The 49,000-nt window shown below is 60.5% G+C and carries 51 protein-coding genes and 2 pseudogenes; 7 read left to right on the plus strand and 46 right to left on the minus strand.

Going from position 1 to position 49,000, the window contains the following annotated elements:
• The 5 genes from H522_RS19540 to H522_RS0113965 form a co-directional block, all read right to left on the minus strand.
• Nucleotides 1–268: helix-turn-helix domain-containing protein (locus tag H522_RS19540; protein WP_211230691.1), on the minus strand; the 268-nt coding region annotated here is incomplete at its 3' end.
• A gap of 180 nt (nt 269–448) precedes the next feature.
• On the minus strand, nt 449–718 hold the full coding sequence (locus tag H522_RS0113950; RefSeq protein WP_245578125.1) for a DUF1146 family protein: 270 nt from the start codon (nt 716–718) through the stop codon (nt 449–451).
• 320 nt (nt 719–1,038) lie between these two features.
• On the minus strand, nt 1,039–2,322 hold the full coding sequence (locus H522_RS0113955; protein WP_035454093.1) for an MFS transporter: 1,284 nt from the start codon (nt 2,320–2,322) through the stop codon (nt 1,039–1,041).
• A gap of 105 nt (nt 2,323–2,427) precedes the next feature.
• Nucleotides 2,428–3,435: a 4-hydroxythreonine-4-phosphate dehydrogenase PdxA gene (gene pdxA / locus H522_RS0113960; RefSeq protein ID WP_026962807.1), complete on the minus strand. Its 1,008-nt coding sequence runs from the start codon at nt 3,433–3,435 to the stop codon at nt 2,428–2,430.
• 96 nt (nt 3,436–3,531) lie between these two features.
• Nucleotides 3,532–4,755 carry a four-carbon acid sugar kinase family protein gene (locus H522_RS0113965; protein WP_026962808.1) on the minus strand — a complete coding sequence of 408 codons (1,224 nt, stop codon included), beginning with the start codon at nt 4,753–4,755 and terminating at the stop codon, nt 3,532–3,534.
• Nucleotides 4,756–4,998: 243 nt separating this feature from the next.
• On the opposite strand from H522_RS0113965, the gene H522_RS0113970 reads away from it, so the two are divergent.
• Entirely contained in the window at nt 4,999–5,760 is a 762-nt protein-coding gene (locus tag H522_RS0113970) for a DeoR/GlpR family DNA-binding transcription regulator (RefSeq protein WP_026962809.1), read from the plus strand.
• A 17-nt stretch (nt 5,761–5,777) separates the two neighbouring features.
• Here the strand turns inward: H522_RS0113970 and H522_RS0113975 are convergent, their stop codons facing one another.
• The 12 genes from H522_RS0113975 to H522_RS0114030 form a co-directional block, all read right to left on the minus strand.
• Nucleotides 5,778–7,244 (minus strand): NADH-quinone oxidoreductase subunit N, encoded by a 1,467-nt coding sequence (locus H522_RS0113975; protein ID WP_051344291.1) that lies wholly within the window; start codon nt 7,242–7,244, stop codon nt 5,778–5,780.
• A gap of 3 nt (nt 7,245–7,247) precedes the next feature.
• Entirely contained in the window at nt 7,248–8,798 is a 1,551-nt protein-coding gene (locus tag H522_RS0113980) for a complex I subunit 4 family protein (protein WP_026962811.1), read from the minus strand.
• A 3-nt stretch (nt 8,799–8,801) separates the two neighbouring features.
• Entirely contained in the window at nt 8,802–10,721 is a 1,920-nt protein-coding gene (gene nuoL / locus H522_RS0113985; protein WP_026962812.1) for an NADH-quinone oxidoreductase subunit L, read from the minus strand.
• Nucleotides 10,722–10,955: 234 nt separating this feature from the next.
• Entirely contained in the window at nt 10,956–11,270 is a 315-nt protein-coding gene (gene nuoK, locus H522_RS0113990) for an NADH-quinone oxidoreductase subunit NuoK (RefSeq protein ID WP_026962813.1), read from the minus strand.
• Nucleotides 11,271–11,282: 12 nt separating this feature from the next.
• The gene (locus H522_RS20685) at nt 11,283–11,801 is read right to left on the minus strand and encodes an NADH-quinone oxidoreductase subunit J (RefSeq protein WP_026962814.1); all 519 of its coding nucleotides are present in this window, start codon (nt 11,799–11,801) and stop codon (nt 11,283–11,285) included.
• Nucleotides 11,798–12,238, minus strand: a complete 441-nt coding sequence (locus H522_RS19550; protein ID WP_051344292.1) for a NuoI/complex I 23 kDa subunit family protein — start codon at nt 12,236–12,238, stop codon at nt 11,798–11,800. Before H522_RS19550 ends, H522_RS20685 begins: the two co-directional genes overlap by 4 nt.
• 80 nt (nt 12,239–12,318) lie before the next feature.
• Nucleotides 12,319–13,251, minus strand: a complete 933-nt coding sequence (nuoH, locus tag H522_RS0114005; RefSeq protein WP_155836460.1) for an NADH-quinone oxidoreductase subunit NuoH — start codon at nt 13,249–13,251, stop codon at nt 12,319–12,321.
• A gap of 57 nt (nt 13,252–13,308) precedes the next feature.
• Entirely contained in the window at nt 13,309–14,433 is a 1,125-nt protein-coding gene (locus H522_RS0114010) for an NADH-quinone oxidoreductase subunit D (RefSeq protein WP_026962816.1), read from the minus strand.
• Between the two features lie 22 nt (nt 14,434–14,455).
• The gene (locus H522_RS19555; protein WP_051344293.1) at nt 14,456–15,205 is read right to left on the minus strand and encodes an NADH-quinone oxidoreductase subunit C; all 750 of its coding nucleotides are present in this window, start codon (nt 15,203–15,205) and stop codon (nt 14,456–14,458) included.
• The gene (locus tag H522_RS0114020) at nt 15,202–15,747 is read right to left on the minus strand and encodes a NuoB/complex I 20 kDa subunit family protein (RefSeq protein WP_035454099.1); all 546 of its coding nucleotides are present in this window, start codon (nt 15,745–15,747) and stop codon (nt 15,202–15,204) included. Before H522_RS0114020 ends, H522_RS19555 begins: the two co-directional genes overlap by 4 nt.
• Nucleotides 15,738–16,106: an NADH-quinone oxidoreductase subunit A gene (locus H522_RS0114025; RefSeq protein WP_026962818.1), complete on the minus strand. Its 369-nt coding sequence runs from the start codon at nt 16,104–16,106 to the stop codon at nt 15,738–15,740. Before H522_RS0114025 ends, H522_RS0114020 begins: the two co-directional genes overlap by 10 nt.
• 243 nt (nt 16,107–16,349) lie before the next feature.
• Nucleotides 16,350–17,966, minus strand: a complete 1,617-nt coding sequence (locus H522_RS0114030; RefSeq protein ID WP_026962819.1) for an MFS transporter — start codon at nt 17,964–17,966, stop codon at nt 16,350–16,352.
• A gap of 199 nt (nt 17,967–18,165) precedes the next feature.
• On the opposite strand from H522_RS0114030, the gene H522_RS0114035 reads away from it, so the two are divergent.
• Entirely contained in the window at nt 18,166–19,056 is an 891-nt protein-coding gene (locus H522_RS0114035) for a LysR family transcriptional regulator (protein ID WP_026962820.1), read from the plus strand.
• Nucleotides 19,057–19,188: 132 nt separating this feature from the next.
• Here the strand turns inward: H522_RS0114035 and H522_RS0114040 are convergent, their stop codons facing one another.
• The 12 genes from H522_RS0114040 to upp form a co-directional block, all read right to left on the minus strand.
• A complete protein-coding gene (locus tag H522_RS0114040; protein ID WP_026962821.1) occupies nt 19,189–19,626 on the minus strand; it encodes a F0F1 ATP synthase subunit epsilon in 438 nt (145 codons plus the stop codon).
• Nucleotides 19,627–19,731: 105 nt separating this feature from the next.
• The gene (gene atpD / locus H522_RS0114045; RefSeq protein ID WP_026962822.1) at nt 19,732–21,141 is read right to left on the minus strand and encodes a F0F1 ATP synthase subunit beta; all 1,410 of its coding nucleotides are present in this window, start codon (nt 21,139–21,141) and stop codon (nt 19,732–19,734) included.
• Nucleotides 21,142–21,155: 14 nt separating this feature from the next.
• Entirely contained in the window at nt 21,156–22,016 is an 861-nt protein-coding gene (atpG, locus tag H522_RS0114050) for an ATP synthase F1 subunit gamma (RefSeq protein ID WP_026962823.1), read from the minus strand.
• A gap of 87 nt (nt 22,017–22,103) precedes the next feature.
• Nucleotides 22,104–23,612 (minus strand): F0F1 ATP synthase subunit alpha, encoded by a 1,509-nt coding sequence (gene atpA, locus H522_RS0114055; protein WP_026962824.1) that lies wholly within the window; start codon nt 23,610–23,612, stop codon nt 22,104–22,106.
• A complete protein-coding gene (gene atpH, locus H522_RS20690; protein ID WP_026962825.1) occupies nt 23,609–24,220 on the minus strand; it encodes an ATP synthase F1 subunit delta in 612 nt (203 codons plus the stop codon). Before atpH ends, atpA begins: the two co-directional genes overlap by 4 nt.
• Complete coding sequence (gene atpF, locus H522_RS0114065; protein ID WP_245578126.1) at nt 24,214–24,708, minus strand: F0F1 ATP synthase subunit B; 495 nt, start codon at nt 24,706–24,708, stop codon at nt 24,214–24,216. Before atpF ends, atpH begins: the two co-directional genes overlap by 7 nt.
• A gap of 49 nt (nt 24,709–24,757) precedes the next feature.
• Nucleotides 24,758–25,006 carry an ATP synthase F0 subunit C gene (gene atpE, locus H522_RS0114070; RefSeq protein WP_026962827.1) on the minus strand — a complete coding sequence of 83 codons (249 nt, stop codon included), beginning with the start codon at nt 25,004–25,006 and terminating at the stop codon, nt 24,758–24,760.
• A gap of 144 nt (nt 25,007–25,150) precedes the next feature.
• On the minus strand, nt 25,151–25,933 hold the full coding sequence (atpB, locus tag H522_RS0114075; protein ID WP_026962828.1) for a F0F1 ATP synthase subunit A: 783 nt from the start codon (nt 25,931–25,933) through the stop codon (nt 25,151–25,153).
• A gap of 11 nt (nt 25,934–25,944) precedes the next feature.
• Nucleotides 25,945–26,346: an ATP synthase subunit I gene (locus H522_RS0114080; protein WP_026962829.1), complete on the minus strand. Its 402-nt coding sequence runs from the start codon at nt 26,344–26,346 to the stop codon at nt 25,945–25,947.
• On the minus strand, nt 26,343–26,591 hold the full coding sequence (locus tag H522_RS0114085; RefSeq protein WP_051344294.1) for an AtpZ/AtpI family protein: 249 nt from the start codon (nt 26,589–26,591) through the stop codon (nt 26,343–26,345). The genes H522_RS0114080 and H522_RS0114085 overlap by 4 nt, the downstream gene beginning before the upstream one ends.
• A gap of 316 nt (nt 26,592–26,907) precedes the next feature.
• Nucleotides 26,908–28,086: a non-hydrolyzing UDP-N-acetylglucosamine 2-epimerase gene (gene wecB / locus H522_RS0114090; RefSeq protein ID WP_035454102.1), complete on the minus strand. Its 1,179-nt coding sequence runs from the start codon at nt 28,084–28,086 to the stop codon at nt 26,908–26,910.
• Entirely contained in the window at nt 28,086–28,715 is a 630-nt protein-coding gene (upp, locus tag H522_RS0114095) for a uracil phosphoribosyltransferase (RefSeq protein ID WP_026962832.1), read from the minus strand. The genes wecB and upp overlap by 1 nt, the downstream gene beginning before the upstream one ends.
• A 170-nt stretch (nt 28,716–28,885) precedes the next feature.
• Here upp and H522_RS0114100 point away from each other — a divergent pair, with 170 nt between their 5' ends.
• Complete coding sequence (locus H522_RS0114100) at nt 28,886–30,403, plus strand: MFS transporter (RefSeq protein WP_026962833.1); 1,518 nt, start codon at nt 28,886–28,888, stop codon at nt 30,401–30,403.
• A gap of 305 nt (nt 30,404–30,708) precedes the next feature.
• On the opposite strand, the gene H522_RS0114105 is transcribed toward H522_RS0114100, so the two are convergent.
• The 4 genes from H522_RS0114105 to H522_RS0114120 all read right to left on the minus strand — a co-directional run bounded on the left by H522_RS0114105 (nt 30,709) and on the right by H522_RS0114120 (nt 32,980).
• Nucleotides 30,709–31,326, minus strand: coding sequence for a TIGR01440 family protein (locus H522_RS0114105; RefSeq protein WP_425387026.1), 618 nt, complete (start codon nt 31,324–31,326; stop codon nt 30,709–30,711).
• 25 nt (nt 31,327–31,351) lie between these two features.
• A complete protein-coding gene (gene rpiB, locus H522_RS0114110) occupies nt 31,352–31,804 on the minus strand; it encodes a ribose 5-phosphate isomerase B (RefSeq protein ID WP_026962835.1) in 453 nt (150 codons plus the stop codon).
• Nucleotides 31,782–32,288 (minus strand): low molecular weight protein arginine phosphatase, encoded by a 507-nt coding sequence (locus H522_RS0114115; RefSeq protein ID WP_026962836.1) that lies wholly within the window; start codon nt 32,286–32,288, stop codon nt 31,782–31,784. The genes rpiB and H522_RS0114115 overlap by 23 nt, the downstream gene beginning before the upstream one ends.
• A gap of 134 nt (nt 32,289–32,422) precedes the next feature.
• The gene (locus H522_RS0114120; RefSeq protein WP_245578127.1) at nt 32,423–32,980 is read right to left on the minus strand and encodes a manganese efflux pump MntP; all 558 of its coding nucleotides are present in this window, start codon (nt 32,978–32,980) and stop codon (nt 32,423–32,425) included.
• 176 nt (nt 32,981–33,156) lie between these two features.
• On the opposite strand from H522_RS0114120, the gene H522_RS0114125 reads away from it, so the two are divergent.
• Nucleotides 33,157–34,776 carry a GDSL-type esterase/lipase family protein gene (locus H522_RS0114125; RefSeq protein WP_026962838.1) on the plus strand — a complete coding sequence of 540 codons (1,620 nt, stop codon included), beginning with the start codon at nt 33,157–33,159 and terminating at the stop codon, nt 34,774–34,776.
• A gap of 143 nt (nt 34,777–34,919) precedes the next feature.
• Here H522_RS0114125 and H522_RS0114130 read toward each other — a convergent pair whose 3' ends face one another.
• The 7 genes and pseudogenes from H522_RS0114130 to H522_RS0114155 all read right to left on the minus strand — a co-directional run bounded on the left by H522_RS0114130 (nt 34,920) and on the right by H522_RS0114155 (nt 40,408).
• Nucleotides 34,920–35,975 (minus strand): L-threonylcarbamoyladenylate synthase, encoded by a 1,056-nt coding sequence (locus H522_RS0114130; RefSeq protein WP_026962839.1) that lies wholly within the window; start codon nt 35,973–35,975, stop codon nt 34,920–34,922.
• A gap of 12 nt (nt 35,976–35,987) precedes the next feature.
• Nucleotides 35,988–36,686: a stage II sporulation protein R gene (spoIIR, locus tag H522_RS0114135; RefSeq protein ID WP_026962840.1), complete on the minus strand. Its 699-nt coding sequence runs from the start codon at nt 36,684–36,686 to the stop codon at nt 35,988–35,990.
• 186 nt (nt 36,687–36,872) lie between these two features.
• Nucleotides 36,873–37,763, minus strand: coding sequence for a peptide chain release factor N(5)-glutamine methyltransferase (gene prmC / locus H522_RS0114140; RefSeq protein ID WP_026962841.1), 891 nt, complete (start codon nt 37,761–37,763; stop codon nt 36,873–36,875).
• Entirely contained in the window at nt 37,760–38,830 is a 1,071-nt protein-coding gene (gene prfA, locus H522_RS0114145) for a peptide chain release factor 1 (protein WP_026962842.1), read from the minus strand. The genes prmC and prfA overlap by 4 nt, the downstream gene beginning before the upstream one ends.
• Nucleotides 38,831–38,966: 136 nt before the next feature.
• Nucleotides 38,967–39,182, minus strand: a complete 216-nt coding sequence (rpmE, locus tag H522_RS0114150) for a 50S ribosomal protein L31 (protein ID WP_026962843.1) — start codon at nt 39,180–39,182, stop codon at nt 38,967–38,969.
• A gap of 249 nt (nt 39,183–39,431) precedes the next feature.
• Nucleotides 39,432–39,647, minus strand: a pseudogene (locus H522_RS21195) (zinc ribbon domain-containing protein); the annotation flags it as partial.
• A gap of 191 nt (nt 39,648–39,838) precedes the next feature.
• Nucleotides 39,839–40,408: an FAD-dependent oxidoreductase gene (locus H522_RS0114155; RefSeq protein ID WP_026962844.1), complete on the minus strand. Its 570-nt coding sequence runs from the start codon at nt 40,406–40,408 to the stop codon at nt 39,839–39,841.
• Nucleotides 40,409–40,626: 218 nt separating this feature from the next.
• Here H522_RS0114155 and H522_RS0114160 point away from each other — a divergent pair, with 218 nt between their 5' ends.
• Nucleotides 40,627–40,815, plus strand: a complete 189-nt coding sequence (locus tag H522_RS0114160) for a hypothetical protein (RefSeq protein ID WP_026962845.1) — start codon at nt 40,627–40,629, stop codon at nt 40,813–40,815.
• A 262-nt stretch (nt 40,816–41,077) separates the two neighbouring features.
• On the opposite strand, the gene rho is transcribed toward H522_RS0114160, so the two are convergent.
• Both rho and glpX read right to left on the minus strand, forming a co-directional pair.
• A complete protein-coding gene (gene rho, locus H522_RS0114165; protein ID WP_026962846.1) occupies nt 41,078–42,331 on the minus strand; it encodes a transcription termination factor Rho in 1,254 nt (417 codons plus the stop codon).
• Nucleotides 42,332–42,563: 232 nt separating this feature from the next.
• Nucleotides 42,564–43,544: a class II fructose-bisphosphatase gene (glpX, locus tag H522_RS0114170; protein ID WP_026962847.1), complete on the minus strand. Its 981-nt coding sequence runs from the start codon at nt 43,542–43,544 to the stop codon at nt 42,564–42,566.
• Between the two features lie 187 nt (nt 43,545–43,731).
• Between glpX and H522_RS0114175 the strand changes: the two genes are divergently transcribed.
• Entirely contained in the window at nt 43,732–44,898 is a 1,167-nt protein-coding gene (locus H522_RS0114175; RefSeq protein ID WP_026962848.1) for an aminotransferase A, read from the plus strand.
• Between the two features lie 143 nt (nt 44,899–45,041).
• Here the strand turns inward: H522_RS0114175 and H522_RS0114180 are convergent, their stop codons facing one another.
• The 4 genes from H522_RS0114180 to kce all read right to left on the minus strand — a co-directional run bounded on the left by H522_RS0114180 (nt 45,042) and on the right by kce (nt 48,727).
• Nucleotides 45,042–46,169 carry an N-acetyldiaminopimelate deacetylase gene (locus H522_RS0114180; protein ID WP_245578128.1) on the minus strand — a complete coding sequence of 376 codons (1,128 nt, stop codon included), beginning with the start codon at nt 46,167–46,169 and terminating at the stop codon, nt 45,042–45,044.
• Between the two features lie 100 nt (nt 46,170–46,269).
• Entirely contained in the window at nt 46,270–46,971 is a 702-nt protein-coding gene (gene dapD / locus H522_RS0114185; RefSeq protein ID WP_026962850.1) for a 2,3,4,5-tetrahydropyridine-2,6-dicarboxylate N-acetyltransferase, read from the minus strand.
• 181 nt (nt 46,972–47,152) lie between these two features.
• On the minus strand, nt 47,153–47,800 hold the full coding sequence (gene fsa, locus H522_RS0114190; RefSeq protein ID WP_026962851.1) for a fructose-6-phosphate aldolase: 648 nt from the start codon (nt 47,798–47,800) through the stop codon (nt 47,153–47,155).
• Nucleotides 47,801–47,839: 39 nt separating this feature from the next.
• Complete coding sequence (kce, locus tag H522_RS0114195) at nt 47,840–48,727, minus strand: 3-keto-5-aminohexanoate cleavage enzyme (protein WP_245578129.1); 888 nt, start codon at nt 48,725–48,727, stop codon at nt 47,840–47,842.
• Nucleotides 48,728–48,792: 65 nt separating this feature from the next.
• Between kce and H522_RS21875 the strand changes: the two are divergent.
• Nucleotides 48,793–49,000, plus strand: a pseudogene (locus H522_RS21875) (IS110 family transposase); the annotation flags it as partial.

Consider the following 49,000-nt stretch of genomic DNA (forward strand, 5'->3'; position numbering starts at 1 on the left):
TGAAGGCGCGATCCAGGTGCCGTAATTCCTGTTGAAGCGCAACACTGGAAACTTCATTGAGCCATACCATGTCAGGTTGCCGTTTCAAGACTGTCAATTGAGCCGACAGATCCTTGTAGTACAGACGTTTGCCTTCGTTGTAGTACGCATCTGTCTTGAGGCGTAAGCCCCAATTGTAGACAAAGCGAACACAACCAAACGTCTTGGCGAGGATTTCTTTCTGCTCTTCGGTCGGATAGAAACGGTATCGGTAGGCTCTCTTTTTCAACATACTTACATTGTAGTACCATATACAGTGTAAAAAACGAAACAACTTTCGCCTAACGGCGAGCGCCTTATATTCCCAGAGCTAGCTCGGGGTCTTACGGCGCATATTGATAAATTCGTGAAGTGCGGACGGGGACGGCGCGGCGATCGCCACGCCTTTTCGTGAGGGTCATCACCTAGGCTATAAGAGGACGCGCAGCAACTGGAACGCCACGATATAGGCGACCGCGGCCAAGGCGAGCAGAAAGCCGCCCAGGAGAGCGAGCAGAAAGCGCAGCACCCGAGTTTGGGTGCCGAGCGGATCGAACAAAAACTTGTCCCACTTCAGGGCACCCAACGCCCACCAGGTGGCCCAAGTGCCAAACAGGAAGGCAAGCACGAATAACAGTCCGTCCGCCGCCAACACGGCGCTATTCGACAGGGTTCCCGTACCGGTCATTGTGGTCGGCATATTGGGCCCTCCTTCACGAGATGTAGGGGTATTGTACCATGCCGACAGGGAAGCGAGGGACGGGACAAACCTGCCCAAAACGCCTGTGCCCGCCCCGGCGGCTTTTGCGCATAGGCTGGGCATCATGATTTTGAACGCCGGTTCATAAAGGTAGAAGCCTTAGTGGCCGGTGACCCATCTACAAGGGTGAACGATTATCAATAGCGAAAAATCATCAAGCTGGATACAAATAACCAGCACCCAGCAATTTCGATATGAACGAGATTCTCCCTTCCCGTTCTCTATCATCGTTTCCTCCAGCAGAACGGGAAGGGAAAAGTTCAGAACTGGGTCGGCTGTCCGCTGGCTGGTATAAAGCCCCTATTCGTCTCGGTTTCCGATTTCAAAAGCGAAGATATTAGAATGGCGATGACCAGAAAGGCCGCCAGCACATAGAAACCGACAAAACTGCTGTGCGTGACCTGCTTTAAGTAGCCAACTAGGTACGGACCAAGGAACCCACCTAGGTTCCCGATAGCGTTGATGATGCCCATGGCTGCCCCGACGACTTCGATGCGCAAGATGCGACTGGGGATGGCCCAGAACGGTCCGTAGGGGCCATAGACGCCGATGGCCGCAATGACGAGAAACACCATGCTGATCATGGGACCGTGCCCAAGCAACTGCCCGGCGACGAGCCCAATCGTTCCGACGACCAGAGGCAAGGCGACGAACAACCGGCGTTTGCCCGTCTTGTCCGAGAGATATGAGGTCACAATCATCGACAGAAAAGCGAAGAAGAAGGGAACCGCAGAGAGCAGGCCGACCGTGCCAGATGAAGCAATGCCTTGAAAGGACTTAACGACGGACGGTTCCCAAAGCGAGAAGCCATAAAATCCGCTCATCCAGAAGAAATACCCGGCTATCAACCACCAGACCGTCTTGTTCGTCAATGCGGCACGAAGCCCGGCGTCGTTTGGTTTAGTCTCGTTCTCCGCAGCCAAGACGCGAGTCGTCGCCGCTTTTTCCGATTCCGTCAGCCACCGGGCCGATTGCGGTTTGTCTGTGACCGTAAACCACCACACGAACGCCCAAATGATAGGCGGCGCCCCTTCAATGATAAAGATGTCCCGCCAATTGAGGAAAGTTAACAGCCACCCCGTCAATGGCGCCATGATTACGGCTGAAATGGGCAGACAGGTCATCCAAAGCGCGTTCGCCCGCGCCCGCTCATCATTCGCAAACCACGAGGCGAGCAGGACCAACACCGCGGGCCAGACTCCACCCTCAAACACTCCCAGGACAAACCGAGCTAGATACAATTGTGTGGGCGTTTTCACGAGACCCGTAGCCATGGCGGACAAACCCCAGAGAATCATCAGGATGAATACAACCTTTCGGGCACTCCATCTGCTCGCTAGGTAGCCACCAGGGATTTGCAAGATCATATAGCCAACGAAGAAGATGCCGGAGGCAAAACCGGCGGCCGAACTGGTTATATGGAAAGAATCATCGATGTACGGCAGGATCATGGACACGTTGATCCGGTCCATGTACGCCATCATGTACATGACCACGGCAACCGGAATGATGTACCACCATCTCCGAACAGGCAGCGAATTCATGACAATCCTCCTCCGTTCCGCTCTCATGTTTCCGGTTTCATACGTGGTGTATAAAGACCGCCGCCCGAGGAAGGGCGGCGCATTGAAGTTACGCCCATGGGGACCCTACACCGGCTGATACTTCGGCGCGTAGCGAATGGCGGCGCGGATGGCTTCCACCATCGAGACGGCGGAGGCGACGCCTTTACCAGCGATGTCGAAGGCCGTGCCGTGATCGACGCTGGTGCGAAGCGTCGGGAGCCCGAGCGTAATGGACACCGTCTTCTCAAAGTCCATCACCTTGGCGGCGATATGCCCCTGGTCATGGTAGAGGGAGAGCACGGCGTCGTACTGACCCTGGCGCGCGAAGTGAAACACCGAATCGGCCGGCACGGGACCAACAACGTTCATCCCCTGGGCCAAAGCCCTTTCGATGGCCGGGCGGATGGACTCCACTTCCTCGCGGCCCAGGAGCCCGCCTTCGCCCGAGTGCGGGTTGAGCCCGGCCACGGCCAGCCGCGGCTTCTCCCCCGCGAGGGTCGTGAGCGCACGGTAGGCGCGGACAATTCCGGCGTGGACGAAGTCTGGATTGGCAATCTGGCGGCAGGCCTCAATCAACGGCACATGCCGCGTCAAGAAAAAGATGCGCACGTTCTCGATGAGGAACATGGTCATCTCGTTCTCTACGTGCTGCAAATCGGCGAACATTTCCGTGTGCCCGATGTAGGGCACCCCGGCGGCACGCAGCGCTTCCTTGTTGATGGGTGCCGTGACAATGGCGTCCACCTGACCGGCCTGCGCCAACTCGACGCTCCGCTTGACGTAGTCAAACGCGGCCTGGCCGCACTGCGCCTGAACCTGGCCGAGAGCGAGGCTGGCGACGTCAATGTTGTCCAAATCCACAACATCGACCGTGCCCGCCGTATACAGCGCTTCGTTAGGCTGGGTCACCGCGTGAATGGAGACCGGGATCGACAGCCGCTGGCGGATGTCCTCCAACACCGCGCGAGAGCCAATGACCAGCGGCCGGGCGCTCGCGTATAGCGCGGCGTCGGTCAAGGCCTTCAGCGTAATCTCTGGCCCAATGCCGGCGGCGTCTCCCATGGTGATGGCAATTACCGGACGTTCTAACATGCGTTCTCCTCCTCGTGATGGCAATCGAATGGATGTGGCGCCCGCTTATACGTGACACCCGCTGTATGTGGCGCCTGCACGCCAACCCCAAGTTGGTCAGGCGCCAGACAGGAGCACCTGAACGCTGTCGTAGACGGCGCTTTCGGGCCCGACCGATCCGCCCTTGGTCACGACGCGCAGGTTGGCATAGGGGCCGGAGACGACGCGGCTGAGGATGCATAGCGGCCACACCTCGTGGATGGGTTCCAGCGCTTCCGCCCGCAGGCGGTGCAGCACCTCGTACGCGACCTCGCCGCCCGTCACGTAGAGTCCGTTCAGCGGCACGGTCTTCAGAACCGCTTCTGTGAGTTCCGCCAAGGCCTCTGAGACATCCACCGCCCGGCCGCCACTGCAGGCGACTCCGTCGGTGCGCACGCCGACAACCTGCTGCCTGGAGAACGCGTCGGCCACCTGGGCGGTGTAGGCCTGCAGGCTCTCCGCGCGCGTGTCCGCCTTGACGAGAGACATCGGATGAATGCGGATGAGTTCCCTCCCCAACCGAGTCTCCAGGTAATCGAGTTGGCGGCAAGTGGTGGGCATCGGACTCCCACAGACGAGAAAGACGCGGTTTTGCCCGGCCGCCAGGGCAGAGAAGTATTGGGCCGTGAACGGACCGGGATCGATGGGCAGAACGGGAACCGGCCAGGTAGCAAATGACCGGGCCAAGGTGGCGATGTCGTCATCCGTCTCCGCGTCGCAGATGACGAGCAGGCGTTCGCGCCCGAGGCTGCTATAGCGCCCTGCGACCGCGGAAAAGCCCTGCTCCACCTCGGCCGAGGTCAGAGACAGAACCGGCAAGCTGGTCTGCTGCCGCAGCAGCTCGACGAGGTTCGCTGATGTCACCGGGGTATGGATGTCGCGCGCGATTTCCGTCTCATCGACCGGAACCCCGTGCACGTATAAACGACCCCCGCGGACCGTCCGTCCCGATGCCGGGAAGGCGCACACCACCACTCCGACCGCCCGCTCGGGCAGGAGTTTCAGCATAGCCTCCGCCTCCGCCCCAATCGGGCCGCGAAACGTGCTGTCGATCCGCTTGGCAAACCGAGTATCGGTCCCCCATTCGGCAAGTACCCGCCGCATCAGGGCTTGCACGCGCTGGGCCGCTTCGGCAGGTGGCAGAAGCCGCGTGCCAGTGTTCCAGATGGTGGCGACGCCACGCCGTGGCGGGAGCACCTGGTCATGCCGCAGCAAGGTTTGGGCCTGCCAGCCGAGCTGTCGAAACAGCACCGCTTCCGCGTTGCAGCCGGTCAGGTCATCGCCGAATACGAGGATATTCATGCCCATCTCCTCCTACGGGTGCTGTCAGTTTACGTGTTCTGGAACGAGCCTTGACCCCCGCCTTACGTAACGTATGATAACAATATATAACACAATCGAACACAACATCAACATATTTTCGCGAGAAGTTAGTAGTCCAGTTCCTTTAGTGCCATCTCCTGATAGATTCCGTTGCTTTTTTAGGGAAGATGCGTTCGCTCCAGGCTATAATGGACAGAGACACGAAACACGGGAGGAATCCGGATGCTGGCTGCGCAGAGGCGCAAGGAGATCTATCACCTGTTGGCCAAGCACGGACAGGTGGAGTTGCAGCAGCTGGCGGCCCACTTTCAGGTCTCCATGATGACCGTCCGGCGCGATTTGGAGCAGCTCGAGCAGGAAGGGAAGGCGCGCCGGGTCCACGGCGGGGCTATCCTCGCTGAACAGAAGTGGATGCCCGACAGCCTGGAGGTCAAGTCCACCGCCAACACGGAACAAAAACAGGCCATCGCCCGCAAGGTGATGAGCCTGCTCAAGCCCAACCGATCGATTTTCTTGGATGCGGGCAGTACGGCGTACGAAGTGGCGAAGGAACTAACGGCCTCCTTCGAGGAACCGCTGACCGTTTGCACCCCGGACTTGCAGATTGCGCAGCATCTTGCCCAGACCCGCCGCTTCCAGGTTTACACCTGCGGCGGCCTCGTCGACCCCGCTACCGGGAGTTCGGGCGGATCGTTCGCGATTCAGATGATCCAGGCCCTGCACGCGGATGTGGCACTCATCGGCTGCGATGGACTGACCGTCAAAGACGGCGCCATGAGCGCGCGTACCGAGCAGGTTGCGGTCAAACAGGCAATGATGGCGCGCAGCCTGCAGGTGGCCTTACTGGCTGACAGTAGCAAGTTCGGCCGCGTCTCATTCGCCACCATCGCGCCGCTGCACGCCTTCGATTACGCGGTCGTGGATGAGATCTTCGATGAGACCCTCGCCGAAGGCCTACGGAAGGCCGGCGTCGAACTGATCTGAGGAGCCGTCCTGCCTCGTCAAAACCACTGCACCCACTGCAGCGGGTGGAGCAAGGTGGCCGGAACGATGCCGAGTGCAAGCGTTCCGGCAATGCACAGCCCGAGCAGCAGGTTCATCACAGGGTGCGTCTGGATGACGGCCGCTTCGCCGCGGGTATCCAAGTCTTTACGGAACATCTGGCGCACCCACCCCAGGTAGTAGTAGAACGAAATGATGCTGGTCACAAACAGCAGGATGCCCAGCCAGACCGCCTGAAAGTGAATGGTCTCGACAAATATGTAGAACTTGCCCAAAAAGCCACCGGTCAGGGGCATGCCGGCGAGCGACAGCAGGAATACGGTCAGAGCCCCGGCCAGCCAGGGCGATTGCTGAAAGAGGCCCTGCAGCGCGTCGTCGGTGTGCGTTTTTCTCGCCCGGGCCACCACCGAGACTACGGCAAAGGCGCCAATGGTCATGAACGTATAAGCAAACAGGTAGAACACCAGGCTGTCGAAAAGCCCCGTCCAGTCGGTGTAGTTGGGACCGATGAGAGCCAAGGGAATCAACGCGTAGCCGGCCTGCGCGATGCTGGAGAAAGCCAGCAGACGCTTCATGTTGCGCTGCGGCAAGGCGATGAGGTTGCCGACCAGCATCGTCACCGCCGCCAGGATGCCCGCCCAGTAAAAGACGTCGCTCGTGACCCCGTTGAAGATAAACAACAGCATGCGCAACAGCATCGCGAACGCGGCCGTTTTCGACAGAGTCGCCAAAAACGAACTGATGGGTGACGGCGCGCCGTCATACGCGTCCGGTGTCCACATGTGAAACGGAACCAGCGACAGCTTGAAGCCCATGCCACAGAGCATGAGGATGAAGCCCAAGAGGACGATGGCCGGGTATTGCTGGTACAGTTCGCTGCCGTGCTGGCCGAGCTCTACCAGGTTGGTGGTACCGGAAATTCCATAGATGAACGACATCCCGTACAGCAGCGCCGCGGACCCGACGGATCCCATAATGAGGTACTTGACGCCCCCCTCGACCGAGCGTACAGATTTCTTGCGCACGGCAATCAGGACGTAGCTGGCCACCGAGAGCAGCTCCAACCCCACGTAGAGGGTGATAAGGTCGAAGGCGGAGGCCATTGCCAAGGCGCCCGCGACGCCAAACAGAATCAGGTAAGTGTGCTCGGCGGCCAGCGGTTGCCGGGCGCTGTACGCATACGAGAAGAGCAGAATCAACGCGGCCGAGATCAGGATGAGCAGACTGAACACGCTGGCAAACCCGTCGACGAGCATGGTGTTTAGCGCTGCGGTCGGCTTCGCAGCGAAATGCTGTACAGCCGGCACCATCGCCACCAAAGTGCCGAGGAGGGATGGCCATACCAGCCACCGCCGATTGCCGTGCAGGAATATAAATTCGAGAATCATCACGACAAACGCGGTCACGGAGACGACCAAAAGCGGGCCCATCGTCAGCCAATAGGGTTGATGGAGTATGTCTGGCATGAGTTAACCCCCTATCCCAAGCAGCGTGCCAGCCGACAGGCCGAACAGGTTGCCGATGATTTCTGGGTACACCCCGACGACGAGCACGAGCGCGGTCAGGACAATCAGCGGTAGGTATTCCACCGCCCGCGCGTCGACGGCCGCCGCCACAGGCACCCGAGGGCCAAAGGTGGTTTTCTGAATCGCGTATAACAAGTAGGTCGCCGACAGAATGAGCCCCAAGAGCCCGACAAACGACAGGTACGGGTGGCCGCCGAAGGCGCCGATAAACGCCTGAATCTCGCTGATGAACCCGCTCGTCAGGGGCAGGCCGAGCGACCCCAGCGCAGCAAACAGGAGAAACCCCGACAAGGTGGGCATCGACTTGGACAGGCCGCCCAAGCGGTCCATTTGGGACGATCCGGTCCGCTCCTCGATAGCCCCGGCGAGATAAAACAGAAACGCGGTCAGGAGTCCCGAGGAGACCATCATGAACATCGCGCCCTGAAGCCCCGCCGAGTTCATGGCCGAAATCCCGAGCAGGACCAGCCCCATGTGGCTGATGCTGGAGAAGGCGGTGAGCCGCCGCCAGCCCCTCGCCGCCCAGGCGGCAAACGCCCCGTACAGGATGTTGATGACGCCAAACACGGCCAGGAGAAGGCTAAACCGGTGCACTTCATCGGGGAGCATGCCGACGCCAAAACGGAGCAGCACATAGGCGCCGGTCTTGGTCAGCATGCCGCCGATGAGCATGTTGGTGGCCGTGTCCGCCTGTTCGTGGGCCTTAGGCAGCCACGTGTGGAAGGGGACAAACGCCTCCTCAATGAACACCGCCAGCAACAGCACGAGGAACAACGCCGGCCGGATACCACCGTACACGGACGCGGCGTGGGCGACGTCGTGCTGCAGAGTGGCGATGGAAAACGTCAGCGTCCCCACCGAGCCTGGCAGCTTGGGGGTCGATCCGGCCGTCCCCCCGCTGTAGTACAACCCGGCCAGTCCGTATGCCAGCCCGATAAACACGACCAGGAGACCGACCGAGGCGAAGCCGCGGTAAATCAAGAACTTGTACGCCGCGTGCCGCCGGTCCGGGCCGCCAAACTGCAGAATGAGGAAAAACCCGGAAAACAAGGCGAGTTCCACGGCCACCAGGAAGGTGAATAAGTCCAGCGCCGTCAGCACGCCGAGAATGGCGGCGACCAGAAGGCCCTGCCAAAAGCGGTAGGCTTTCTCCTGTTCCGCTGGCCGCGGCACGCCGATAACCGCAAGCAGTGCGATGACGGCTGTCAGGGTGAGCAAAGGCAGCGACAGACCATCCACGCCGAACGACAGCCCAATCGTCAGGTTGTGCCCCAGCCAGACATTCGGCAGGGTAAACCAAGCCAGGGAGGCGACGTGTTGGAAGCCGTCCTGGCTAGATCCGTAACTGAGCCAGGCCACAATCGCCAAGACTAAGGAGACCAAGCACCCAAGGCCGGTGACCAGGCGGATTTCGGTGGGCCGGCGCGACGGCAGAACCAACGTCAAGAGCGCAGCCAGAAACGGCGCGCCTGGTAGCCACACAGAGAGCCCCATCTCTTACAGCACCCCCCCGACACCGAGCACGGCCACAACAACCATGACCACCAGACCAAACACGGCAATCATGCCGTACGCCTGCACCTGGCCGGTTTGCGTGTACTTGAAGGCCAGGCCGAGGATAGAAACCAGCCGCGCCCCCACTTCAATCAGGCCGTCGATGAGATAGCGATCGACCGCGTTCACCATCCGGGCGACCACCTTCCCGCCTGCGACCACGCTGTAGAAGTACACCTCGTCGAGATAGAACTTACGCAGGGAAACGCGGTACGGAATGGACAGCGACTCCGCGAGCCGATTCGGCGCCTCCGTGGGCCGCCCATAGAGCAGGAACGCCAAGCCAATCCCGAGCAGCCCCACCACCACACTGAAGGCCATGAGGGGCAAGCTCTCGTGCGCGACGAGTTGCGGGGCGGCAGTGCCCGCGCCGGGCGAAAAGTCGTTACTGAGGTACCGCTCCAGGCCATGCCCGTTCCAGGGCGTGTTGACAAACCCGGCCAGGGTCGCGAGGACCGCCAGCACCACCAGCGGAATTGTCATCACCCAAGAACCTTCATGCGCCGCCTCCACCCTAGCCTCGTCCCGGGGCTGACCGGAGAAAGTCAGAAAGTAGACTCGAAAGATGTAAAACGCCGTGCAGAACGCGGCGACCAGCCCCATCCAGTACAGCGCGCTGTGTCCGCTCTGCCAGGCCGCGGTCAGAATGTCGTCTTTGGACCAAAAGCCGGAGAACGGAACGATGCCCGCTAAGGCCAGCGCACCCGCCAGGAAAGTCCAGCGGGTAATCGGCATCTTTTTGCCGAGCCCCCCCATTTGAAACAGGTCCTGCGTGTTGACGGCGTGGATGACCGAACCGGCCGCTAAGAACAACAAGGCTTTGAAAAACGCATGTGTAAACAGGTGACAAACGCCCAAGGCATAGGCGCCGACACCGAGCCCCATCATCATGTAACCGAGCTGCGAGACTGTGGAGTAGGCAATCACCCGCTTGATATCCCGCTGTGTCAGCGCGATAAGGGCCGCCAAGAGCGCGGTGATGCCGCCTATCCAGGCCACCACGGTCATGGCCACGGGGCTTTCCAAAAACAGCGGATATATCCGCGCCACCAGGTACACACCGGCGGCCACCATTGTCGCGGCGTGAATCAGTGCAGACACCGGGGTCGGGCCCTCCATCGCGTCCGGCAGCCACACGTGCAAAGGAAACTGAGCCGATTTGCCGACCGCGCCGAAGAAGATGAGCAGCGCCGCCACAGTGATAAGCCCGTGACTCCCCAGCCAGGGCAGGCGCATCGTGTGCGCGGCCGCCGCCTGGAATACCGTCGTAAAATCGAACGATCCGCCCGTCCCCAAGAACAACAGGATGATTCCCGCGAACAAGCCGGTATCGCCAATGCGGGTGACGATGAACGACTTTTTCGCAGCCAAGGCCGCTTCCGGCTTAAAGAACCAGAACCCGACCAACAGGTACGAACAGAGCCCCACCATTTCCCAGAATATGTACAATTGCAAGAGATTCGGCGAGACGACGAGCGCCAGCATCGAGAAGATAAAGAGGTTGAGGTATTGATAGAACACCGCAAACCGCTCGTCTCCGTGCATATAGCCCTTGGAGAACAACAACACCAGCAGGCTGACCACGCTGACCACCACCAGCATCAGGGCATTGAGGTGGGTCAAGGACACCCCCACATCAATCGTGACAGAGCCGACCCGGAGCCAATGGAACAGCCACGTCTGGTTGCCCATCGTCCCGACTGGCATTTGGAAGAACACGAGCAGACTCAGGAGGCACGAGACCCCGGTCAGCGCCACCGACACCGCGCACGCCACCGCTTCCGGCACGCGCCGGCCCGACAAGAGAAGAAACACGTACCCTGCCAAGGGCAGGATGGGAATCAGCCATACGAATTCTGTCATACGTTCACCTTCCTCCCGGCCCGGCCTTCAAATTGCGCGTCCGAAAAGGGGTCAGGTAAGACCCAAGCAGTGCGAGGAAGCTAGCCCAAATGCGAGTCGAGCGTACGTCTTTCGGTACGTGAGGGGGCCTGGTCCCCAGTGGGGACCGTTTAGGCCGGGCGATAGCCCCGGAGCATTTTGGGCGCTGACGAAGCAATGCGATGGGGAGTTCTGGCCCCATTTCGGACAACCGCTCTAGTACTTTTCCGTGTTCAGGTCTTTGACCTCCGTACTCCTCCGCGTGCGGAAGGCCGCCACAACCAGCGCCAGCCCAACCGCGATTTCCGCCGCCGCGACGGTGATGGTAAACAGGGCAAACACCTGCCCGTCCAGGTTCGGCGCGGCGCCCAGGCGGGAGAACGTGACCAGGTTGATGTTGACCGCGTTGAGCATCAACTCCAGCGAGATGAGCACCATAATCAGGTTCCGCTTGGTCAACGCCCCGTACAGACCGATGCAGAAGAGGATGGCGGCCAAACCGAGCAATGATCCAGTCGGGACCGAAACCACCGGTGTATCCACTCACTCGTCCTCCTTTCGCGCCTGCGCCAGCACGACCGCCCCAACCAGCGCCACCACCAACAGCAGAGACACCAGTTCAAACGCAATGGTGTAATGAGCAAACAGCTCCTGACCGAGCGCGGCCGGATTCGAATGCCCGTGGTTGACATCGGTCGAGGAGGGCTGCGGCCACACCTGACTGCGGATAATCCACAATAAGGACGCGGCGAGCAGCACGCAAAAAACCGCGCTCGCCCCGTGGCGGAGCGTCCAGCAAAATGGCGGTTCCATCTCCTCGTGGTTCGTCAGCATAATGGCAAACATCATCAGGATGGTGATGGCGCCAGCGTAAATAAGCACCTGGGCAATCCCGACAAACGGAGCCCCGAGCAAGATGTAGACCGCGGCACAGCCGATGAACACCGCCCCAACGGCCAGGGCCATGTAGATGACTTTTCGCATCGTCAGGAAGGAGATGGCAGCGCTGAGAATCGCCAAGGCGATGAGAAAAAACGCAATCAGTGATGGGTGAATCGTCATTCGCCTTCACCCACCTGTGCCTCCACCCGCTCTGGATGGTTTTGCTCGTAGCGCTGTTGGTTGGCGTAGAGCCAGTTCATATCCAGGTAGAAGTCGTCCCGGGTCTCCGACGCCAACTCAAAGGTATCCGACATCAGAATCGCCTCGGTAGGGCAGACCTCTGTACACAAGTCGCACAGGATGCAGGTGTCAAAGTTAATATCGAACGTATCAATCCGCATTTTTTTGTTGTGGTCTCGGTCGCCCCCAAGGGAAATGCAATCGGTCGGACAGATGCGGGCGCACTGGTTGCAGTTGATGCACAGTTCCGGGATGAACCGGTGCACGCCGCGGAACCGCTCCGGCCACTCGGGGCGAACATCCGGATACTGCACGGTGACCTTTTTCTTCGGCAGTTGACGCAGGGTGACGCTCATTCCTTTGAGAAATCCCAACATGTTCTTTCACCCCGTTTTGATCCATCAGCCAGGACCGGGTTATGGTCAAAGCCCCAGCGTTAAAATCGGTCGAGCACTTCTTACAGCGCCTTCACAACGGCCGTCAAGACCAGGTTCAACAACGCAACCGGAAGGAGAATCTTCCAACTGAACGACATGAGTTGGTCGACGCGCAGGCGCGGCAAGGTGGCGCGCAGCCAAAACTGAAAGAAAATGAAGGCCGCGACCTTAATCGCAAACCACAACCACCCCGGCAACCACGGACCCAACCAGCCGCCAAGGAACAAGGTCGCCGCCAGCCCAGCCATGGCGAACATGTACAGGTATTCGGTCAGCATGAAAAACGCAAAGCGGAAGCCCGTGTACTCGACATGGTAGCCGGCGATAAGCTCCGATTCCGCCTCCGGCAGGTCGAACGGGGTACGGTTCAGTTCGGCCGTGGCCGCCACCAGGAAAACTAAAAAGCCCAAAATCTGCGGAATCACAAACCACCACCGCTCCTGCGCGGCGACAATGTCGTTCAAATTGAGCGATCCGGCCATCAATACGACGCCGACCAGCGACAATCCGAGCGGGATCTCGTAACTGAGCATCTGCGCCGCGCTGCGCATCCCGCCAATCAAGGCATACTTGTTGTTGGACGCCCATCCGCCGAGCATCACGCCGTGAATCGTGATCGCCGACAGGGCCAGGTAGTACAGGGCCCCGATGCTTAAATTGGCGGTGAAGACGTGCGTGCGCGAGAATGGTATTACCGCCAGAACCATGAACGAGGGGATGAACGCGATGACCGGCGCCAACAGGAACAATGGCCTATCGGCCTTTTCCGGCACCACGTCCTCTTTAATCAGCAGCTTGAGGATATCGGCAAACGACTGGAACAGGCCGAACGGCCCAACCCGGTTGGGGCCAATACGAAGCTGCATCCAACCGAGGACCTTGCGTTCAAAGTAGATTTCGTACGTGACGACGCCGAGTCCAATGAGGAGGACGACCACCGTCCCGATGACCATTCCGACAAAGGACAGGCCAGTGAGACCTGCGTTATGCCACGCCCACAGCCAGGACATTCAGGCATCCACCTCCCCTAGGACGATGTCCACGGCACCGAGAATGGCAATCAGGTTGGCCAGGTTTTGGCCCTTGAGCAGCTTTGGCAGCAACTGCAGATTGACGAACGAGGGTTTGCGGATCTTCAACCGGTACGGCTTGTCTTTGCCGTCGCTGACGATGTAAAACCCGAGTTCGCCGCGCGCCCCCTCAATGCCGGAATAATACTCCCCTGCCGGCAGGCGGACGAGGCGAGGCACCTTGCCCAAGACCGGCCCAGAGTCCGGGATTTGCTCCAGAGCCTGCTCCACGATTTTCAGTGACTCTCGCATCTCCAACAGGTGCAAGTAATAGCGGTCAAAGCAGTCTCCCTGCCTGCCGAGGGGCACCTCAAAGTCGAATCGGTCATAGATGCTGTACGGTTTCTTCCGCCGCAGATCCCAATCAAATCCGGTGCTGCGCAGGTTGATGCCGCTCATCCCGTAGGCCAGGGCCGTCTCTGCGTCGAAAACCCCGACGCCGCGCGTGCGGTTGAGGAAGATTTCATTGCCGGTAATCAGGTCATCGTACATTTGAATCTTTTCACGCATGAACGGCACGAACGCCCGTACCTTGTCCAGCCAGCCCGGCGGGGCGTCGTATTTAACGCCGCCGATGCGCATGAAGTTGTACGTCAGACGCGCCCCGCTGATCTCGTTGAACAGCTGGACAATCCGCTCGCGCTCCTGGAACACGTACAAAAACGGGCTCATAGCACCCAAGTCGAGCAGGTACGTGCCGATGAACAACAGGTGGGACGCGATGCGCTGCATCTCCATCAGGATGACGCGCAAGTACTCGGCCCGTTCCGGGATCTCGAGGCCGAGCGCCTCCTCGACCGTGTGGCAGAATGCGTAGTTGTTCAGCATCGCTGCCAGGTAGTCCAGCCTGTCGGTATACGGAATGATTTGCATGTACTGCAGGTCTTCGGCCAACTTCTCCGTGCCCCGGTGCAGATAGCCGATGACCGGATCAGCGTCGAGAATGGTCTCGCCGCTGATTTTCACGACCAGCCGGAACACGCCGTGTGTGCTGGGGTGCTGCGGCCCAACGTTGAGGAGCATCTCTTCCGTACGCACTTGGTTGGCTTCGTCCAGCAGCGCCATCGTCCCGCCTCCCACCTCATGTTCACGGCCGCTGTCCATCGACCAGCGGCCGCTCGCTATTTACCCAGACATCGAAATCCTTGCGCAGCGGATGGCCGACAAAGTCGTCGTCCAGCATAATCCGGCGCAAATCGGGGTGCCCGCGAAACTCCACCCCGAGCAGGTCGTAAATCTCTCGCTCCTCCCAGTTCACGCCCGGATGCGCCGAGACCAAAGAGGGTACCCAAGCCTCTTCGCGCGGAGTCTGCGTCTTGAGGCAGACGAAGTGCCCCCGTTCGGTGGACTGTACAAACAGCACCACCTCAATTCGGTCCGCATAGTCGGTTCCAGCCATGCACTCCACATAGTTCAGACGCCAGTCCGGGTGTGTGCGCAGGTAGTCGACCACCTGCAGCCACTGCTCGCGGGCAATCTTAAGCATCGGCTTGTGGTGCGCGGCACCACTGTCCAGGACGGCCTCGGGACCAAACTGCTCGACGACCGCCTGGCGCAGGCTGTCCGCCGTCGCCTTGGCTTGCTCCACACGCGGGTCCGGCGGCGCTTCTTTCTTCGCGGCAGCCGCCTTTGCCGCCGGCTTGGCCGCAGCCGCCTTCGCGACCGGTTTTCCGGCAGGCGGCTGGGCAGCAGCGGCTGGTTTTCCGGCGGACGGCTGCGCCGAAGTACTCGGCTTCGGCTTGGGCCCATCCGCCCCCTCGGCCTTCAGGTCCGCGCTCTCGGCGGTGCGCTCTTTGTCGGCGGCTGGGGAGTCTGGTGTCCGCGATTCGTCGCTCACGCCTGTTCCACCCTCCTCGTCCGTGCCTCGCGGCGGATCTTGTGCTGCAGCAGGTTCAACCCGTAGATGAGAGCAGGCGGCGAAGGCGGGCACCCGGGGATGTAGATGTCTACGGGGACCACCTGGTCAACCCCTTTCACGACCGAGTAGCTGCGTACGTACGGGCCGCCCGCGGTGGCGCAAACCCCCATGGCCACAACCCACTTCGGCTCCGCCATCTGTTCATACAGGCGGCGCAGTAGAGGCGCCATCTTTTTCGTCACCGTACCGGCCACAATCATCACATCCGACTGACGCGGCGAGGCACGAAAGAAGATACCAAACCGATCCATGTCATAGTGAGAGGCGCTGGCGCCCATCATCTCAATCGCACAACAGGCCAAGCCGAAGGTCAGCGGCCATAGGCTGTTGCTGCGGGCCCAGGCCTTGAGCTGCTCCAGCGGCTGCAGGAGTACACCAGCCCGCCGCAGCTCCTGATTTTCCTCCGGGGTCAGTCCTTCGTACTCGAGGACCGGCAGGCGGTTGGCTGGGTTCAGTTCCATTCAAGCACCTTCTTCCTCCACGCGTACGCCAGGCCCAGGATGAGAATGACGATGAACAACAGCATCTCAATCAGCCCAAACACACCCAACTGGTGGTAACTGATCGCCCATGGATACAGAAACAAAGTTTCCACGTCAAACACGACAAACAGGAGAGCGAATAGGTAATAGCGAGCGTTGTAGCGGACGTGGGAGTCACCAAACGGTTTGACACCGCTTTCATACGTCTCCAATTTCCCGCGCGAAGGGCGGTTGGGCCGCAGCAAGGGACCGATGACCCAGATGGTCGCAATCGGTAACAGCACGGCAAAGACGATGAACAGGACGACGAACAAATACTCACTGAAGTACTGTGGCATCCACCATCTTCCCTTCTCCGCCGAGGGTCTAACCCGGAGGGCCGTCTCCGGCGTGAGCCAACGCATGGAAAACGTGTGACTCGGTGGGATAATTCCGACTCCATCAAATACCGATATAGACGTAAATATTATAACAGACGTGGTTGAGGGTGTAAAACGCCCGCACTGGCGGGCGTGTTTCCATCCTCGTGAAGTGTTCTCGCTTGGCGATCTCGGTTGACTCGTGAGGAGATGTGAGGAACGTTACGAGACGCGCGCAGGTAGGTCGCGTATCTGATGGCTCTGGGCCGGCATTCCTTTTTGTACGAGACGCCGCCCGCGGCCGCTCATCGCCAGAGCCAACGAACCCGCCAAGAGGATGAAGCCGAGCACACATAGGAGCAGAAACAGGTCCCGGTCCGCGTTGGCCAGCGAAGTCGCCTTCGCGCTGCTGGCCAGCATTTGCGTGACGACGTTCTGTGCGTCGGTGCTGGACATCCCTTGCCCCATCAGCCTCTGTACCTGACCCGTCAACCCGGCCGTCTCCATCGGATTCGCCAGACTGAATTGGGCGCGCAACTGTTCGTAATGAACGGCCGACTGACGCGTCAGGAACCAGGCAAACACCGGCGCCGCTGCCGCCCCCAGTACGTTGCGCATGAAGTGCAGAGAAACGGATCGCCAGCGTGCCTGATGAATATCCCCGGACAGTGCGGTCGACAGGGCGCCGGACACAAGGACCACGCCGATGCACGATCCCGCCAGTCCCATCTGCAGATACAGGCTGGGCCAGTCGGCGTCGACGGACATCTGCCGCCACAACGCGGCCACGCCGAGTACCGTTAGGGATGCCAGCACCCCCAGCCAGCCTGGGCCGATGAGGTCATGCAGCCAGACACAAAGAAGCGCCGCAATCACGCAACCGATAAAGAAGCTCAAGTAGAACACGGTCATCTGGTGCGGTACAGCCCCACGAACACTGCGCAGGAAGCTGGTACTGCCAATCAGGATTGCGACCAGGGCGACATGGCTCGCCGCCGCCATCAACACCCCAAGCCACTGGCGCGGCGTGGCCAACGCGCGAAAGTGAACCAGTGGCCCCTCCACGCGCAGTTCATTCCAGACAAACAGAGCCAGAAAGACGGCAGCCAACACAAGCCATGGCCAGACGTTCCAGTCACCGATGCCGAGCTTCTGCAGGTGCGCCAGCGGCCAGATGAGGCTTGCAATGGCCAGAACCAGGCAGACCAAGCCCCGAATGTCGAACGGATGATGCCCGTGGTGCGCCTCGGAATGAGGCAACACACGACTGCCCACCAGAAGGGCAAGCAACCCCGGCACCCCGCAGATCAGGTAAAACAAGCGCCACGCGTCCGCCCCAAGCGACATCGCGCCAAACACGGCCCCGAGCGACGTGGAGCCAAACAACCCGCCGATGGCCAAAAGCAAGAACCAGTTGCGGACGTGGTTGGGGAAGGAGACAAGGCTCACCGGCAGGATGGTCAGAAACAAAGCCCCGGCGGTCAGGCCCTGCAGTCCTCGTCCGAGCACCAGCACCCAAAGCTCGCTCGAACAGCCGCTGATGAGGGCGCCAAGGACAAACACTGCGACCAGCGCAAGATAGCTCCGCCGCAGTCCCAGATAGCGAGACAACACCGGCCCCATCGGAACACACAAGGCAAACAGCATATTTGAGACCAAGGACGGAACCGTCATCGCGTACGTTCCCGCCGTCACCGTGTTTTCAAGCAGGCCTTGGTTGAGAATATACGACACGTTGAGCACGTACTGCGGACAGATGGTCAGCAACGTTAAGAAAGAAATCACTACGTAATGCGGTAAGAGCGGTTTGGCCGAACCCGCGTGCGCAGTCTGACTCACAAATCCTTCCCTCCATAAGACAGTGTGCAATCTCCCGTGACAGAAAAGCGTGCCTGGCTGGCGAGTACGCCAACGAGGCACGAACAAAACTATTTTAGACAAACGAAACAATGCTGTATAATACCTGTTTTGAAATCAATCCATAACGCAGATGTTATAACTATGCGTGTCGGAACAGCTCTATAAGAAGGTGATGGAGTTGGATTTGTTGCAGTTGCGTTACTTTCGGACCGCGGCCAAGCGCCAACACCTGACCCAGGCTGCGCGCGAACTGCGAGTCGCACAGCCCTCCTTGAGCCGGTCCATTGCTCGACTGGAGCAGGAACTCGGGGTGAGCCTGTTCGACCGTGAAGGGAGAGGCCTGCGATTGAACGAGTCTGGACGGGCGTTTTTGCGCCGGGTGGAGAAGTTGTTTGCTGAATTGGAGGATGGGATACGTGAGGCGCAGGATCTCGCACGGGCCGGTCAGGCGGTTATTCGGCTGGCCGTCTCGGTACCGCGGATCTTACCCGACTTACTGGCCCCGTTTCGCGCCCTCCACCCTGACGTGCGATTTCGCCAGTCAATGCTGCCGACCTCTCGGTTGGAGCAGGCGCTTACGCTGGGTGAGGTCGACCTCGTGTTTTCCACCGTTCCGCCGAAGGCGCCCGACATCGTCTGGACCCCGTTGTTGGAGGAACCGATTTACCTCGTCGTCCCGGCCTCCCATAGGCTGGCGGATCGGCAAGCGGTGCGCTTGGTGGAAGCGGCCGACGAAGGGTTCGTCAGCCTGCACGAGGGCTACGGTTTTCGCCAACTGACCGACGACTTTTGCCGGCAGGCGGGCTTTGAGCCCAACATCGCGTTTGAGGGAGACCAGCTGGACGTGATGGCGGCGCTCGTGACGCAAGGCTTGGGTGTGGCGTTCGTCCCAGCCCTTACGTGGCGGCAAACCCGGCAATCCGGCGTACGCCGGTTGCGCATTGTCGATCCCGACTGTAAGCGGACGATTGGCTTGGCATGGTCAAAAACGCGTTATAGGAGCCGGGCTGCCGAGCGCTTCGGGCAGTTTGTCATCGATTACTTTGCGCAAATGCAAACGGACCTCTGAAGGGGTCTCAAAAGAAAAGAGACACCACCCGGAAAAGGGTGGTGCCATGGAACATACGACTCGCGTATCGGGCTTTTTTGCCCCGTGGCTGACCGTGAACGCGTCAAACCGGGCCGACAGCCTGGCGCGCTGTCAGGCCTCGCTGCGGCCCAACAGGTGGCCGGCCTGGGCAGATTTCTCCGCCGTCTCCAGCCGCAGCGAAGCCCGCCGCAAAGCGGCCTCAGCATCTGCCCGTTCCTCTGCGGTCGCGGCTCTGGCCAGACGCTCTTCGGCCTCTTCCTTCGCCCGCTGTGCCCGGTCCACGTCGATGTATCCGCCCACCTCCGCCGCATCCGCCAAAAGCGTGATGCGATTCGGCAGGACCTCGAGAAAGCCGCCCGTGACGTGGATGAAATCCTCGCCAGTCGGGAGCTTCACCTTGACAATCCCAGGCTTCACGGTGGTCGCCAACGGTGCGTGACGCGGCAGGATACCCAATTCCCCGTCGCCGCCTCGCAGCGAGACCATGCTGACCTCCTGCGACAGAAGCTGCCGCTCTGGCGTGACCAGCTCAAACAAGACCGTACTCACAGCGCCACCTCCTTGACGATGGAGTCTACTCCTACACGGTTCCTGCCTCGCATGCACAAGCAGCTATGTTCGGTTTGCTCAAGCAACCGGGTTCCGCTTGACTGCTTACGAGACCTTGATGCCGTCCTTTTCGGCCGCCTCGTAGACTTCGTCGATGGCACCGCGGTAACGGAAGTACGTCTCCGGAATCTCGTCGAGTTTGCCTTCCAAAATCTCCTTAAAGCTGCGGACCGTGTCCTTGATGGTCACGTATTTGCCCGGCAGACCCGTGAACTGTTCGGCCACGAAGTTCGGCTGGGACAAGAAGTTCTGGATTTTACGCGCCCGCTGCACGGTCAGCTTATCTTCATCACTCAGCTCATCCATGCCCAGGATGGCGATGATGTCCTGCAACTCGCGGTAGCGCTGCAGCACCTGCTGCACGCCGCGCGCCACTTGGTAGTGCTCCTCGCCGACGATATCGGGCGACAGCGCACGGGACGTGGACGCGAGCGGATCGACCGCAGGATAGAGACCCATGTCGGCAATCCGACGCTCCAGGTTGGTGGTGGCGTCCAGGTGTGCGAACGTGTTGGCCGGCGCCGGGTCCGTATAGTCGTCGGCCGGCACGTAGATGGCCTGAATGGACGTGATAGAGCCGCGGACGGTGGAGGTGATGCGCTCCTGCAGCTGACCCATCTCCGTTGCCAGGGTCGGCTGGTAACCGACGGCCGACGGCATGCGCCCGAGCAACGCCGACACCTCGGAACCGGCCTGCGTGAAGCGGAAGATGTTGTCGATGAACAGTAGCACGTCGCGCTGTTCCACGTCGCGGAAGTACTCGGCAATCGTCAGACCGGCCAGAGCCACACGCAAACGCGCGCCGGGGGGTTCGTTCATCTGGCCGAAGACCATGCTGGTCTTGTCGATGACGCCCGAGTCTTTCATTTCGTGGTACAAGTCATTTCCTTCGCGCGTACGCTCGCCGACGCCGGCGAAGACGGAATAGCCGCCGTGCTCTTTGGCGACGTTGTGAATCAGCTCTTGAATCAAAACGGTCTTACCGACACCGGCGCCTCCGAACAGGCCAATCTTGCCGCCCTTGATGTACGGGGCGAGCAGGTCGATGACCTTAATACCGGTCTCGAAAATCTCGACTTTCGTGCTCAAATCCGTGAAGGCTGGCGCCTTGCGGTGAATCGGCCACGTTTCGTCCGCCTGCACCGGGCCCGCTTCGTCAATCGTCTCGCCAAGCACGTTGAAGATACGCCCGAGCGTGCCCTGTCCGACCGGAACACTGATGGGGCGGCCCGTGTCGGTGACTTCCGCACCGCGGACCAGTCCGTCGGTGGACGACATCGCAACTGAGCGCACCACATTATCACCCAGGTGCAGGGCGACCTCCAGTGTCAGGTGAACGGGGACATCGCCTTCGTAATCGATGCGCAAGGCGTTGTTGATGGCCGGCAGCTGCCCTTCGGGGAAGCGGACGTCCACAACCGGCCCCATCACGTTCACGACCTTACCCTTGTTCACGAATTCCCCTCCTCTTACTTCAACGCCTCGGCACCGCCGACAACTTCGGCAATCTGCGTTGTAATCGCCGCCTGGCGCGCACGGTTGAGCGCCAGGGTCAGGTGCTTAATCATGTCTTCCGCCGCGTCGGTTGCGTTGCCCATCGCCGTCATCCGGGCGCCAAACTCGCTCGCCTTGGCGTCCAAGATGGCCTGGTACACAAGGGTCTCTGCGTAGCGCGGCAATAGCGCCCGCAGGAGTGATTCCGCATCCGGCTCGTACAGGTAATGGACGACCTTCGCGTCCTCCTCACCCTCGACGCTTGACAGCGGCAGCACCTTTTCCACTTTGGGCCGTTGTGTAATGGCGTTGATAAACTCGTTGTAGACGAGGTACAGCTCGTCAAATTCCGCGTCTTGGTATGCCTTGACAACCTGCTCGACGATGCCGCGCACACTCGCGTAGGACGGGGTGTCCGGCACGCCGATAATCTCGCCGCCGAGGGGATAACCGTGACGGCGGAAGAAATCCCGCCCGCGGCGGCCCACGGCGTAGATGGTATACGTGGACTTGTCCTTATGGCGAAACTCTTGCAGCGCGGTGCGAATCACCTGCGAGTTGTACGGCCCAGCCAGTCCCCGGTCGGCCGTAATGACGAGATAGCCAGTGCGTTTCACCGGCCGTTCAGCCAACAGCGGGTGCTTCACGTGGCGCGCATCCCGAGACACCCCAGCCAACATCTGGCGCATCTTCGCCAGATAGGGCTTGGACTGCTGCACCGCTTCCTGCACCCTGCGCAGGTTCGCGGCAGCGACCATCTCCATCGCGTTGGTGATTTGCGCCAGGTTGCGCGAGCTTTTGATCCGACGTTTAATGTCTCTGGCACTCTGCGGCACCGGTTATCACCACCTTGCCTGCCGACCGCCTTGCGGCGGTCCTGCATTCCCGGAGCGCGACGGGCCTTCACCCGCCGCACCGCCGGATTAGGCGACAAACGTCGCCTTGAACTTCTGCACCGCTTCCTTCAACAGGTTGACCGTCTCGTCCGAGAGGTCCTTCGTCTCCACGATGTTTTGGAAGATCTGCGGATAGTCGGTCTTGATAAACGTCAGCCAGTCCTTCTCGAACTTGCGAACGGCACTGGTCGGAATATCATCCAGATGGCCGTTGACTGCCACCCAGATGGCAACCACCTGCTCCTCGGCCGTCATCGGTTCGTACTGGTTTTGCTTCAGAATTTCCATGGTCCGCTCACCACGGGCCAGGCGCGCCTGCGTCGCCTTGTCCAGGTCGGAGCCGAATTGGGCGAACGCCTGCAGCTCGCGGTACTGGGCCAAGTCGAGCTTGAGCGTACCGGCGACCTTCTTCATCGCCTTAATCTGCGCTGCAGAGCCGACACGAGACACCGACGTACCAACGTTAACCGCGGGCCGCACGCCGGAGTAGAAGAGATCCGACTCCAGGAAGATCTGACCGTCCGTGATAGAGATCACGTTGGTCGGGATGTAAGCCGAGATGTCACCAGCCTGCGTCTCGATGAACGGCAGCGCCGTCAGGCTACCGCCGCCGCGCTCGTCGCTCAGCTTCGCCGCCCGTTCTAGAAGTCGCGAGTGCAGGTAGAAGACGTCGCCCGGGAACGCCTCGCGGCCAGGTGGACGCCGCAGCAACAGCGACATCTCGCGATACGCGGCTGCCTGTTTCGACAGGTCATCGTAGACGACCAACGCGTGTTCGCCGTTGTACATGAAGTACTCGCCCATCGCGCAGCCCGCGTACGGCGCCATGAAGAGCAACGGAGCGGGATCGGACGCGCTGGCGGTGACGACGATGGTATAGTCCATGGCGCCATGCTTACGGAGCGTCTCCACCACCTGTGCCACCGTCGACGCCTTCTGCCCGATGGCGACGTAGATGCACTTCACGCCGTTGCCTTTTTGGTTGATAATGGTATCGACCGCAATCGCCGTCTTCCCGGTCTGCCGGTCGCCGATGATGAGCTCGCGCTGACCGCGGCCAATCGGAATCATGGCGTCAATCGCCTTGATGCCCGTCTGCAGCGGCTCGTGCACCGATTTGCGGTCGATGACGCCTGGCGCCGGCGACTCAATCGGGCGATAGGCAGCCGCTTCAATCGGTCCGCGGCCGTCAATCGGCTGTCCGAGCGGATTGACGACACGGCCGAGCAGGGCCGGACCCACCGGCACCTGGGCGATGCGTCCGGTACGCTTCACCTGGTCGCCTTCCTGGATACCCTCGACGGAACCCAGGACGACCACGCCCACGTTATCCTCTTCCAGGTTGAGCGCCATCCCGTATACGCCGTTCGGGAACTCGACCAACTCGCCGGCCATGACGTTGTCCAGACCGTACAGACGGGCAATCCCGTCACCGACCGAAAGGACGATGCCCGTGTCATACACCTGTACCTGCGACTCAAATTGCTCTATCTGCTTCTGTATCAGCGCACTGATTTCATCCGGTCGAATACTCAAAGGGTTCCCTCCTTGCCAGCTGCGCCAGCCAGCAGTCTCTCATCGAACTGCGCGAGCGCCCCTTTGACGGTCGCGTCGATGACGCGATTGCCCAGCCGAAACCGATAACCGGCGATGAGGTCCGGATTGACCTCCATATGGGCATTCACCTCGCGCCCCAGCGCCGCTCCAAGCTTTTGGGAAAGCTCTTTCTGCTCTTGTTCTGACAACGGCAACGCGGTTTCCACATCGACGCGGACACGGCCTTTCTCCGCCTCGACCAACTCGTGGAACTCCTCCGCCACCGCGGTGATGTATTCGCTGCGATTGCGGCTGAACAGCACGCCCAAGAACTGCAGGACCAGGGGATGAACCGGGTCTTTGAACAGGTTCTTGAGGCGGCCAAGCAGGCTGCTGTTTGCCATGTCGTTCAAGATGTTCGAGATGACCTTGAGCTTGTCCTCAGCGCTGATGAGTGGGTGTTCCACCATCGTCTTCAGACCGTCGTTGGCTTTGAGCAAGGCCGAGACCAGGGTCAGCCCCTGGTCCACACGCTCCAAAGCGTTGTTTCGTTTGGCCACCTCAAACAGACCTCGCGTGTACCGGTTTGTGACGACGCCGCTCAGCATACCAGCTCACCCAGGCGCTTTTCGGCCTCTTTGAGCATCTTCTGGTGTACCTCAGGCGTCACCCGTTCACGCAACAACCGGGCGGTCAGCTCGACCGTCAGGCCGGCCACCTGATTCAGTACGCTATCCAACGCCTCCTGGCGTTCCCTGTCAATCAGCTTGCGGTTCTCCTCCAAGAGGCGCGCCGCCTCTGCTTCGGCGGCGGCGACAATCTGCCGCGCCTGCTCCTCTGCCCGAGCCCGCGCCGCGTCCACCATCTGCTTCGACTCTTGCCGAGCCCGCTCGACAAGTTCACGGTGTTCCGCCAGCAGCCGCTCGGCCTGCGCCCGGCCCTCTTCCGCTTCGCGAATCTGTCGCTCAATGTACTGACGGCGCTGTTCCATCATATTGCTGAGCGGCTTGAAGCCAAAGCGGATGACGATGGCGAGCATGATGAGAAACGCCAGCAGCGTGACTATCATCGTGCCGAGTTCAAACACCTGCGTCACCCCTTCCCGAATTCTCCCATCGACACCCTCAAACCGTCACACAACAGGCTTACAGCACGCCCTGCGTAAACAGAATGATGATGCCGAATGCGAGCGCGATGACCGGGAACGCTTCGACCAGCGCGACACCCAGCAGGGCGCTTGCAAAGATGGAACCGCGCGCCTCCGGCTGACGGGCCACACCTTCGACGTATTTGCTCATGACCAAACCGTCACCCACACCAGAACCGACAGCAGCCAATCCCAACAGGAGCGCCACCGCAATATCAAACAGGGCTTGGACCATAACTTGGCTCATGAAACTTTGTCCTCCTTACACATGTGCATTTGCTGATAATGTGGATTTCGTATATGCCACTTCTCAGGCAGCTCGTTCAACGATCCGCCAGCTCGTTCAACGATCCGCCCGCGGACACCGAATTTATCCGCGCCCGTGACCGGGTCAGGCTGTCGCCTCATGGTCGCCATCACCGTGCGCCTTGTTCCCGATGTACAACGTCATCAGGATGGTAAACACATAGGCCTGGATGGTGCTGACAAACGCACTGTAGAATACCCAAACCACCAACAGCGGCAAACTCCATGGAATGAACCCGAAAATCATTGGCGCCCCCGCCAACACGCCAATCAACGCTTCGCCAGCGAAAATGTTACCGTACAGACGCATGCCGTGCGTCAGAGGATTCGTGATCTCCTCCAGGATGGCCATCGGATTCTTATAGTGTTTGAGCCACTGCAAGGGATGGCGCAGACCAATGGCGTGGCTGATGACCCAGACCATGATGGCCAGCCCCAACGCCATGCTCATGTTCGCCGTCGGCGAGTTGAACAGCTCAATGGCAAACTCCTTGCCGCTCTGGTGAGCCTTGGCGATGTCCTCCGCAGTGATGCCCAGCCACGGAATCGGGTGGCCAATTTTCAAGTCGAGGACGAAGATCAACCCAAGCCAGTTGGCGATGAACAAAAACACGAGCATCATAAAGGCGAGCGGCAGAACCCACTGCACGATCCGCTCGTTCGGCATCGTCTCTCGCGCCATATTGGTTACGAATTCGGCCGTCCACTCCACGACGTTCTGCATCCCTCGCGGGCTGCGCATGTCCATTCTGCGCACGCCGAGGCGGACAAACACCAACACCAACAGGCCCGCGAGGATGGTCATCGCGACGGTAGTCAGGTTGGTCGCCCAGATGGTCCCCTTAAACAGGGTAGGGAACGGCGTCACTCTGCTTTCACCTACTTTTCCCTTGGAGATTTGCCACGGTTCCTGGCGTATCCATAAAGTCCCACAAAAATAAGGACGAAACCGAGTAAATAGCCAATCAGCGCGGTATACGGATTGACGTTCGGCAGTTTGACGGCCGCGACGATGACCGCCGCCAACACCGCCAGGCGCGTAAACATGCCCAGCATCCCCGAGGCAAACAATGCCTTGCCCTCAATTCCGCCGTGCCTGTGGCCATAGCGGATCATGCTGTAGACTGCGTATGCACCACCCGCCTCACCGAGCAGGAGACCGTTCATGATGGGACGCCACGGAACGGCAACCGCCCAAACCACCGCGGTCAACAGGAAGCCTGCGGTACCCGTCAAGGCTATAAGGCGTATCCGTGCATCCAGTTGCTGCATGTCGTTCATAACTTATCTCCCAGGACTTGTTTGGCGAGGAACGCGAGCCCGGACGCGCCGACGAACACTCCAAAAAGCACACCGACGGCTGTCACCCATGCGTGGTGCCAATGGACAGCGAGACGCTGACCTAAGTAGCCAAAGACAACGATACAGACCGCCAACTGCAAGGTTGCCCCCGAAAAGAATGCAAACGTTTTCCAGGGACTAGCCTGCTTATGCTTTCCGTCATTGTCCGCTACGGCCGTCACCACCCATCGACTCTGGTGGGGTCATATAAATTGGACTGCGGCGTGCTGTTCTCTGTGCATTGGCCTCGCCGCGATTAGCCGGAACCCTCGCTAATACTATCGAACAATGCTCAGTTGTGTCAACGCAGAAACCCCGATATAGCGGCGAAAACGGGGAATACCAGCGGTTTGTTCATAATTCTGCCGTTTTCCTTGGGTTTCGGCTCACCCAGTTCATTTTCCGCCCTAATATTTTAGTTTAGGAAATTTGTTGCAAACGCTCTCTTTTGATCGTTGCCCAAGGTCAGGCGGCAGTTGCCAGCCACTGCCGCGCCCAAGCTCATCCGGCGCCTCCGTAGACAAACGGCTGCGGCCGCGGCGCCCCGGTGAACCAGTGGAGAATCGCCGCCACAATCCGCCGCGAGGCCTCCCCATCACCGTACGGGTTTTTCCGTCCAGCCATGTCCGCATAGGCAGCCGCGTCGCTAAGCAACTGCGCCGCCTCCCGGACAATCTGCGCTCGTTCGGTACCGACCAGACGCAACGTCCCGGCGGCAATCCCTTCGGGCCGCTCTGTGGTGTCACGCATGACCAACACCGGCACGCCGAGACTCGGCGCCTCTTCCTGAATGCCGCCGGAGTCGGTGAGAATGAGTGTCGCACGGGCCATGAAGTTGTGGTTATCGATGACCCCGAGCGGATCGAGCAGGTGAATGCGCGGGTGAGAACCGAGAATGGAAAACACAGTCTCGCGCACGCGCGGATTCAAGTGCACCGGGTAAATCAGGTGGACATCCGCAAACCGCTCGACAATCTCAAGAGCAGCGGCGCAAATCTGCTCCAGCGGCGCCCCCAAGTTCTCCCGCCGGTGCGACGTCATGTAGACAATACGGGCATCCGACGGCAGAGCATCCAGCACCGGGTGGCGATACGTTTTGCGGACGGTGGTCCGCATGGCGTCCACAGCCGTGTTCCCGGTGACGAAGACCGACTCCATCGGTTTTCCCTCCCGCCACAGGTTCTCGGCTGACCACTGAGTAGGAGCAAAGTAGAGGTCAGCCAAGACGTCCGCCAGCTGCCGGTTCATCTCCTCAGGGTAAGGGCTGTATTTGTCGTACGTACGCAGTCCTGCCTCCACGTGCCCGACCGCCGCACGCTGGTAGAACGCGGCCAAAGCCGCGGCAAAGGTGGTGGTGGTATCCCCGTGCACCAGGACAATGTCCGGCCGCCGCTTGGCTATCACCTCCTCTAGGCCAGCCAAAGCCTTGCGGGTAATCGTGCCCAAGGTCTGATTCGGTTCCATGATGTCCAGGTCATCATCGGGGGTGACCTGAAAAACTTCGAGCACCTGATCGAGCATCTCCCGGTGCTGAGCGGTCACACACACGTACGACTGCACCCCTGGGTGCTGCCTCAACTCTGTCACCAAGGGCGCCATCTTAACGGCTTCAGGCCGCGTACCGAAGACCGTCAGGACGCGTACCGGGCGGCCGCTGATCAGAGGCCTTCGCGTATCCATCAGCGCGTCCCGAACAACCGGTCGCCGGCGTCGCCGAGCCCAGGCACAATGTATCCATGGTCGTTCAAGCCTTCGTCGACCGCGGCTACATAGATGTCGACGTCGGCATGCGCCTCCTGCACCCGGGCGATACCCTCAGGTGCGGCGACCAGGCACATCAGTTTGACAGAGGTCGCCCCGCGCGCCTTGACCGCTGTAATCGCCGCCACAGCCGATCCGCCCGTGGCCAGCATCGGATCGACCACAATCACGTCGCGCTCCTCCAAGTGCGCCGGCAGCTTGCAGTAGTACTCCACCGGCTTTAGCGACTCAGGGTCGCGATACAACCCGACGTGGCCGACCTTGGCGTTGGGAATCATGTTCAGGATGCCGTCCACCATCCCCAGCCCCGCTCGCAGAACGGGCACCAGCGCCAACGTCTTGCCGGCGATGACGCGGCTCTTTGCCGTCGCCACCGGCGTTTCTACCGTCGTTTCGGCCAGCGGCAGGTCGCGCGTAATCTCGTACGCCATGAACATGGCCACTTCCTGGACTAAAGCCCGAAACTCTTTCGTGCCGGTTTCACGGCTGCGAATGTACGTTAATTTGTGCTGGATCAACGGGTGATCCAGTACGTGAACCTGTCCCAAGAACACACGCTCCTCTTTTTTCAACACACCCGGCAGGAACCGGCGGCCGCCATAGCGAAGATGGCAGCTTGATGAGCACATTATAACAAACCAGACCTCACAGTATGGTAATTCTAGCCCCCATTGCGGGCAGACTGTAGGCAACGAGTGGTCCAGCAGGAGGGATGTGTGTGCGAGGGAAAGTGCGTGCATGGCTTTCGCGGTGGCTGGAACCTGAACTGTTTCAGCCGTTTTTATTGGGTGTCTTTCTGTCCCTCACCTTATCCGAGTTCGTCCGCGGGGCACTCGTCTACTCGGTCCTGCCCACCTATGGCAGCACGGTGCTTGGCTTTGCGGTAGAATGGGTGACCTTGGCGCTGTCTGTCCACTACTTCGTCGACAACATCCTGCGCTCTCCGGTCGGCTGGCTGATTGACCGACTGGGGCCACGGCCGGTCCTGTTGGCCGGATTTGCCCTGGCCGCCTGCGCCATGTACGGCATGATGCAAGCCCGCAGCATCCAAATGCTGCTCCTGTCGGCCGCCGTGTTTGGTATCGGCGTGACCCCGGTGTGGCCGTCTGCGGTGGCGGCCATCGGCCTGGCCAGCCCGGAGCAAAAGCGCGGTACGTTCATGAGTTACATGTATATGTTCTGGTTGGCCGGAGCGGGGTTGGGGCCGGTGCTTATCAACTTCGTTGTGGCGCGCAGCTACCGCCCGGCCTTTTGGGTGATGGTCTTGGCCGAATGCGCCGCCCTGGCGCTGATCTGGGCGATGGTACGCCGGCGCCCGCAAGCCTTCAGCAGGTATGACCCGGCGCTATACGGGAAGTCCCACGCAGATGAGGGGCATCATACCCCGACCCCGTCGCTGTCTGTGGCCTATCTGCGCGACCTGTGGCGCAACGTTCGCGACGTCGCCTTTTTGTTTCCCGGCATGTTTGCGCAGATGTTTGCCGTCTCGACGCTGGTGCCCATTCTCTCGCTGTACGCCCGCGTCGTGCTTCACCTGAGCGCTGGCATGTACAGCGGCCTGCTTGTCTTCGGGGGCGCCTTCGCCGTCCTGCTCATGGTCCCCGGCGGGCGCATGGTGGATAGGCTGGGCTCGCGCTGGTTTTTGGTCGGCGCGTTTGCCATCTGCGCCGCGTGTTTGTTGATTTATCCGACGTACCATCGCATCGGATCGACCTTTGTCATGGTCGCTGTGGTGGGCATCTGCTACGCCTTCATCCTGCCGGCGTGGAATTCGGTGCTCGACCATTCCATCGATCCGGACAAGAAAGCGACGGTTTGGGGCGTGTTCATGACGATTGAGGGCATGGGATCCGCCTTGGGGCCGTATGTTGGCGGACTGTTGTGGGATGGTTTCGGGCCGAGCGCCCCGTTTTGGTTCTGCGGCGCCGTTATCGCCCTGATGGCCGGGTTGTACGCCATCCTGCCGATTGAGAAGGCCGCGCACAACCGCCGCATGCGCCAGGCACGGCGTGCCGACTTCGCAGCCAATCCAGCCAGCTCGTCCCTTGGCGCCGCCTGTTCTGTCCCCGGCACGGCGAGGACTTCCACGAGCACGGCCTGTTCCGTCTCCACCCTGGCAAGCCACGACTCCGGCGTGGCCCGTTCGGGCGCCAGCAGGAAGCGGACAGTGGAAGCGAAGGCGCGGGCGGGCGAGTCGCGCTCCCTGTCCGCGCGTCGGGACGGGCACGTCCGATAGTCCTCGGCTTGCCGGCCGCGTTTTCCTACGGCACCGGCCCCACGTTTTCAAGGAAATTTTGAGGTTCTGGCAGTATTGTAATCCACGAGGGATGCATTTCCCGGTGTGCTGCCGGAACCCAACCCCACGGAGCACACCCGCTTCAACCCCCATATCCCCTGCCGCCGGCAGGGATTTTTTTTGCTGTGCGACGGGCCCCAGTGCTGCGGGACCTGCCTCCCCGCCAGCGCTTGGCCAACGCTTCTCGCTCGAGACGATGGCCGGATTGGCCCATCCAGGCACATGCAGCAGTCGCCTAGGCGAATCTAGCCGCCCAGTCGCCGTCGCGCTTCCGTCGGGTCATAGACAGCCCGGGCGCCGCCAATTAAGGGTGGACGGGTGCGGGCCATTGTCACGTGCGCACGACCGACCAGAGGCCGACGCGGCCGCACGGGCACCACCACCGGCTTTAAGTGCATGCCGATGAACGTGTCGCCAATGTCGATGCCGGCGTCCGCCGCCACCGCCTCGACGAGACAGGCATCCGCCATCTCAGCGAATGCCACAGCGGCCGCAGCGCCGCCAGCCCCCGGCACCGGAATCGCCATCACTTCGCGATATCCCCGCTGTATGGCCGTCTCCCGTGTCACCACGAGCGCCCGGTTGAGGTGTTCACAGCACTGAAAGGCGACCGCGCAACCAACGGCGGCGGTCTTGGCCAGCACGGTCTCCACCAATACCCGACCCACATCCAACGACGTGGCCGTACCGATGCGCTGACCGGCCACCTCGCTCGTGGAGGCGCCGACCACCAAGAGCTTTCCCGGCCCCAGGTCGGCGGCCGCAAACAAATCCTCCAGACACGCCGCCAACTCCGCGCCTATGGTTTCAGGGTCCAGCGGCGGGAGCCCGGAGTCTGTGTATCCTATCCGATTCTCCGTCACCGCCATCACCTCATCCAAATTTGCTTCAGCACATTCCGTGCGTGCGTTCAATTTCGTTCATCTTGTCCACACGCCGCGCATGCCGTCCGCCTTCAAACTCGGTCGTCAAGAAGATGCGCAGAATCTCTGCCGCCAAGCCCGGCCCGACAACCCGCTCGCCCATTGTCAGCACGTTGGCGTTATTGTGTCGGCGCGCCATCTCTGCGGAGAACGTGTCGTGTGCCGTGACGGCGCGAATCCCATCCACCTTGTTGGCGCTGATGCACATGCCAAGGCCTGTCCCGCAGACCAAGACTCCACGCTCATATTCTCCTCGTGCCACGCCGGTAGCCACTTTCAACGCGTAATCCGGGTAGTCCACCGACTGCTCGTCCACCGTGCCGAGGTCGTCGTAAGCAATCCCCATCTCGTCCAACACCGGCAGCAGCTCTTTCTTCAACCGAAACCCGGCATGGTCACTCGCAATCGCAATTTTCATCGAACTTCTCCTCGCTGTCAGCGCCCGTGGTCTTTTCACCCGGCGCCAATTTTTCCACCAACACCTGCAAATAGCGTTCAATCTCATCCGCGCAGCGGTCGTAGACCGTTTCATCGCCGCCGAACGGATCGGCAATCTCAAGCTCAGGCCAGCCGGCAAACTGGGGCAGTGCGTGAACTTTGCCACAGGCATGCGGATGGCGCCGACATAGCTCCTCGGCGTGCTGACGGGTCATGGTCAAGATTAGGTCAGCCTCTTTGACCAGCCGCTCGTCGACCGGCTGCGCTTGGTGCGTCGTATCCGTGATGCCGCGGCGGCGGAGAACACGGGCCGCTTGTTCATTCATGGGCGATCCGGCCAGCGCATACAACCCGGCCGACTCCACGACCCAATCCAGTCCTCTCTGCTCCACCACCTGCCGCAATAGGTGCGCGGCCATGGGGCTGCGACACGTATTGCCCGTGCAGACAAAAACGATGTGCACGGCCGTCTCCCCCTTCCTGGCAAGCGAGAAACCACCTGTCTTCAGTATACTGTCTGCATTTTCCCGCAGGCAATCCGCGCCGATGCCAGGTTTATTCCCAACGGCAAGCTCAACTCGACAAACCCACCGAAAGGTCAATCGACGAAAAAGTGCAGGCCAAACCCGATGAGAATCGCCGCTCCGAGCAGCTGTCCATAGACACCCACCCAACGGCTGGCGCGTTTGCCAATCAAAAGCCCCAAACCGCACATCAAAGCCCCAAACACCCCGAAACTAAGCGCCGCCGTGACGCCAAAGGCCGTGGTGCGGAGGCCGAGACTGAAGCCGACCGATAGCGCATCCAAGGACACCGTAGCGGCGAACACGGTGATGGCGGTCAGGGAAGTCCCGAGCAAGGGTGCCGCATGCGGTTTGAACAGAGTCGTGTAGACCATGTGCAGCCCCAGGCCAATCAAGACGAGCGCGGCAAACCACTGGGCCACTTCCCCCATCAGGCCCTGCAGGACCATCCCGGCCAAGAGTCCAAAGACCGTAAACATGACATGATAAATGCCGATGGAGAGCATCAGTTGGATAGCCGTATCGCGCTTTAAGCCTTGCAGCCCGAGCCCTATTGCGAGCGAAAACGCGTCCATCCCAAGCGCCAGCGACATGACGAGGATTTCCAACAGGTCATGGAAGTGATCTGCCAACGCCATCCCCCTCTTCAACGCCCTAAAAATGTATGCGCCTGTCCAGCCGGACATGATAAGGGCGAATCTGAAAAATGGCGTTTTGACGCAGCTTTGCCCCACCCGTAGAATGAAGTGATGATATCTTGAAACGGTTGTCCAGCGCGGGCTGGGCCCAGGCCAGAGGGGGATTCTGCATGCGGCTTTGGCCTCAGAAACATCAGAAACAACTCTATAGAACGGATGGGGATAAACACCACCCCCGCCGCAGACGGGTGGCTGCGGCTTGTCGCGCAGTTTTGGCTGTTGCGGCCGGAGTGGGCGTGTGGACTTCCCTGGCCGCGGACACGGTGCCCGTCCCGCAAACGGCAGCCGCCAAGGCGAAAACCCTGGTTGCCCTGGGAGACTCCATCACGTACGGCTGGCAACTCCCCGGCAGTGCGAACGGACACCCGTCGCCGTATGCGTACCCTTACCTTGTTGCCCGACAACTCGACTATCAAGTGAAGGACTTCGCGGTACCCGGCGCAACCTCCGGTGACCTGCTGCGGCAGCTGCAGCAGCCAAAAGTCAAGGCGGCATTACGGCAGGCGAATACGGTCGTCATCGACATCGGGAGCAACGACCTCTTGCAGAGCGCAACCGCCCTGTTGAACCGAACCCTGGCGGGAAAGGCCAACGTGGGTCAAAGCGATGTGGCCCAGTTCCAGCAGGCCTTGACCACGTACGCGAACAACCTGCCGCAGATTGTGGCCCGAATCCAGGCACAAACCGACGCGCCGATTGTGCTTTTCGATCTGTACAATCCGTTCCCGGACAACACCATCCTGCATAACATCGCGGAGCCGCTGCTCGCCGCCGCCAATCAGACCGTCCTGAACACGGCGGCAGAGGCGCACACCCTGGTCGCCAGTGCCTATCAGCCGTTCAATCACCACCAAGATAAGTACGTGCGGCTAAAGCAAGATGATGTACATCCGACTGTGGCCGGGCAGCGTGTACTGGCACAATCCGTCCTGGAGTCGTTGGACAATCCACTCTGGCATGAACCGATGTACTACGCTCTCGCTCCTCACGGGGCCGTGGTGCGGGCGCAGGCGATGGATACCGCCAACGGCATCTCTTGGCTACACGGAGACCAAGCGGATTTGGTGATAGGTCGTGTCGGGGAATGGTTGGAAGTGGTGACTCCGGAGGGTCAGTCCGGTTACGTCGAAGGAAAATCGGTGCGGCTGCTGCTTCGGCCATGGAACAACGATTCGTTTGCCTCGTTTCGAGCTTCAGTGACGCCGATCAAGCTGAGGGTTGAACGGCCGCATCAGGCGACGCAGACTATCCACGGCTTCGCCTGGTCGGGCTGGATCTACGCGCCGCTGTCCGACCTGGCGCACGCCGCAGGGGAAACCTGGACGTGGGACGAGACGGGCCGCGAAGCGCGTGTCAGCACGCCGGCCGTGGCAGCTTGGGATATCCTCGATGGCACCTCGCAAGAGCTGACTCGAGGAGTGGCCTCGGGGTCCACGCTTCCCAGCGAACCGTCTACCAATCTGACCGTTCGCGCCAAGCCGCGCCTAGTCTTGCCCGCGGCCTCCGCGTACACCGCGAAGCCGCAGTCGATCTCGATGAAAACGCGCGGGATTCTAGTCAAGATTGACGGCGAAGATACGAATCTGCGCGCTCAGCCCCTCGTTGTGGGCGGGCAAATCTACGTGCCGGCGCCCGCGTTCTGGCAGGCGCTCGGCCTGCCCGTGACGGGCGATGCCACGCCGCCGACGAGACAGGAGACCGTACCGGACTTCATTCGCCGGTTCCCGTGATGCATCGGGCGTCGTTCAAACTTACCGCAAGGAACGACGCAAAGAGGTACGTGCAAAGGATGGCCTTTGCGTGGTATAAAACTTGAGCCGACAAACCCGCGTCCTTTCACCCGATCAACCAGATCCCCGGACTGGCCTGGGGCTTAAACGCTGTAGACGCGGCCCGCGGACGCCTTCTGTAGCCGGTTCATGACCGCCGCCCCGACCCCGTCCGGGGCCACTCCCTGGACCAAGATGTAGTCGACGTGGGAGCGGTCAAACTCGCGCAGCAGGCGGTACAGATGCTGAGCCAAAGCCGCGTCGTAAGGCTCCCCAGGGGCCGGCGCCCACGACTTGCAGCGCCCAGCGAATGGACGCTCAGAGATTACGGCTAGGCTTTTGCCCGGGTGGGCATCAATAAACTCCATCATCGCCACCAAAACCCGGGCCCCGTCTCCCCACCAAACATGAACCTCTGCATCGGGGGCGTAGTGGCGGTACTTCATCCCCGGCGACGGCACATTGCCCGCATCGGTAGCCTCCCCGGTCAGTTGCGGCGCCAGCTCCACCGGAATGGAAAGAGCCTCTTGCAGCTGTTCGCGCGTGATCCCGCCTGGGCGATAGATCACCGCCTTGTCGTCGCCGATGCGTGCGACCGTGGACTCAATCCCCACCTTGCAGGCGCCGCCATCAATGACACCGTCAATCTCGGCGCCCAAATCTTCTATCACATCGGAAGCCAAGGTCGGTGAGGGCCGACCCGATTTATTGGCGCTGGGCGCGGCCACCGGACACCCAGCACGGCGAATCAGCTCCCGCGCCAGGTCATGGTTTGGCATGCGCACGCCCACCGTATCGGTGCCAGGGTGCACCGCCGCCGCAATCCGGTCGGACACGGGCAGAATCAGGGTCAACGGCCCCGGCCAGAACACTTCCATTGCCCGCCGCGCCGGCGCGGGGAGTTCATCTGGGTTCGCGACGACGTCCGGAAGTTGCGCCAGGTCCGCGATGTGGACAATCAGGGGGTTATCAGCCGGGCGTTCTTTGACCAGAAAAATTCGCTGTACCGCTTCCTCTCGCTCCGCGTTAGCCCCCAGGCCGTAGACCGTTTCTGTCGGAAAAGCGATAAGACCGCCGTTATTCAAAAGCGTGGCCGCCTGGGCTAATCCCTCCCATTCCGCGTCCGACGCGTCCGGATTGACCTGCCAAACCTTGGCCATGATGATGCCTCCTCAACTTGACTGCGAAAACCAGTGATGAACGGTCCGCCAAAGCTCTTCCCCGTAATCCACCGAGGCCAGTCGTATGGCAACCTGCGTCTTGCCGCCCGCTGCATTCGGGACGTCAATCGTCTCCAGCGGCGGCAGATCTGGAAACCCCCCCGTATTCGGCACCGCATCCCCGTCCGCGATATCGACGAAACAAAGGGGCGGAAACAACACGCACCACCAGTTTGCACCCGCTCCGCGGCCGATGGTGATGCGCAGGGCTTCGTAGTCGCCCGCCGGGTAGACTTGGTTTCCATAAACCTTCGTGGGGAAGGGGACACGTCCAATGTCTGCCTTCACATCGTATCGAAATCCGTGCGCTTCGACAACGTGATCCGCCAGCGTCCGCACCTCAGGCAGGTGCTGGCGGAGAATCGCCTCGGCCTGCTGCGGTGTCTTGGCCTGCGCCAACCACTGGGCGACCTGGACCACCACCGCATCGCGCACTTCCCGCTTTAAGGCTTGATCCGCCGCGCTATCGCTATTGGCCAGGATGCGCAAACGCAGCGCCTGTTTGGGAATCGGCTTCGCGTGCGGCGCCGCCAGGGCAATCTCAGTCAGCTGCCCGCTCCCGGATTCCGTGCGAGAGTTGGATAACGACCTACCGAGACAAACCACCGCTGCGACGACACCCAAAAACATGAGCCAACGTTTTCCTCGCATCCACCATCCCCCGTTCCTATCATGTCTAGCACCAGTGTGGCCAGACCGTGATAGGTTTAAACGGGGGCATGGGACGACGGTCGCAAGCGGACGAGTCGAACCCATCGCATAGGGCCGATCCGTGCGTATCCTGACACTTCTACCGTATTCTGGAGGTCGCACGTATCTCGGCGCTTCATCTGTATCCTAGCGCTCCCCCATCACCACGCGCAAAATCCCGCGCAAATCCGGGATCGCCTGAAACCGCCAGCCCCGCCACAAGGATGCGTGTACGTCCGTAAACAGGCGCATGACCGCGTGCGCCTGGTCATGGCCGACCTCCAAGAGGATGGCGGCTGGCCCCGGTTGAAACGCCAAAGCTGCGTTGCGCGCCAGCAGCCGGTAGAAATCCAGTCCATCCTCCCCTCCATCCAAGGCGAGGTGCGGCTCGTAATCGCGCACTTCAGCGTCCAGCTTCGCGACCTCGCGCGTCGGGATGTACGGCGGGTTGCTAACGATGAGGTTCCACTGCCCCGCCTGAAGCGGCAGAAACGCCGCAGCATCGCCCAGATGCCAGTATACCGTTGCGCCCAGCCGCCGCGCGTTGTCGCGAGCCCAGGCGAGCGCCGCTGGCGAGACATCCAGACCATGGACCTCCGCGATAGGGCACTCAAGCGCCAAGGTGACCGCGATGGCCCCGCTGCCGGTCCCAATGTCGAGGGCGCGCCCGTCCGGGTGTTCGTGCAGCCAACGGATGGCCTGTTCCACCAGCACTTCCGTCTCGGGTCTGGGGATTAAACATTCCGGCCCCACGCTAAAACTGCGGCCGTAAAAATCAGCTTGGCCGAGGATGTGCTGCAGCGGTCGCCCCTTGCCCCGCTCAGCCACCCACTCCCGCAGCCGCGCCTCGTATGAGGGCGCGAGCGGATGAGCCAGGCGTATGAGCATCTGGGTTCGTGTCCAGCCTGTCGCAGCGAGCAGCAGTTGCTCCGCCTCGGCCCGTGCCACGGCAGCGGCTTCCCCGGTATCGACAAAGCGGCTCTGCGCGCCCCTGGACAAGCAAAAAGAGGCCCAGTTGAGGGCCTCCTGCACCGTCATGCCTCAGCCGCCTCCAACATTTGCGTCCGCTCCGCAACAATCAAGGCCTGAATGATTTCGTCCAAGTCGCCGTCCAGAACCGCCTCCAGGCGGTGCAGCGTCAGGCCGATCCGGTGGTCGGTCACCCGGCTCTGCGGGAAGTTGTACGTACGAATGCGTTCGCTTCGATCTCCCGTCCCCACCTGGCTGCGCCGGTTGGCGGCCAGCTCGGCCTGCTGCTCCTGCTGGTATTTCTCGTACAGCCGTGCGCGGAGGACACGCATCGCCTTGTCGCGGTTTTTCAACTGCGACTTCTCATCCTGGCACGAGACCACGATACCGGTCGGAATGTGGGTGATGCGTACCGCCGACTGCGTGGTGTTGACGCTCTGGCCGCCCGGGCCGGTGGAACAGAACGTGTCAATGCGCAGGTCCTTCTCGTGAATCTCGACCTGAATGTCTTCCACCTCGGGCAGCACCGCCACCGTAGCCGTCGAGGTGTGAATGCGCCCGCCGGACTCGGTCACCGGCACGCGCTGCACGCGGTGGGTGCCGCTTTCAAACTTCAGCTTACTGTAGGCGCCGCGTCCCTGAATCGACAGCGTGACTTCCTTCAGCCCGCCGATATCCGTGTAGTGCGCGTCAATAACCTCCGTCTTCCAGCCGGATCGCTCCGCGTAGCGAGTGTACATGCGCAGCAAATCACCGGCAAATAAGGCCGCCTCTTCGCCACCGGCCGCCGCGCGGATTTCGAGGAAGACGTTTTTGTCGTCGTTTGGGTCTTTCGGCAGCAACAGAATTTGCAGCTCCTGCTGCAGCCGTTCCAGCTCGGCCGTGTGCTGTTCAATCTCTTCGTTGACAAACGTGCGCATTTCTTCATCCAGGCGCTCGTTGAGCATCTCCTTGGCCGCCTCCAGGTCTGCCTGGGCACGCTGATAGGCCTGGTACGTCTCGACCGTCTCGCGCAGATCCGCCTGCTCCTTCGCGTACTCACGCAGCTTCTCCGCGTCCTGAATCACGTCCGGATCGCACAAGAGGGTGCTCAACTGCTCGTACCGCCGGACCATCGCATCCAGTTTATCAAACACGGCTTCACACCTCCTCTCCGTCGCGGCGGCCGCACGCACACCGCAAAGACACAGACGCCCGAAGAAGCTCAAGCTCTCCGGGCATGCCGACAAGGGAGCGGCGATACCGCTCCCAAAAAAGCCTGCAGGGCGCAGGCTATTGTTCTTCTTTTTTGTTCAGACCGTACTTGCGGTTGAAGCGCTCGACGCGTCCGCCCGTATCGACAAACTTCTGTTTGCCCGTGAAGAACGGATGGCAGTTCGAGCAGATTTCGACGCGCAGGTTCTCTTTGACGGAACCCGTCTCGAACGAGTTCCCGCACGCACAGGTCACCGTCGTGATATGATAATCCGGATGGATGCCTGTTTTCATTCCGTGCTCACCTCTTTCGTTGCTGACACACTAATCGTCAGTATAACACACGGAGAGAAGTTTGTCACTACGTGCACATGCTCACGGGGGCGAGGGAGAACATAGTGAGAACCGCGACACAGACGTCTTCCTTACGTGTGGATGGGATCCCATACTCAAGCGAACACTGTACTTACGTCGATGGCTTCACCATCCTCTCTCCTTCCGTTTGACTTCCTCCCCACGCCGAAAGCCGGGGGATTCCAACGCTCACGCGCTGGATTTCCTGCTTCCTTGAGGCTTGCCTTGACGCCTCGCAGACTGCTTGCGCCCTGGTCTTACAGCCTCTCCACAGGCTAACACCGCCAGCCCGGCGGCTAAGATGTTCTTTGCGGCATTCACGTCTCGGTCGTGATGCTCTCCACATTTCGGACACGTCCATTGCCGAATGTCGAGAGGCATTTTCGGCATGATGTGGCCGCATTGGGAACACCGTTTGCGTCTAACGGCGAGCGCCTTATATCCCCAGGGCTAAAGCTCTGGGTCTTACGGTGCATATGGATAAATCTGACGTGGGGAATATAGCGAAGAGCCCGCCGGATCACGCAGAGCTCCCGTACACCACCCGCAGCCGGCTTGCAGATGCCGGCTGCGAAATGCTGACACGAGAACACCTATCAATTCGAGGTCTTCAAAACGTCGTGGTCCACCCAGCGTTCCCCGTTCAACTCGCTGATGATGTTGATGGCCACGCGGGCGCCGTCGCCAGAGGTGATGATGGTGTGGACACTGGTACCAGCCACCGTACCGGCCGCCCAGATACCAGGCACGCTTGTGCGTCCGTCTGCGTCCACCACAATGACGGTTTTGATGCGCGGCTCCGTGGCAGGCTTGGTCTTAAGGCCCACCTGCTCGGCAAGGTCTGTCCACAACCCGGTTGCAAACAAGACGTGCTTCGCCTCAAACCGACTGTCCTCGGTGAGGAGGGCGAACCCTTCCGCCAACTTTTCAATTCCTGTCACTTTCGTCTCAACGATGGTGGCACCAAATCGTTGCGCCTGCTGCTTGCCCTGCTCCACCAGGTCAGGGCCAGTGATGCGGTCAATCCCGTAGTGATTCTCAATCCAGGCTCGTCGCGTAACGCTCTGATTGCTGTCCAACACGACCGTCTTCTTCCCCGCGCGGGCAGCAAAAATGGCGGCACTGGCACCCGCTGGCCCGGCGCCGATAATGGCGATATCGTACATCCTCCCACTCCTCTCTGCTTGCCTGACCTCTATTTTGAAGAATCTGCACGGCGATTTCCACTCCTTCATGCAAAAGACGCAGGCGGACGTAAGCCATCCATTGGCCCCATTCGCCAAAATAATAGTTATTTATCCTTAATTTCATTGATTTGGAATGGTTGCGCACGCTATGCTGTTCCTGTGCTTGGCCATATACCTAGGGGAAGGGGTTGGATGTAATGAAAAAGTGGCTTTCTATCGTACTGGGTGGCGTTGTCTGCTTCCTGTTCGGTGGTATCACCGCCTTTGCCAATCCGCAACCCAACGGCGACCTGGAGTGGCCTGAGTGGCTGGCCACACACAGCCCGCAGCCAGCTGGAGACCTGGAATGGCCAGAGTGCCTGAATACCCCGTCGTCGCCACAATAAGTCACCGCCATAAGCAGAGAGCATCCCTCATAATCGGGCCACACCAGGGAACCGGAATCCCCGGATCCCTGGGTATCCCGAATACCTGCATCGCGCACGCGTTCTCTCGCCAACAAAACGTATAAGGCGCATCGGTAGGTGCATCACGCCACATCTGGATATCAAACCGGTCAAATCTGTCCAAGTACCAAAATCAAAAATCTCTTCGTCAGGTTGTCCACAGTGGGTCTTTTTGATGAGTCATGGAAAGGGGAAAGCCGTATCAGGCTTTTTTCTCCTTGCGCAGCTCTAAACTCGCGAGAAATTCCGCGTTCGTCTTGTAGTGCTTGAACTTGCGGATAAACAGTTCCGTGAAATCCTGGTTGTCACCCATCGACTTGCGGATGGCCCAGACCTTTTCCAGCTCCTCCCGGCTCTGAAGCAGCTCTTCCCGGCGTGTCCCGGAACGGCGAATGTCGATAGCCGGAAAGACACGCTTCTCGGCCAAGCGGCGTTCCAAGTGCAGCTCCATGTTTCCGGTGCCCTTGAACTCTTCGTAAATCACGTCATCCATGCGCGATCCGGTTTCCACCAAGGCGGTTGCGAGGATAGTCAGGCTGCCGCCCTCCTCGACGTTACGCGCCGCGCCAAAAAACCGTTTCGGGCGGTGGAACGCGGCCGGATCGATACCACCAGAAAGGGTACGGCCACTGGGCGGTACGACCAGGTTGTACGCGCGAGCCAGACGCGTGATGCTGTCGAGCAGGATAACCACGTCCCGCTTATGTTCGACCAAACGTAGCGCCCGTTCCAACACCAATTCCGCGACCTTGATGTGGTTTTCCGGTACTTCGTCAAACGTGGACGCGATGACTTCCCCTTTGACCGACCGCTGCATATCGGTCACTTCTTCAGGGCGTTCGTCAATGAGCAGAATCAAGAGCTCGCTTTCTGGATGGTTAATCGCAATGCTGTTGGCAATTTCCTTCAGTAAGACGGTCTTCCCGGCTTTCGGCGGCGCTACAATCAATCCACGCTGTCCAAATCCGATGGGCGTGAACAGATCAATGATGCGGGTAGCAATCCGTTCCGGCGTCGTCTCAAGGGTCATCCGTTTCTGAGGAAACAGTGGGGTGAGAGCGGGGAAGTGAAGTCGTTCGGCAGCCTGCTCGGGACTCACTTGATTCACGGCTTCGACGTGCAGGAGCCCGAAGTACCGTTCGTTTTCCTTCGGCGGTCTCACCTTGCCGGAGACCAAGTCTCCGGTTCTTAAATCAAAGCGGCGGATTTGCGATGCGGCTACGTAGATGTCTTCTGCGCTGGGCAGGTAGCCGACCGGTCTCAAGAATCCGTAGCCGTCAGGCATGATTTCCAGGATGCCTTCGGCAAACATGAGTCCGTCTTTTTCTGCTTGTGCTTTCAGAATGGCAAAGATGAGTTCGCGCTTTTTCATCGACCCGTAATACGGGATTTGGAACTCTCGCGCGAGTTGATAGAGTTCTGTTAACTTCTTCGATTCGAGATCCCGTATGTCCAATAGGCGTCCCCCACATTCAGCGATCCGCTCGGACGTATGGCGTGCATGTTCTCAACCGGCCCCCGATGAAACGAATCCATCAGGGGCGCAAGATAAGGGCATACTACGCCACGCCGTCCTAGAGCCTTCTGCATTATATCATGTTTACCCGCACAATTGGATCCTATGCCGGGCGGTTCAGAAGATGCGGCGGCCCACCACCGTGGCTACGGACCACAGGGGACGGCTGTCCTCATACCGCACCGGCGGCATCGGTCTGGATGGGCTTGCGGCTCAAATCGTGGATAGCCTCGACAAACCGCACCGTCCCGGTCTTAGCCCGCATCACCAGTGAATGGGTACGCGCCCGCGCCTTGCCGAGAAAGCGCACCCCGCGCAGCAACTCGCCGTCGGTCACGCCGGTGGCGGCAAAAATCGCGTCGTCCCCGCGGACGAGATCGTCCATGGTCAACACTTTATCCGCATGCGTGATGCCCATCGCGTGCATGCGAGCCAACTGGGCGTCATCCTCGGGCAATAGCCGAGCCTGCATTTCGCCACCTAGACACTTCAGAGCGCAAGCGGCCAACACGCCTTCCGGGGCGCCGCCAGATCCAAACAGGATATCGACCCCGGTGTCCGGGAACGCGGTGTTCAGGGCGGCCGCCACGTCGCCGTCGGGAATCAGCTTGATACGCGCCCCTGCCGCGCGGACCTCGTGAATCAGGGCTTCGTGCCGGGGACGGTCCAAAATCACCGCCACGACGTCACCGATATCTTTTCCCTGCGCCTTAGCCACAGCCCGCAGGTTGTCGGCGACCGGCGCGTCGAGGTCAATCTGCCCTTTAGCGCTCGGCCCCACCGCAATCTTTTGCATGTACATGTCCGGGGCATGAAGCAGAGTGCCGCGCGGGGCCACGGCCACCACCGCCATCGCGTTCCATAATCCCTTGGTCAAAATGTTCGTGCCTTCAAGCGGATCGACCGCGACGTCCAGCTCCGGCGCCTGCGCACACCCCAGCTCCTCGCCGATGTACAACATGGGGGCCTCGTCCATTTCGCCTTCTCCGATGACAACCGTGCCATGCATCTGTACGGTGTCGAACATGGCGCGCATCGCGGAGGTTGCTGCTCCGTCCGCCTCCATTTTCCGCCCGGTCCCCATCCAGCGAGCAGACGCCAATGCCGCCATTTCCGTCACGCGGACAATTTCCAGCGCCAATTCGCGTTCCATGCTATCCGTCTCCCATCTTCGGCTCCGTTCAGGGGGCTTTTTCAATCCAATCCGCCTATATAATACATCATATTTGTCGATATGTGATATACGATTGGCGGGTTCCTGGACGAGAGAGGAATTTGCGCGGCCCTGCCGTAATATACGGAGGAACACAGAACTGCGTGTCCGGAAAGGGGTTGCCACATTGACGCTGAATAAATCGCTCATCAACCCGCGCGTGCGCGAACTGAAGATTTCCGGCATCCGTCGGTTTTTCGAACGAGTCCGCGAGTATCCGGACGCCATCTCACTGACCATCGGCCAACCGGATTTCCCCACGCCGAGTCATGTTGGAGAAGCCGCCAAGGCGGCCATCGACGCTGGCCGGACCACGTATACGCCAAACGCCGGCATTCTCGATCTGAGGCAGGCGGCGTCCCGCTTTTTCGCCAGCCGCTATGGTCTCCAGTACGACGCGGAGCGTGAGGTCCTGGTCACGGTTGGAGCCACGCAGGCCATCGATATTGCGCTGCGCACCATTTTGCAATCGGACAGCGAGGTCATCCTGCCCGGACCCGTATATCCCGGATATGAGCCGCTGATACGGTTATGCGGGGCCGTCCCGGTCCACGTCGACACCCGCGACACCGACTTTAAGCTCCATCCCCAGCGGCTGGCAGAAGCCATCACCCCGCGCACCCGTTGCGTCATCCTGCCTTATCCAAGCAACCCGACGGGAGCCGTCCTCACTGAGGACGAGCTGGCGGCCATCGCCGAGGTGGTGCGGGGACGGGACCTGTTTGTACTCTCAGACGAGATCTACAGTGAACTGGTCTACGAAGGGGTGCACCATTCGATTGCCACCCTCCCGGGCATGCGCGAGCAGACGATTGTCATCAATGGTCTGTCCAAATCACACGCTATGACCGGATGGCGCGTCGGCTTCCTTTTGGCCCCCGCCTTCCTCACCGAGGAGATGGTCAAGGTCCACCAGTACAACGTGTCCTGCGCCGCGAGTGTAAGTCAATACGCGGCCCTCGAGGCGCTGACAGCGGGCACGGATGACGCCCGTCCCATGCGCGAGGCTTACCGCCAGCGCTTGCAGTACGCGTACCAACGGCTGTATGACTTGGGCTTCGAAGTGTCCCGCCCCGGCGGTGCGTTCTACCTGTTTCCGTCCATCCGCCGGTTCGGGCTGAGTTCATTCGAGTTTGCGGAAAAGCTGCTGCAAGAGGCGCGCGTCGCCGTCGTGCCAGGCGACGCCTTTTCTGCCTATGGGGAAGGGTACGTGCGGATTTCTTATGCTTGCGATCCGTCCGTCTTAGCGGCAGCATTTGACCGGATTGGGCGGTTTGTCGGGCAGACGCTGTAAAGGGGGCGCTGTAAAGGGCTGTAAAGGGGCGCTGTGAGGGTGGCCCGCCTTCATGGGCTGGACCCGCCTGACCGCGGAACACCCCGCCAGTGCGCAGGGCCACTCACCGCAGCAGCCCTATTGTCATCGCCGCGGGCCCGTCCTCACGTATCGTGTTGTTCCGAGCGCCAGCGCAGGTACTCGCTGACCACCCGCACCCCCACCTCGATGGCACCTTCGGACGGATCCATCTTGGCGTGATGCAGGCCGTGCGGGGAGTCGACGCCGAGCCAAAACAAAAAGCCAGGGATGTCGGCGAGGAAGTAGCCAAAATCCTCTCCTGTCATGGCTGGCCCGCACTCAATCACGTCGGCAACCTGGGCAGTGCGGGCCCAGTCGAGGAACTGGCGGGTCAGTGCCAGGTCGTTATCGACCTGGCGGTAGTTCGCTCCGTAGTCAATCTCCGCCCGGCAGCCAAACCCGACCTCCACACCGCGCACCAGCGCCTCGATGCGCGACTTGACCGCCGTCATCACGTCCGCGGACAGGGTGCGAATGGTCCCCTCTAGGCGGGCGTGTTCCGCGATGATGTTCTGCTTTGTCCCGCCGTGAACACAGCCGACCGTGACGACCGCGGCGGCGAGCGGATCGACATTGCGGGCGACGATGGTCTGCAGCTGGGTGACCAAGTGGCAGGCCGCGACCACCATGTCGTTGGCCTGATGCGGGAAGGCGGCGTGCCCCCCCTTGCCGTAAAGGTCGATAAACAACTCCGAGGTGTTGGCAAACAAAATCCCTGGCCGCGTGGCAATCGTCCCCACCGGGTATTCGGGAGCCACGTGCAGGGCATAGATTTCATCCGGCCGCCAGGCCTGAAACTCGTGGCTGGCTAGCATCGGCCGGGCGCCACCGGGGCCTTCTTCGGCCGGCTGGAAGACAAACAGCACGTCGTCGGCCAGCGGTTGAGTGACCACCCGCTCCAGCACCCCGAGGGCGATGGCCATATGCATGTCGTGCCCGCAGGCGTGCATGTAGCCTTCGTGTTGCGAGCAAAACGGGTGGCCCGTCTCCTCCACCACCGGCAGGCCGTCGATGTCGGTCCGGTAGGCCAACGTACGACGGGGATTGTCTCCCCGCACGCGGACGAGAATCCCCGTCCGCCAGGTCTGAATTTGCAGCCGATCTTGAGGCAGCGAGCGGATGATTTCGAGCAACAGCGCCTGCGTCCGCCGCTCCTCAAACCCCGGCTCGGGAATCTGGTGCAGACGGCGCCGGATTTCTATCAAATCCATGCGGATCATCCCCTTTCCGGACACGCACGAAAAAGGCCGGGGTTACCGTCTTGGCGCGTCTCAGTGAGCGAGCCAAACGGCCCCCTGGCCGAGCGCCGAATCAGAGCTGGCGCAGCTCCTGCTTTATCTCAATTTTGGCGGGATCCGTATCGCCGATGTTCTTGATGATGCGCGCCGGAACCCCAGCCACTACGACCCCGGGCGGGACGTCCTCGGTGACGATGGCCCCGGCGGCCACGACCGATCCCTTACCGACCGTGACGCCTTCCAGGATGACGGCGTTCGCGCCAATGAGGACGTTGTCCTCGACCACCACCGGCTTGGCGGAGGGGGGTTCAATGACGCCCGCGATGACCGCCCCGGCGCCGATGTGGCAGTTAGCGCCAATCAGTCCCCGGCCACCGATGACGGCGTTCATGTCGACCATCGTGCCGGGGCCAATCACAGCGCCGATGTTGATGACCGCGCCCATCATGATGACCGCGTTGTCGCCGATTTCCACCTGATCTCGGATGATGGCGCCCGGCTCAATGCGCGCCTTAATGCCTTTGAGGTCCAGCAGGGGGATGGCGGAGTTACGCCGATCCGCCTCAACCACGTAGTCTTCAATCCGACCCGCAGCCGCGCAGAGCACCGGCTCAATGTGCTTCCACTCCCCGAACACCACCCCGACCGAATCGGTCAGAAACGCGTGCGCGTCTGGGCCAAAGTCGAGACCGGCCAGGTTGCCTTTCAGGTAGACCTTGACCGGGGTCTTCTTTTCGCTGGTACGAATAAACTCAATCAGCTGATTCGCGTCCATCGGTTCGACCTCCTATGTATGCGAAAAGCAGCGGCAAACCCTTGGCCTGCCGCTGCCCACTCATTCTCGCCGGAACGTTCGTCGGCCGCTTGACCGCGGACGCACCGGGGCAGCTCACTGACGCCCTCGCCAAGATGACGCTTGGTCAGCTCCGCACGGTCGCGAGAAGTCCGCTGCCTGGTTACTTCTTGGCAACCTTGCTCCAGTCGGCCAGGAAGCGCTCAATGCCTTGATCGGTCAACGGGTGCTTAATCATCCGGTCAATCACCGCGTATGGGCAGGTGGCGATGTGCGCGCCAGCCTTCGCCGCCTCGGTGACGTGCATCGGGTGACGGATGCTGGCCGCGATGATTTCCGTTTCAATTCCGTGGATGTCGAAAATCGTGCTGATGTCCGAAATCAGTTCGACACCGTTGTAGCTGATGTCATCCAAGCGGCCGATGAATGGGCTGACGAAGGTTGCGCCTGCCCGGGCCGCCAACAGCGCCTGATTCGCGCTGAAGACCAGGGTCACGTTGGTCTTGATGCCGCGCTGGGCCAAGCGGTGAACTGCCTTAAGCCCTTCGCCGGTCAGCGGCACCTTAATCACGATGTTGGGGTGAATATCCGCCAAAGGCAGAGCCTCTTCGACCATACCGTCCGCGTCCAGGCTGACCACCTCGGCGCTGATGGGGCCGTCCACAATCTCGACAATCTCCTTCAGCACTTCGATAAAGTCGCGGCCCTCTTTGGCTACCAAGCTGGGATTGGTCGTAACGCCGCTGAGAATACCCATCTCAGCCGCGTTGCGAATTTCAGCGACGTTTGCGGTGTCGATAAAGATCTTCATGAATGATGTCACCTCACTCGAGAGTCCGCACCTATCATATCACGCTGGCGCGGCTGGAGGAAGTTTCACTGGCTTATCGGGAAGACCAAGCATACGTCTGGCTTCGGCTGGACTCGCGATGTCCCGATCTAGCTCACGGGCAATGCGGACGATGCGTTCCACAAGCTGGGCGTTGCTGTCCGCCAGCTGTCCCCGGCGATAATAGATATTGTCTTCAAACCCGACCCGGACATGCCCACCCATGGCCACGGCCAATACACCCATCGGTAACTGATGCCGGCCGATGCCCGCCACCGACCAGGTGGCGCCAGGCGGCAGCAAGTCGACCAAAAACCCTAAATTGCGCGGGCTGGCCGGGAGACCGCCCGGTACCCCGAGGACAAAGTCAAAGTGAAAGGGTGGCTGCACCAAGCCCGCGCGGGCGAGACGCCTTGCGTTTTCTACCATGCCCGCGTCAAAGATTTCAAACTCGGGCCGAACTCCGTAACGTTGCATCTCCTGGGCGATCCGCCGCATCACAGGGCCACTGTTCTCAAACACGGCGTCGCCAAAATTGACGGTGCCGCAGGTCAAGGTGGCCATCTCCGGGGCCAGCGCCAAGGGGGCAATGCGTTCCTCCACCGTCATGCCGACGGCGCCGCCGGTCGAAACCTGAATGATGATGTCGCACTTTGCCTGAATGGCCGCGATGGTCTCCCGAAAGCGTTCCCGATCTTGGGTCGGTCGGCCCTCGTCGGTGCGTACGTGCAGGTGGCAGATGCTTGCCCCCGCCTGCCAGCAGGCATACGCCGCCTCCGCGATTTCCTGCGGGGTCAGGGGTAAGTAGGGTTGTTCCGCCCGCGTCACCTCTGCGCCCACCAACGCCGCCGTAATCATGAATTTGTTCATGAGCAGTCCTGTAACGAAGTAATTTGAGGTTTGCGGCATGAAAAAACCTCCTGGTATCGTGGTAGTTGCCCAAACCAACCATCGACCAGGAGGGTGAAGCAACAATGGCTAAGAATGTGAACGCCAAGATTCAGCGCATCACGGAGGGGACTCTCATCGTCGGTATCGATATCGCCAAACACACGCACGTCGCACGTTGCGTGGATTGGCGAGGCATCGAACTGGGCAAGCCCCTCGCCTTCGAGAATACCATCTCTGGATTCGAAGGTCTAGAGCAGTGGCTAGCGGCACTCAAACATTCTCTTGCCAAAG

This window comes from Alicyclobacillus herbarius DSM 13609 (assembly GCF_000430585.1).
Lineage (GTDB): Bacteria > Bacillota > Bacilli > Alicyclobacillales > Alicyclobacillaceae > Alicyclobacillus_G > Alicyclobacillus_G herbarius.

What these genes read in the sequence shown, in the direction of transcription:
- H522_RS0113950 (WP_245578125.1), bottom strand. Translation starts at nt 718, where the DNA reads ATGCCGACCACAATGACCGGTACGGGAACCCTGTCGAATAGCGCCGTG.
- H522_RS0113955 (WP_035454093.1), bottom strand. Translation starts at nt 2,322, where the DNA reads ATGAATTCGCTGCCTGTTCGGAGATGGTGGTACATCATTCCGGTTGCC.
- pdxA (WP_026962807.1), bottom strand. Translation starts at nt 3,435, where the DNA reads ATGTTAGAACGTCCGGTAATTGCCATCACCATGGGAGACGCCGCCGGC.
- H522_RS0113965 (WP_026962808.1), bottom strand. Translation starts at nt 4,755, where the DNA reads ATGAATATCCTCGTATTCGGCGATGACCTGACCGGCTGCAACGCGGAA.
- H522_RS0113970 (WP_026962809.1), top strand. Translation starts at nt 4,999, where the DNA reads ATGCTGGCTGCGCAGAGGCGCAAGGAGATCTATCACCTGTTGGCCAAG.
- H522_RS0113975 (WP_051344291.1), bottom strand. Translation starts at nt 7,244, where the DNA reads ATGCCAGACATACTCCATCAACCCTATTGGCTGACGATGGGCCCGCTT.
- H522_RS0113980 (WP_026962811.1), bottom strand. Translation starts at nt 8,798, where the DNA reads ATGGGGCTCTCTGTGTGGCTACCAGGCGCGCCGTTTCTGGCTGCGCTC.
- nuoL (WP_026962812.1), bottom strand. Translation starts at nt 10,721, where the DNA reads ATGACAGAATTCGTATGGCTGATTCCCATCCTGCCCTTGGCAGGGTAC.
- H522_RS20685 (WP_026962814.1), bottom strand. Translation starts at nt 11,801, where the DNA reads ATGACGATTCACCCATCACTGATTGCGTTTTTTCTCATCGCCTTGGCG.
- H522_RS19550 (WP_051344292.1), bottom strand. Translation starts at nt 12,238, where the DNA reads ATGTTGGGATTTCTCAAAGGAATGAGCGTCACCCTGCGTCAACTGCCG.
- nuoH (WP_155836460.1), bottom strand. Translation starts at nt 13,251, where the DNA reads ATGGTCATCGGGACGGTGGTCGTCCTCCTCATTGGACTCGGCGTCGTC.
- H522_RS0114010 (WP_026962816.1), bottom strand. Translation starts at nt 14,433, where the DNA reads ATGGCGCTGCTGGACGAAGCCAACCAAGTGCGTACGGAAGAGATGCTC.
- H522_RS0114020 (WP_035454099.1), bottom strand. Translation starts at nt 15,747, where the DNA reads ATGGAACTGAACCCAGCCAACCGCCTGCCGGTCCTCGAGTACGAAGGA.
- H522_RS0114025 (WP_026962818.1), bottom strand. Translation starts at nt 16,106, where the DNA reads ATGCCACAGTACTTCAGTGAGTATTTGTTCGTCGTCCTGTTCATCGTC.
- atpH (WP_026962825.1), bottom strand. Translation starts at nt 24,220, where the DNA reads ATGCTGAGCGGCGTCGTCACAAACCGGTACACGCGAGGTCTGTTTGAG.
- atpE (WP_026962827.1), bottom strand. Translation starts at nt 25,006, where the DNA reads ATGAGCCAAGTTATGGTCCAAGCCCTGTTTGATATTGCGGTGGCGCTC.
- H522_RS0114080 (WP_026962829.1), bottom strand. Translation starts at nt 26,346, where the DNA reads ATGAACGACATGCAGCAACTGGATGCACGGATACGCCTTATAGCCTTG.
- wecB (WP_035454102.1), bottom strand. Translation starts at nt 28,086, where the DNA reads ATGGATACGCGAAGGCCTCTGATCAGCGGCCGCCCGGTACGCGTCCTG.
- rpiB (WP_026962835.1), bottom strand. Translation starts at nt 31,804, where the DNA reads ATGAAAATTGCGATTGCGAGTGACCATGCCGGGTTTCGGTTGAAGAAA.
- H522_RS0114125 (WP_026962838.1), top strand. Translation starts at nt 33,157, where the DNA reads ATGCGGCTTTGGCCTCAGAAACATCAGAAACAACTCTATAGAACGGAT.
- H522_RS0114130 (WP_026962839.1), bottom strand. Translation starts at nt 35,975, where the DNA reads ATGGCCAAGGTTTGGCAGGTCAATCCGGACGCGTCGGACGCGGAATGG.
- spoIIR (WP_026962840.1), bottom strand. Translation starts at nt 36,686, where the DNA reads ATGCGAGGAAAACGTTGGCTCATGTTTTTGGGTGTCGTCGCAGCGGTG.
- prmC (WP_026962841.1), bottom strand. Translation starts at nt 37,763, where the DNA reads ATGACGGTGCAGGAGGCCCTCAACTGGGCCTCTTTTTGCTTGTCCAGG.
- rpmE (WP_026962843.1), bottom strand. Translation starts at nt 39,182, where the DNA reads ATGAAAACAGGCATCCATCCGGATTATCATATCACGACGGTGACCTGT.
- H522_RS0114155 (WP_026962844.1), bottom strand. Translation starts at nt 40,408, where the DNA reads ATGTACGATATCGCCATTATCGGCGCCGGGCCAGCGGGTGCCAGTGCC.
- H522_RS0114160 (WP_026962845.1), top strand. Translation starts at nt 40,627, where the DNA reads ATGAAAAAGTGGCTTTCTATCGTACTGGGTGGCGTTGTCTGCTTCCTG.
- glpX (WP_026962847.1), bottom strand. Translation starts at nt 43,544, where the DNA reads ATGGAACGCGAATTGGCGCTGGAAATTGTCCGCGTGACGGAAATGGCG.
- H522_RS0114180 (WP_245578128.1), bottom strand. Translation starts at nt 46,169, where the DNA reads ATGGATTTGATAGAAATCCGGCGCCGTCTGCACCAGATTCCCGAGCCG.
- dapD (WP_026962850.1), bottom strand. Translation starts at nt 46,971, where the DNA reads ATGGACGCGAATCAGCTGATTGAGTTTATTCGTACCAGCGAAAAGAAG.
- fsa (WP_026962851.1), bottom strand. Translation starts at nt 47,800, where the DNA reads ATGAAGATCTTTATCGACACCGCAAACGTCGCTGAAATTCGCAACGCG.
- kce (WP_245578129.1), bottom strand. Translation starts at nt 48,727, where the DNA reads ATGCCGCAAACCTCAAATTACTTCGTTACAGGACTGCTCATGAACAAA.